We start from the raw sequence: 57,671 nt of genomic DNA, 5'->3' as shown, positions 1-57,671 counted from the left end.
CCGATGCCCACGCTGACGAAGATCGTGCCGCCGCGGACGCTGCGCATGACACTCCGTCCGACGTTGACCTGCGCGACGCCGTCGGTCGTGACCACCGACCAGCTCCCGCGGGTGCCGCGGAAGCCGAGCGGCCGCACCACGGCGCCGATGTCCTTGTTCAGCCGGTTCGTCGTCTGCGCGGGAGTGATCATCCGGTACACCGTAACCGCTCGACGCGCCCGGAGCTGGAGCCTCCCGAGGTTCGCCGCTCGCTCGGCCTACCGGGTGCGTCGCGACCGGGGCGGATGGTGCGCCGCCTGGAGGCTCGCCCTCGCTCCGGCCCGGCCGGGAGCCCGGCCGGGCGGGCCGGTGTCGTGCGGTACGGCGAAGCCCGGTGCACCCGGTGGCTCACGTCCTCGTGTACGTCGTGACCGTGGCGCCCGAGGCGAAGGTCCGGGTTTCGGCCAGCGCGAAGCCGGTCGGGGTGAACGGGCCGGCGAACAGCGGGATGCCGGCGCCGATGACGAGCGGGTAGCGCTTGATCGTCAGCTCATCGATCTCGATGCTCAGTTGGCCGGCCAACCTGCCACCGCCGCACAGCCAGATGTCCTTGCCCGGCTGCTGTTTGAGTCGGCGGACGAAGGCGACGGGGTCGCCGTCGACGACCTCCACCTGCGGATCCCACGCGGTGTCGGTGTGCGCGAAGACGTACTGCCGCAGGTGCGCGTACGGGCTGGTGATGCCCTTCTTGTACTCGGGTTCGTAGGTGCCGCGGCCCATCAGAACCGTGTCGAACCGCCGGTTTTCCGCGTCGGCCAGCCCCGCCAGCGAGCGAAACCGGGTCGGCACGGTTTCCGGCTGCTCCGCGTTCATGGCCGCCGCCAGGTCCGGGTCGATCGGGAAGAAGTCGAACTGTCCATCCGGGCCGGCGATGAAGCCGTCGAGGGTGGCGGCGATGTAGTAGGTCAGCTTTCGCATGCGAGTCCTTACTTGTTGCTGATGTGGCTCCGGGTGGCGCCGGCGGGCCGGCGGCCGACGGGTCAGCCGCGACCGCCGGGCTTCGGCAGCGGCCTCCGCGGTGCGACCGATCGCGGTACGGCGGTGTGCCGCCGGCGATCGTGACCGGATCGGTTGGTCAGCCTCCCCGAGGAGGCGGGCATGGGCTGGAGTCGAGTTCGGGCACCCGGCTGGGCCGGGGCGGGCGTGGCACGCGGCGCGAACGACGGCAGGTCAGTGGGGTCGGGGGCTCGCATCTGGTGATGCTCCTTAACACGTCAGGTGAAGTACTCCATCTGGAGTGGTTTGAATGTAGTACTACACTTGTAGCGGTGTCAACGGGGCAAGACGAGGAGGGCCTGTGCGCCAGAACCCGGAACGACGTACGGCGTTGCTCGACGCCGCCATCGAGGTCCTGGCCCGCAACGGGTCGCGCGGGCTGACCTTCCGCGCTGTCGATGCCCAGGCGGGGGTGCCGACCGGCACCACGTCGAACTACTTCACCAACCGAGACGACCTGCTCGACCAGATCACCCAACGGACCCGGGAGCGGTTGTCCCCCGCCGAGGCCACGGTGAGCAAGACCTTGCAGGCGCCACGGGACCGCCAACTGGTGACCCGCCTGATGCAGGACCTGCTGGAGCGCATGCGCCGTGACCGCAGCAGTTATCTCGCCATGCTGGAACTACGCCTGGAAGCCACCCGCCGACCCGAGTTGCGGGCGGCGCTGACGAAGGTGTTCACCGCGAACCTCCAGGACGGCATCCGCTTCCACCTCGGCGCGGGACTGCCCGGTGACGAGACCACAGTGGTCCTGCTCTACCTCGCCATGAGCGGACTGCTGGTCGACGAGCTGACGGTGCCCGACACGCTGGCCCCCTACTCGCAGGACCGGCTCGTCGCCGACATGGTCGAACGGATCGTCGGGCCCGGCGAGACCGGCCACTAGCGACCGGCACCGGGGAGCGGCCGACCATCCTGGGCGGTGCGGCTAGGGCGCCGGGTCGGTGCGGCGTGGTGCCGCTGGTTCGGCGAGGAGTCGGACCAGCAGCCAGGCCACGGCCGGCAGGGCGATCAGCGGCGTGAGTGCCGTGCGCAGCGACGTGGCGTCCGCGAGTGCGCCGATGAGCGGGCTGGCCAGGCCGCCGAAGCTGATCGTGAGGCCCAGCGTGATTCCGCTGGCGGTGCCGACGTGGTTGGGCAGGTAGTCCTGACCCAGCGTGACCTGCAGCGAGAACGGGATGTAGAGGCCGGCGGAGGTGAGCGCCACGAAAAGGTAGAGGGCCGGCCCGGGTACGAAGACCACCCCGGTGGCGGCGAGCAGCGTCAGGAGACAGGACCCGCGGACGACGGTGACCCGGTCCCGTCGGTCGGCCAGCCGACCGCCGACCACGGTGCCGACCGCGCCGCCCAGGTAGAGCAGGAAGAGCGCGACGGCGCCGGCCGCGGCGCCGCCGCCGGTGCGCTCCCGGGCGTAGAGCGAGATGAAGGTGCTGAAGCCGATGAAGACGACGGATCGGCACATCAGGGCCAGCAACAGGACGGCGAACGACCTGAGGTCGTCCTCGCCCGCCCGGGCCACGGCGCGGGAGCCGGACCCGGCATGCAGTGCGCGTAGCACCGGCACGCACAACGCGGCCCCGACCAGGGCGGGAATGATGAGCACCGGAGTCAGCCTCAGGCCGCCCCCTGCCACGACCACGGTGACCATGAGCGGCGCACAGGCGAAGCCGAGGTTCCCGCCGAGGGAGAACCAGCCCATCGCGGTGTGGCTGCCACGACTGGCCTGGCGGGCGAGGCGGGCCGACTCGGGGTGGTAGGCGGCCACACCGATGCCGGCGATGGCGACGAACACCAGCGTCAGCGCGTACGAACCACTGACGCCGCCGAGGGCGATGCCGATCCCGGCCAGCACGGTGCTGACCGGCAGCAGCCACGGCATCGCCCACCGGTCGGTCAGCGCGCCGAACAGCGGCTGCGCGAGCGAGGACAGCAACGAGGCGGCCAGCACGACGCCCGAGGCAGCGGCGTACGTGTACGACCGCTCCGCGATGAAGAACGGCACCAACGCGGCCACCGCACCCTGGTAGACGTCCACACACGCGTGCCCCACCGACAGCAGGGCGATCGATCTGCTCTTTCGCACGTCGCCATCCTGGCCAGCCGGCGACCTGTCGCGCTTCCGATAAACTGCCAACCGATGCCTGGAACCCGCCACGTCGCCGTCGCCCCGACCCGGGCCCAGTGGTTGGCCGCCGGAGCTCGCATCACCGCTCACCGGCACGACGACCACCAGATCGTCTACGCCGGTCGGGGCGTGCTCACGATCGACACGGACGCGGGCTCCTGGGTGGCGCCCGCGACCCGGGCGATCTGGATCCCCGCCGGGACCGTCCACGCACACCAGGCCCACGGCAGGTCCGAGCTGCACCTGGTCGGTCTGCCCGCGGAGGAGAACCCGTTGACGCTCGACCGGCCCACCGTGCTCAGCGTGGGTCCACTGCTGCGCGAGCTGATCCTGGCCTACACCCGCCAGCCGGACGACGCCAGCCCGGAGCGTGAACGGCTGCGCGGGGTCCTGCTCGACCAGCTCCGCATCTCGCCGCAGCAGCCCCTCCACCTGCCGAATCCCACCGACGCCCGGCTCGCCGCACTCTGCGCGGTCCTGCGCGCCGACCCGGCGGACGGACGCACGCTGGCCGCGCTGGGCCGCGAGGTCGGCGCGAGCGACCGTACGCTGACCCGGCTGTTCAGGTCCGAGCTCGGCATGAGCTTCCCGCAGTGGCGCACCCAGCTGCGCCTGCACCACGCGCTCCTGCTGCTCGCCGACGACACCCCGGTCACCACCGTGGCGCGGCGCTGCGGGTGGGCGTCCGCGAGCGCCTTCATCGACGTCTTCCGGCGGGCCTTCGGGCACACGCCCGGTACGCATCTGCGGTGAGCCGGGAGTCCGTCCGGCCCGCGCCGCCTGCCGTTGGCGCGCAGACGCCCGCGGGACAGGCCGGGCCCGCGGGCGTCTGCGCACCGGTTCAGCCGCGGCCCACCCCGGCGGTGGCTGGCTCGTCGGCCGCCCCCGTACTGGCTGGCGGACGTAGCAGCACGAGGACCGCCACCCCGGCGACCGCGGCCAGGACGGCGCTGATCAGGAAGATCCGGTCCAGACCCGCGGCGTAGGCGGCGCGCAGCACCGAGGCGGGTACGTGTCCGAGGAGTTCCTCGTACCCGCCGCTGGTGAGCTGCTTGGCCGCCGCCTGCGGTCCGGCGATGGCCCCGGCGCCAGTCAGGACGTCGCCGGCCTGACTGGTCACCACGGTGGCGAAGACGGGCAGCGCCAGGGCGTAGCCGAGTTGCCGGAAGGTGTTCGACGCGCCGTTGGCCATGCCGACGCGGTCCGGCGGCACCACGCTCAGCGCCGCGGAGGCCAGCACCGGCGTGCTCAAGCCCACGCCGATGCCGGCCACGCACAGTCCGGGCACGAGCGCGCCCCAGCCGGAGTCCGGGCCGACCATCGTGCACAGCGCGGTGCCCGCGGCGACGAGCAGCAGGCCCCACCCGATGCTGTGCCGTGGTGGGACGGCGTGCAGCAGCCGCCCGCCAGCGCCGGCCACCACGAACGCGACCACCGCCATCGGGGCAAGCACCAGCCCGGCCGTCATCGCGCCGAGGCCGAGCACCGACTGTGCCCACAGCGAGACGAACACCAGATTGGCGAAGGCCGCCGCGGTCAGCGCCGCCGCGCCGATCATCAGCACGGAGAACGCCGGTCGCCGGAACAACGCCAGGTCCAGCATCGGGTCGGCCCGGCGCCGCTCCAGCAGCAGGAACACCAGGGTCGCCGCCACGCCGGCGGCCAGCGCGCCCACCGTCACCGGGTCGGCCCAGCCCGCTTCGCCGGCGTGGATGAGGCCATAGACGACAAGCGTCGCGGCGACGGTGAAGCTCGCGACGCCGGGCACGTCGAGCCGCCCGGCGGCGGTGCCCCGACGGTCGGGTAGGGCCATTCGGGCGAACAGCACGGCCACCGCGGCGACCGGCAGGTTGACCAGGAAGATCGACCGCCAGCCCACGTGCTCGGTCAGCACCCCGCCGAGGATCGGCCCGGCGGCCGCCGCGGCGCCGTTTGCGGCGCCCCACACGCCGAACGCCACCGAGCGGTCCCGGCCGGCGTAGGCCGCGGCGAGCAGCGCGGCGTTGGTGGCGTACATCGCCGCCGCGCCGAGGCCCTGCACGCCCCGGGCGGCGATGAGTACGTCGATGTTCGGCGCCAGCCCGCAGGCGAGCGACGCGACCGCGAAGACGACCAGACCGGCGACGAAGACGCGCCGCTGTCCGAGCCGGTCGGAGAGCGAGCCGGCCGCCATGAGCAGAGCAGCCAGCACCAGGACGTACAGGTCGACGGTCCACTGCAGCGCGGCGAACGAGGAGTGCAGCTCAGCGGCGAGGTCCGGCGCGGCGATGCTGACGATCGTCAGGTCCACCAGCAGCATGAATGTGCTCAACGAGACCGCGAGCAACGGCAACCATTTGCGCATGACTCGAAAGCGTGCCCGCCGGCGGGTCATGCCGGCGTCCGCCCGCGCGAGGATGGCGGAATCCGACGCGCTGCTACGGTTCGGCGGTGGATCCACTCACGCTCGACGAACTCGACCGCCAACTCGCCCACGCGTTGCAGATCGACGGCCGCGCCCCGTTCAGCCAGATCGCCGCCGTGCTCGGCACGTCCGACCGCACGATCGCCCGGCGCTACCGGCGGCTGCGCTCGGCCGGCGCCCTGCGCGTGGTCGGGCTCCCCCACGCTGCGGCACTCGGCCACGTCGACTGGCTGGTGCGCATGCGGTGCACGCCCGACGCCGCGGTGCCGGTGGCCACCGCGCTGGCCCGCCGGGCCGACACCTCCTGGGTCACTCTCCTGTCCGGCGGTACCGAGATCACCTGCATCACCCGGACCCGGGCGCAGACCGCCGAGGGCGAACTGCTGTTGCAGAAGCTGCCCCGCTCGCCGCGCATCACGACCGTCACCGCGCACTGCATGCTGCGGGCCGTGGCCGGCACCAACGGCTGGCCCGGCCGCACCGCCGCGCTCGAACCGGCCCAGGTCGCCGCCCTACGTCCGGCACCGGACGCGGCCGCGCCGCCCGGCGAGCGGATCACGCTCACCACCGCCGACAACCACCTGCTCACCGCGCTGGCCAGGGACGGCCGCGCCAGCAACCCCTCCCTGGCGGCAGCCACCGGCTGGTCGGAGACGACCGTACGACGCCGCGTCGCGCAACTGCACCGGAGCGACGTGCTCTACTTCGACGTGGAGGTCGAGCCCGCCCTGTTCGGCTACACCGCCGAGGCGATGCTGTGGCTCACCGTCACCCCGGCCGCCCTGACCGCCGTCACCCGGGCGCTCGCGGCCCACCCGCAGATCGGCTACGCCGCGGCCACCACCGGGCCGGCGAACGTCGCGGCGTCCGTGATCTGCCAGGACTTGACCGCGCTGTACGAGTACCTCGCCAACGGCATCGGCGCACTTCCCGGCGTGTCGCGCGCGGAGACCGCGCCCGTCGTGCGGCGGGTCAAGGGCGCCGGCACGCTGCTGGTCCCGTAGTCGCCGGCCGGTCAGCGGCGTACCGCGCGCCAGCCGCACCCGCGAACGCGGTACGGACACGACCGCCGGCCGCGCCAAGCTCCGCCTCGACGGACGCTGGGTTCAGCGGATCGGGACGTTCTCGATCTTCCCGAACGGGCCGGCGTCGAAGGTCACCGCGGTCACCCCGGCGGGTGGGGCCGGGACGTACATGTAGGCCCGCTGCGGCTCGGCGCTGGTGAGACTGTGCGGTCGCCCGTCGAGGTGACGCTTGACGCCGTCGACGGTGACGTACGCGGTGCGGTACGCCGTGCCGGTCGCGGGATCCACCACGGCGAACGATGCGTACGACGGCCCGGGGTGGGTCGGTGACCGGAAATAGCCCCAGTGCGTGTCGAGCTTCGTCCCGGACGTGTTGGCCAGGTCGAAGACCGCCACCAGGTAGTCGCCGTCACGGTGGAACGGGCGCACGGTGAGGTGGAAGCGTACCGGTCCGGCCGAGTCACTGCGGCTGTCCGACGTGCCGTCGCGCTCGGCGACCACCGGTGTCTCCGCGGCCGGCGGGGCGGCGGAAGCCGGGGCGCCCGGCTGCGGTGTGACGGCGGTGGCGGCGGGCGGGTAGCTGATCTCGACGCGACGGTTGCGGGCCCGGCCGGCGGGGTTGTCGGAGCCGTCGGCGTTCCGCTCTTCGGCGAGGGGCTCGGTCTCGCCCTTTCCGGTGACCGTGAACCTGCGGTCGTCCCCCAGTGCGGTACGCAGCGCGGCGACGACCGAGCGGGCTCGCCGCTGCGAGAGCGCGAGGTTGTCGGTGTTCGAGCCGATGCCGTCGGTGTGCCCCACCACGGTGATCGCCTGGTCCGGCGCGGCCCTGGCGGCGATGTCCTCGGCGGCGGACCTGATCAGCGTGTGCGCCTCCGCGGTCAGCGTGGCCTTACCGAAGGGGAACAGGATGTCGGAGCGAAGCGCCACCGACCGCTGCTCGGCCGAGGTGAGGGTCTCCCGGTCCACGCCGGCACTGGGCCCGTACACGGCGGCGGCGAGGCTCCACGCGTCGGCCGCCGGCTCCACCGCCGGCAGCTCGACGACGGAGCCGGCGGGCCTGGGCGCGTTCAGCGCCATGAGCTCCTGGCCGGCGGCGGCGCCGTCACTGGCCGCCGGCTTGGCGGTATGGCTGCCGTTCGTGACCGGTACGCCGGTGAACTCGCCGGTGGTTCCGGGAGACAACACGGTCACCGCCGTGACGGTCGCCGGCAGCGGCGGGAAGTAGACCACCGCTGAGTAGTGCACACCGGGCTGGAGCGTGACGCCCCTGAGCCGGCTGCCGAAGCCCAGCCCGTCCACCCCCCGCTCCCGGTAACCGTGGTACAGCCGCCCGCCCACCGGATCGAGCAGCTTGAACCCGCCGAACGAGTAGTCGGAGCCCGAGTCGCCGAACCGGTCGATGCCCAGTTGCCCGGTCGACTCCAGGTTGGTCACGGTGACCCGCAGCACGGTGCGTGCGGTGTCGCGCAGGACGGCGTCGACGACCACCCGGAACCGCGCGTCGTTGGTCCGGCTCACGTCGAAGATTCCCTCCCGCGCGGCCGGCGTACCGGCCCCGACGGCTGCACCCGGCCGGGCGGGTGTGGAGGCATGGGGCCGCGCCTCGGTGGCCGGATCCGCGGTGCACGCCGTCGGTACGAGCAGCACCGGCATCAGGGCCAGAAGTGCGCGGCGGTAGGTGAAGATCCGCACCGGGGAATCGTAGTAGAACGGTCGGTACGCACCGGCACGCCCACCCGACGCATCGGCCACCTCGTCGCGCGACGGTAACGTCCGTCGCGTGGCTACCGACGTCGTCGAGGAGATCGCGGCGGCTGTCGCGGCGCGTGAGTCGATCAACGGCATCCGGATCATCGGCGTCGACGGTCCCAGCGGAGCGGGCAAGTCGCACCTGGCCGCCCGCCTCGCCGTCCGACTCTCCGCCCCCGTCATCGCCATCGACGACTTCGTCTCCTGGGACTGCTTCGCCGGCTGGTGGCCCCGCTTCGACGCCCAGGTGCTCACGCCGCTCGTCGCAGGCAGGGACGCGGTCTACCAGGCCAGGGACTGGAGCGACTGGTACGGCTCATCCCTCGGCGAGTGGAAGACCCAGCCCTGGTCGCCCACAGTCATCTTCGAAGGCGTCACCTGCACGCGCCGCGACACGGTCGGCCGGATCGCCTACGCCGTCTGGGTTGACGCGCCTGCACCGGTGCGACTGGCGCGCGGCCTCGCCCGCGACCGTTCCTTCGCTGGCGCCGGGGACCTGTGGAGACGCTGGATGATCGAGGAAGAGCGCTTCTTCACCGCCGACGCAACCCGGGGCCGCGCCGACATCGTCATCGACACCGCCGCGCACGGTTGTTGACCAACGCTTCCCACTCGGGGCGTCCGTCCAGCGGACGATCAATGGAAAGAGTCTATTCGCTCCTTTCCATTTTCAGAATATAACGCAGCGGGGGCCTTGCGGCAAGACCCGGGTCGTGCCGCACAATCGTCCGCCGAGGCCAGGATCCCGCAGAAATGGAACTCACAAATGCGTGCGTTGTTGTCGACATGTCGGCCGCGCGGGGTCGTCGAACCGCCGGTGGGGCCGGCGGTTCGGTTGCGGGAACCCGGCGCGGAGGTCCGGATGCGCGCGCCGACGGACGTCGGGTCCGCGCTCGGGGCGGACCCGACCGCCCAACCCGCGTACGGGCGAACGCCGCGGCCGGCACGATCCGCACCGGTGGAGCAGCGGTGACCGCGGCACTGCTGCTCGACCGGTCGGCCCCCGGCAAGGGCCGCGGCGCAGGGCCTCGCCACGCAATGGTTGCAAGCGACTTGAAACGGATTTGATGAATTGAATTTGACCGAGAGCGTTTTTGACCTTCCCGAGCACCTCTCCCCCAAGGCCGATTCGACGTTGATCGCCCGCGACGAGCGGCACTTCGCGGCCCTCGCGGAGAGCCTCGAACAGTTGTCCGCGGACCTGTCAAACCGCCTCGATGCCGCGCGCAGGGCGCCCGGCGGCAAGGGCCGGCAGGCGGTGGACCGGGACGAGGAGGTGCGCCGGCTGACCGCTCGCCTGCGCGCACTGCGTCGCTTCGGCCTGGACCTGTGCATCGGACGCATGGTCAGCGTGGACAACCCCGAGCCCGTGTACGTCGGACGACGGGGCCTCACGGACAGCGCGGGTCGTCGGCTGTTGCTCGACTGGCGCTCCCCCGCGGCGGAGCCGTTCTTCGGAGGGACCCATGCCAACCCGATGGGTCTGGCGAGCCGCCGCAGGTATCGCTGGACCCGCGGCCGGATCAGTGACTACTGGGACGAGGTGTTCACCGCGGACGGGTTCGAAGGGCACGCCGCGCTCGACGACCAGTCCGCCTTCATCGCCAGCCTGGGCGGCAGCCGGTCGAGCCGGATGCGGGACGTGCTCGGCACCATCCAGGCCGACCAGGACGCCATCATCCGGGCGGAGTCCCGCGGCGCTCTCGTCGTCGACGGCGGTCCGGGCACGGGGAAGACCGTCGTCGCCCTGCACCGCACCGCCTACCTCCTCTACGCCGATCCGCGTCTCGGTCCCCGCCGGGGCGGCGTGCTGTTCGTCGGTCCGCACCAGCCCTACCTGGCCTACGTCTCCGACGTCCTCCCCAGCCTCGGCGAGGAGGACGTGCAGACCTGCACCCTGCGCGACCTCGTGCCCGAGGGAGCCGCGGCCACCGTCGAGACCGACCCGGACGTGGCCCGCCTGAAGTCGTCCGCGGACCTGGTCAAGGCGATCGAGGCAGCCGTCAGGTTCTACGAGGAGCCGCCGGCCAAACCGATGACCGTCACGACGGGCGAGTCCGACATCTGGTTGAGCGCCGACGATTGGGCCCAGGCGTTCGAGGCGGCGGGGCCCGGCACCCCGCACAACGAGGCGCGTGACGAGATCTGGGCGGAACTGCTCACGATCCTGATGGAGAAGTACGACGGCGACGAGCCGGAGGATCTGGTCCGCAGGGCGCTGCTGCAGAACAGGGAACTGCGCACGACCTTCAACCGGGCCTGGCCGCTGCTCGAAGCGACCGACCTCGTCGGAGACCTGTGGTCGGTGCCCGCCTACCTGCACAGGTGCGCTCCGTGGCTCAGCCCCGACGAGATCCGGAAGCTACAGCGCGGCGACGCCCGGGCCTGGACGGTGTCCGACCTGCCGTACCTGGACGCGGCACGGCAGCGGCTCGGCGATCCGGAGGCGTCACGGCGCAACCGCCGGCACGACGCCACCGTCGCCGTCGAACGGGAACGCATGGCCACGGTCGTCGACGAACTGATCGAGGCCCACGCCTACGACGACGGCGAAGGGGTGCTGTCGAGCCTGCGCCAACTGGATCTTCAGGATGCCCTGGTCGACGAGGCCGCACTGCCCAGCGCCGAGCCGGACCGGCTCGCCGGCCCGTTCGCGCACATCGTCGTGGACGAGGCTCAGGAACTGACCGACGCGGAGTGGCAGATGTTGCTGCTCCGCTGCCCGTCCCGCAGCTTCACCATCGTCGGGGACCGCGCCCAGGCCCGGCACGGGTTCACGGAGTCGTGGCGGGAACGACTCGAGCGGATCGGGCTCGACCGGATCGCGACGGCCTCCCTGGGCATCAACTACCGGACGCCGGAAGAGGTCATGGCGGAAGCCGAGCCGGTCATCCGGGCCGCGCTTCCCGACGCCAACGTGCCGACCTCCATCCGCAGCGGCGGGGTCCCCGTCCTACACGGATCCGTCTCCGATCTGCGCTCCGTGCTCGACACCTGGCTCGCCGCGCACGCCGACGGGACCGCCTGCGTCATCGGCGATCCCACATTCCGACCGACGTCCCGCGTCCGGTCCCTGACCCCGGAGCTGTCGAAGGGGCTCGAGTTCGACCTGGTCGTCCTCGTCGACCCGGAGGCATTCGGCGAGGGCGTCGAAGGGGCGGTCGACCGCTATGTGGCGATGACGCGAGCGACCCAGCAACTCGTCATCCTCACGAGCCCCTGACGGCGATCACCACCTGATCATGAGGAACGCTATCCTCCGCCGGGTGCGCGAGGCGCCTGGGCGACCGCCGCCGATCGGGGAGATCCGACAACGGTGCCCGCGCCGCAACACTCCCGCGCCATCGCCGTCCACCATCCGACACCTTTAGCAGGGAGACGTTCGTGCGCAAGCTCGTCTACTACGTCGCCACCACCCTGGACGGGTTCATCGCCGGGCCCGACGGCGCGGATCCCACGGGTCCGGGCGGGTTCTGGCCGATCCCCGAGGACTACCTGGGGCACCTCGTCACCGAGTACCCGGAGACCCTGCCGGCCCCGGCCCGGGAGGCGCTCGGCGTCACCGCCGAGGGCACCCGGTTCGACACCGTCCTCGAGGGGCGCCACTCCTACGAAATCGGGCTGGACGCCGGCATCACCGACGCGTATCCGCACCTGCGCCACCTGGTGTTCTCACGCACGCTCGCCGAGAGCCCGGACCCGGCCGTCGAGGTGGTCTCCGGTGACCCGATCGCCACCGTACGCGCGCTCAAGCAGCAGGACGGCAAGGACATCTGGGTGATCGGCGGTGGCGCCCTGGCCGGCGCCCTCTATCCCGAGATCGATCGGCTCATCGTCAAGCTGGCCCCGTTGACCATCGGCGCCGGCATCCCGCTGTTCGGCCGCGACGCCGTCTTCGAGCCGCGCACCTGGAAGCTGGCTGATCACACCGTACTCGGCAGCGGCGCGCTGTTCCTGACCTACGACCGCGCCGGTCAGGAGCCGGCGTAGTCGGAGCGGCTCACCGGCGAAGGCCGCCGGGAGTGATCCGGAACAGTGTGGCGTCGGCACCGTAGAAGGTGCCGTCGCGTTCCGGACGCATGCCCACCTTGTGCAGCAGGTGGCGGGAAGCCGTGTTCTCGTGGCGCACGACCGCGACGATGGACGACAACCCACACTGGTCGAACCCGGTTCTGCCCCTTCGGCCAGGCGAAACCGCCGTCCGCGGCCAGGGTCACCCGGTCATACATCGGCCACGAGGACGAACCCGACGTGCCGGTGAACCAGTACAGCGAGGCGTTGGTCAGCAGCATGTCCCGGTCGATGGTCTGCCGGCCGCCGCCAACTGACGGATCACCCCGGCCGTACGCGGGCGGCTGACCAGCATCGCCCAGTGGCCGGACGAGGTGTCTGGTGATGCGTCCGGTGAACGGGGCTGTGACGCTGCCCGGCGGGCCGGCGGACGCCGGCGCGGTGGGTCGCCAGAGCATGACCTGTGCCCCGCGGCCCGCGGCGCGGGCGGCGATCCGCCCACCCCGGTCGGGTGCCGCCGGCCGCCGGGGCGGCCGACGCCGGGGACCCGGGCTCTGGCAGCGCAACGGCTGGTCCGGCAGTGGCCCGGGCAGGCCCGGACGCCGCATACGCCCGACGGTCGATACCGCCCGCGCGTCCGTCGGGCGTCATGCGGGCGCGAATCGGGCGCCGCACCGATTGGATCGACAACCGACGGCATGCGCCGGTCGGGCACGGCCCCTACGCGGCCGTGGGCAGAACCGCAGGGAAGCAGCAGGCGCGAGCCGCGACAGGTGGTCGCGACACGGGGAGGAGGAAAGCCTTGGCGGAAAGCATGACCGGGTGGCCAGAAATGACACGGGACACGATGCGAGGCTAATTCCGTTCGAGACGTCGGAGGAAATTGTTATGCACACGAAGGTCCGCCACATTCTCAGTGCGCTGCTACCGATGGTCGTCACCATCGGCGGCGTGGCGATCGCCGATCCGGCCTCTGCCGCGCCCCCGGCCCGTTGCACTCAGGAGGGGTTCAGCAACGGCCGCACCGTCACCGCCGACAACGCCTGGAACGGCAACGGTGCCGTAGTGAGAGCCACGCTGTGTTGGCAGCGGATGGCCGGCACCGATCTGTACCACACCAAGACCTGGTACTCGGTCACCGACAACGCCAGGAACGGCGCCGGCGCGACCATATATTTTCACTACAACCGGGGCGACAGGATGTACGACTACGTCCCGCCGGTCGAGCATCGCGCCTGGGAGTTCGGTGAGACCGTCAGCTGGGTGAAGACCATCGACTACGCCAAGAACCTGTACGTCGTGGCGTGCCTCACCAACGCCGACAGAGCGGTGCACCACTGCGGGAACGAAGCGTAGTCGGCCGGCACCAGGTCGGGGTCCGCCGACGGCGAACCCCGACCTGGTGAACCTCATTGGACCCGCGTCGACCCTGTCTGCGCATCATGGGACGGCGCGGGAACGCGTTGAGGACACGGGCACCAGCAGCTGGCCGAGCACCGGTAACCGCCGGCGGCAGGCACAGCGACGCTTCCCATTCGACGGCAGCGAGGGTCCCGCGTGTCAGACCCGCGGGAGTGCCGGAAGGGACAGTCGACGACCGGTGGGTACGGCCGTCGGATCGCCTCGACGGGACCGACCGCACGGCGGCCAACCCAGGTGGCATCATCCATGCCCATGTGCGTGGATGCGTGGCACGGGTCCTGCCGGGTTGACTTCCGGGTCCTGGGGACGGTGCAGGCCCACAACGATGATGGCGCGATCGCGCTGCGCGGCAAGCACAGATCCCTACTCTCGGTGCTGTTGCTGCAGGCAAACCAGGTTGTCTCCATCGACAGGCTCGCCGAGGCGTTGTGGGGGCTGTCACAGCCCGGCAACGCATCCGGACGGGTTCGTACGCTCATCTCGGAGGTGCGGCGCGCGTGGGGCCGTGACGACGATTTGATCGTCACGGAGTCGCCCGGCTACCGGTTGCGGCTGGCGGCCGGCCGGTTGGACCTCGACCGGTTCGCGGCAGATGTGGAGCGGGCCCGGAAGGCACTCGCCGGCGGGCACCCGCGGGCCGCCGTGACCTGCTTCGACGAGGCGCTGGCGTGGTGGCGCGGGGCCCCGTTGGGCGGGGCCAGCGGGCCGTTCGCCGAAGCGCACGCCGCCCGGTTGGCGGAGTTGCGCCTGCGCGCCGTGGAGGAGCGCGCGGAGGCGATGCTGGCCGCCGGTCGCCATGTCGAGGTCGTTACCGAGCTCGGCCGGTTGGTCGCCGAGCATCCGTTGCGTGAACGGCCACACGGCCACTTGATGACCGCGCTGTATCGCGACGGGCGGCGCGGTGAAGCCCTGGAGGTGTTCCGCGGGCTCCGGGTCCGGTTGAGCGAGGAACTCGGTCTGGAACCGACTGCCCAGCTACAGCAACTCCATCGGCAGATCCTGACGGGTGACCGCGCGTTGGAGGGCGGCGCCCGGCCGGTCGGCAACCAGGCGCGGACCTCCACCGCTCGGCGCTCGGCGGGCGCTTCGGGATTCGTCGGCCGCGGTCGTGAGCTGGAGCGGCTCGACGCCCTGGGCGCCGGCCATGAGCGGCTGGTGCTCATCGTGGGCCCCGCCGGGGTGGGCAAGACGAGCCTGGCCGCGGATTGGGCGAGACGTGCGGCGTCGCGGTTCCCGGACGGGCAACTGTTCGTCGACATGCGCGGCTTCCACACCGGGCAGCGAATGACGGCAGAGCACGCGTTTCCGCTGTTGCTTGTCGCTCTGGGGGTGACCGCGGAGCAGGTTCCGGTCAGCGTCGACGGCCAGGCCGCGCTGTATCGATCGCTGTTGGCCGGTCGGCGGGTGCTGATAACACTCGACAACGTGGCGGCTGCGGAGCAGGTTCGGCCGCTGCTACCGGCCGAACCCGGCTGTCTGTTGCTGGTGACCAGCCGCGACCGGCTCAGCGGACTGGTGGCCGTGGACGGTGCGCACCGGCTCAACCTCGACGTGCTGTCCGCCGCTGACGCCGTCGAGGTGTTGGCTCACGCCGCCGGCACGGCCCGGATCGACGCCGACCGTGCCGCGCTGGTGAAGCTCGCGGACCTGTGTGGCGGCCTGCCGTTGGCCTTGCGCATTGCCGGGGCCCGGCTCGCCGACCGGCCCGACCTCGGCGTGCGCCGCCATGCCGACGAGTTGGCCACGCGCGGCGCGATGGCCCGCCTGGAAATCGACGGCGACGGCGCCGCCAGCGTGCGGAACACCTTCGCCATGTCGTACGCGGCGCTACCGCCCGGCCCGCAGCGGGTGTTCCGACGGATCGGCTCGGTGCCGGCGCCGGCCGGCCTGACGGCCGCCGCGCTGGCGGCGCTCGACGGTCGGCCGTTGGCCGAGGTCGAGCCGATGATCGACATGCTGGCCCGGTTGCACCTGGTGAAGATCACCGAGCAGGGCCGACTGATGTGCCACGACCTGCTGTCGCAGTACGCCGCTGAACTCACCGACCGACACGATCCGGCCGGCGAGCGGACCGCGGCGACCGACCGGCTGCTGCACTTCTACCTGTACGCCGCGGACCAGGCGGCCAGCGTCGTCATCGGGCGATCGCGGCTGCGGTTGCCCCGCGACCCCCTGCCGCCCGGCGTCTCGCCCATCGGGTTCGCCGAACAGGCCGAGGCCCGAGACTGGATCACCGTGGAGTGGCCCAATCTCGTCGCCGCCCTTGATGACGCAGCCATGTCCGGTCGCCACCGGATCGTCTGGCAGCTCGCCGACGCGCTGCGCGACTTCCTGCAGATGCAGGCGCCACCGGCCCAGGGGCTGCAGATCATGCAGATGGGACTGGCCGCCGCCCAGCACAACGGCGATCTGCTCGGCGAGGCCGCCACGCGGCAGAGCCTGAGCTACCTCCACTGGCGCACCGCCGACTACCAGGCGGTGCTCGACGAATGCGGGATCGCGGCGGAACTCGCACATCGTGTGGGCTGGCGGCACGGCCAGTCGGCGGCCCTGTGCAACAGCGGAATCGCGCTGGCTCAACTGGGCCGGACCCGACCGGCGATCCGGCGTCTGGCGCAGGCGCTGGCCATCGATCGTGAGATCGGTGACCGGATCGGCCAGGCCGGAAAACTCATCAACCTCGCTGCCGCGCACGAGCAGCTCGGCGAGCTGACCACGGCCGCCGAATTCTGCGAACTCGCGCTGCCCCTGGCTCGTGAGACCGGCCAGCACCAACGATGGTCCGTCGCCCTGGAGAACCTCGGGAGGGTCCGCTGCGAGCAGGGACACCTCACCGCCGCACTCGACGCGCTCGCCCAGGCGCTGAACATCACCAGGGCCATCGGTGCTCCGCACGAGGAAGCCGCCGTGCTGACCACGACGGGACTCGTCCACTGCGACGCGGGGAGGTACGACGCGGCCGCCACCGCGTTGACCACCAGCATCGCCATCGCCCGCCGCGCCGCGGACACCCGGCTGGAAAGCTTCGCCCACACCGGCCTGGCCCGCGTTCGGACACGCCAAGGTCTGCTGGACGACGCGGCGGAATCCCTCGCCACCGCACTGTCCCTCATCGACCAGATCGCCCACCACCGGGGCAACGTGGAGGCGCTGCTGACGCTCGCCGAACAGCACATGGCCAGGCGCGAGCACCGCGCCGCCCACGAACACGCCAGCCGAGCTCTCACCCTGGCCGGCGAGTCCGGGTACGCGCTCCTGGCCGCCCAGGCACACCGCCGCATCGGCGCGGCGTGCCTCGCCCTGACAGACACGGCGGGATGCCTGGAGCACTGCCGCCGGGCGCTGGCAGCGCAGCATCGGTCCGGTCAGCGGCTCGAGCAGGCCCGGACGCTGCTCACCCTCGGTCACGCCTACGACCGGTTGGGGAAGACCGAGTTGGCCGAGTCGCACCGGCGCCAGGCCCGGACGATCTTCGAGCAGATCGGCATACCGGCGGAGCTGCCCTCCTGACCGACCGTCCGTGCCTCCGCCGGGCGCCGAGCGGGCGGAAATCGGGCGCTCGCCCGGTTGGATCGAGAACCGACGCAAGCCCCGGTCTGAACGGTCAGCAATCGATCGTGGCCGGCACGTGACGAAGGAAGGATCCCGGATGCGGATCGCACGACGACTCAGCCTGCTCGCCGCCGTGATGGCGGCCGTTCTCGTGGGGGCCGGCGCGCCGGCGCATGCCGCTGAGCCACCCGCGAACATCCACTGGCTCTACACGACGACGGGCAGCGGCGCGATGTTCTTCGACGCCGATCTGGAGGGATATCCGTCGTACGAGAAGATCACCGTGTGTGACAACAGGACCGACGACCGTGGGATCTACGCACTTCTCGAGGGAGTGGACCCGCACGGCGACGGTCCCACGGACTACGTCTACTACGAGTTCCGGGATCCGTCCAACGACGGCCAGTGCCGTTCGTGGGCCACGAACTACTTCGCCGACGGCTACAAGGTGCGCGCCGAGGTCTGCGAGTACCACGGCGAGATCCTGGAGTACTGCCGATGGGGCAGCGGTGTGGCGTAGGGCGACGAGACGAGACGGGTGAGGGTCCGAAGGCCGGGGTGGCGCCCGGCCCGACCGTGATCCGTACGGGCACGGTGCCGGCGACCCTCTGGCGCACCGCCGCACCCGGGGGGCATGCTGTGCCGATGGGCGTACGGGTCGAGCGCGACGGGCCGGTGACCACGGTGATCCTGGACCGGTCGGCGGCGCGCAACGCGGTCGACGGGCCGACGGCCCGGGCGCTGGCCGACGCGTTCCGCGCCTTCGACGCCGACCCCGGCGCGGCCGTGGCCGTGCTCTGGGGTGCCGGCGGCACGTTCTGCGCCGGGGCCGACCTGAAGGCGATCGGCACCCCGAGCGGCAACCGGGTGGAGCCGGAGGGGGACGGCCCGATGGGCCCGACCCGGATGGCGCTCGGCAAGCCGGTGATCGCCGCGATCTCCGGCCATGCCGTCGCCGGTGGGCTGGAGCTGGCGCTCTGGTGCGACCTGCGGGTGGCCGAGGCCGACGCGGTGCTCGGGGTGTTCTGCCGGCGCTGGGGGGTGCCGCTGATCGACGGGGGGACGGTCCGGCTGCCCCGGTTGATCGGCGAGAGCCGGGCGATGGACCTGATCCTGACCGGCCGGCCGGTGCCGGCCGAGGAGGCGTACGCGATGGGGCTGGTGAACCGGCTGGTCCCGCCGGGTGCGGCGCGCGCGGCGGCCGAGCGGCTGGCCGCCGAGATCGCCCGGCACCCGCAGACGTGCCTGCGCAACGACCGGGCCGCCGTGTTGGCCGGCGCCGGCCAGCCGGAGCCGGCGGCGCTGGCGACCGAGCTGGCGTACGGGATGGACTCGCTGGCCGCCGACGCGGCGGCCGGGGCGGCGCGGTTCGCGGCCGGCGCGGGCCGCCACGGCGCCCCGGCCCACTGACCCCGCACCGCCACGACCGGGTTCCGGCCCGCCCGACGCGGCGCGGTCGTCGCGCTGAGCCGCGCCGGACCTTGGCGGCGGGTTACGCCTGTGCGGTGGATTCGCCCACCGGCCGGGGTGGCTCCTAGCAGCACCGGGTGCGTGTGAAGTCACTTGCCGCCGTGCTCGCCCTGACCATCGCCGGGGCGGGCCTGCCCGCCTGTGTGGGCGCCTCCGACGGCGGCGCACCGCCGACCCCGGTTGCCGCGTCGGCGCCGGCCGGCGACGTCGGAGCGACCGGCCCGAGGGTGGTGCCGGGAGCCCGTTGCGGCCTCGGCGGGCCCGGCGCGAGTGCCAGCCCGAAGCCCTCGACGAAGGCCGGGACGCTGAGAGCCGGCAACCCGAACGGCGGTGCGGACGTGCCGGCCGAGGCGCGGGCCGTCGACACGTCGAGGCCGACCCGGACGATCGGCAGCGGCACCGCTGCCAGCTGCACCTCGGCCGCGGTGGTCGAGGCGGTCGCGGCCGGCGGCGTCATCACCTTCGACTGCGGGTCGGAACCGGTGACGATCAAGATGACGGCAACCGCCAAGGTCCGCAACGCCAACGGGCCGAGGGTGGTGCTGGACGGCGGCGGCAAGGTCACCCTCAGCGGCCAGGGGCAACGGCGGATCCTCTACATGAACACCTGCGACAGCGCACAGGGCTGGACCACCTCGCACTGCCAGAACCAGGACCACCCGCAGCTCACCGTGCAGAACCTGACCTTCGCCGACGGCAACTCCACCGGCGAGCGGGCCGAGGGCGGCGGCGGGGCGATCTACTGCGACGGCAACGAGTTCGCCGTCCGCATCGCCGGCACGATCATCGAGGGCAACCGGGCGAACGAGGGTGGCGGAGCCGTCTTCTTCGTCAGCAACGACCGCACCGGCACCATGCGGGTCGAGAACTCCACCCTGCGCCGCAACCCGAGCGGCGGCTTCGAGACGCGCGGCTACCCCGGCATCTTCTTCCTCGGCGCCCGCAACCCCACGGTTACCAACTCCAAGCTGAGCTGAACCGCGCCGCCCGACGGGTCGGGGGCGGGATGGCTCCCGCCCCCGCCTCTTCGGCCAGGGACAGCTCAGCCGCAGTTGCCCCAGCTGTCCCGGCCAGCGCGCTGCCAGCTGGTGAAGTACATGACCTCGCCGCTGTACATCACACACTTGTCCACGGCGGAGCGCTGGATCGCGGCGTAGTACTTGAAGTTTCCAGAGTCGTAGACCCAGGACCCGCCCTCCACCCGAATTCCCGCGGAGACCCCGGTGGTCGAGCCAACGGCCACCCGCTTGAGGGTGGCGACACAGTTGTACCCGGTGGCGCCGTTGTACATCAGGTAGACGTCGCCCACCTTGGTGCCGTCCGACGCGTAGATCGACCGGTGGCCGTCGCTGGCGTACGCCCACGAGCCTCCGAAGTCGTTGTTGCACGCCTGCGCTGCGGTGTACGGATTCGTGGCGGCCTGAGCGGGCGAGGCGAGCGTCACCGCCGCAACGGTCGCGGAGAGAATCGAGATGGCCAGTCGTCGCGCTGATCCGCGCACACGTACCTCCAAGTGCTGTGGCGCGAGGATCGCGCACATGAGCCGCCATGATCCCACAGTGGATGATCATCGAATCCGGGGCCGCGCCCGGACCGTCGCACCGCCGTCCGCTGCCGCGCCAGCTCGGCGCCGGACGCGCCTCCCCCGCCGCAGCGCCGGCTGTGCTGGCCGTTGGCGGGGCGCCTTGGGAACCCCCACCTGCGCGGGCATGGCAGCTGAGTGGGCGTGGATGTCCGAGACGGGGCGTCCGGTGCGTGCGCCGGATTCCCGACGAATCCGGTTGGCGACAGGCGTAGCCTCTTCACCCGCGCCACCGGCCTTGACAGTCTGCTCCCGACAGGTAACCCATCGGACTGGGCGGGTCGAGAGCCATGGCGAAGCGTTGGTTGATCACGGGGTGTTCGAGCGGACTCGGTCGTGCCCTCGCGGCCCGGCTCGCCGCCGAGGGAGAGCAGGTGGTGGCGACGGCCCGACGGCCGGAAACCCTCGACGGGTTGGTGGCCCGGCATCCGGGCAACGTGCTGGCCGCCGCCCTGGACGTACGGGATCCGGCGCAGTGCGCGGAGGCGGTCGGGCGGGCGGTGGACGCCTTCGGCGGCGTCGACGTCCTTGTCAACAACGCCGCCTACGGCCAGTTCGGCACCTTCGAGGAGGTCACGGACGCGGAACTCGCCGCGCAGTTCGACACCAACGTGTTCGGGCCGTGGCGGCTCACCCGGGCCCTGCTGCCGGTGTGGCGCGCGCAGCGCCGCGGGCACGCGGTCTTCGTCAGCTCGGTCGCCGGCATGGTGCCCTTCCCCGGGCTGGCCGCGTACACCGCGAGCAAGTTCGCGGTGGAGGGAGCGGCCGAGTCGCTGGCCGCCGAGGCCGGGCACCTCGGGGTAAAGGTCACCATCCTGCAGCCGGGCGGCTTCGCCACCGGGTACAGCGCCAACCTGGTCATGCCGGAGCACCGGATCGCGGACTACACGCCGGTCAGCGACGGCCTGCTCGGCGCGCTGCGCAGCATGAACACCAAGGCTGAGGTGAACTCCCCCGAGCTCTTCGCGGACGTGGTCTGGCGGCTCGGCCAGATGGAGTCACCGCCACTGCGGCTGCCGGTGGGACCGGATTCGGAGACGTTCCTGGAGGCCGCCTACGACGCCCGGCGCAGCGAGTACGACCAGGTCGTCAAGGCGGGTCATCACACCCTCGCGTGACCCCGCCCGGGCTCGGTGCCGGCCCAGCGCCCGCCGCTCGGGCAGCCCGGCACCCTCCGGAAACGCGCTGCGCTTCACCCAACCCCGCAGCGACGGTCCGGCAATCGCGTCGCGGCAGGCACCCGCCACCGGCCACCTACACCACGACATGGGATGTGGCCCCGGTGATGTCGATCCAGTCGACCCCGCGGGGCGGGGTGCCTTCCACCCACCGGGCAGTGCCTCGTCTGCGAAGCGGCGAGGAACCGTCACCGGCGACGGCGACGGGCATGCTCCGAGTGGTCAGCGCCCGGTGGTTGGATTCCCGGCCAGGAGGCGGAGCGCGTCTTCGGAGGAATGATCGCGCGGGGTGTAGACCTCAAGGCGGTGATCAGGGCTGTCGGGCTGGAGCCAGACCTGGTAGTCGACATCGACGCGCCCGATCGTGGGGTGTTGCAGGTCCATCGGCCCGGTCGTGCAGTCGGCGACATCACCGGTGGCCCACAGTCCCGCGAACACCGGGCTGTGCATGGCGAGTTCGCCGATGAGTTCGGCCAGTCGCGCGTCGGTGGGATAACGCCCCGTGGTCAAGCGCAGGTAGCCAATGTGGATACGGGCTAGCTCATCCCAGTTGCGGTACAGATCGCGGTGCAGCGGATCGAGGAAGAACATCCTCGGAATCGACGGCCGCGTCTCCGGCGTCGTCGGGGCATCGTAGTCCAGGTGTTCGGCGAGCAGGAGATGCCCGCTGCGGTTCCACCCGAGCACGTCACCGCGACGCCCCAGGACGATTGCGGGCACGCTCTCGCCGAGCGAGCGCAGCAGAGTGAGCACTCGCGGGTGCGGTGTCTCCGGCTCGGGTCGTGCCAGTCGGGATACGCCGGGCCGGTGGGCGAGATTGTGCAGATGCGTCGTCTCGGCCTCGTCGAGGCCGAGCACCCGTGCGAGGGAATCAAGGACCTGAGTCGAGGCGGTACCGGACTGGTCCTGTTCCAGCCGGGTGTAGTAGCCGACACTGACCCCGGCGAGTTGAGCGAGTTCCTCGCGGCGCAGGCCGGGAACGCGGCGGACCGTCCCATAGCTACGCAGGCCTGCCTCGCGCGGGGTGATCCGGTCGCGGCGGGTCTTGAGGAACACGCCCAGGGTCTCGGTCTGCACGCCCTCAATCGTAGGCAGGGCACTCGGCTCGTGCCTGCACCTGGCAGGTGTACCCATGCCAGAGGACTGGCTGGCTCCGGCAACCGCTTCCAAGATCCAGGGCATGAGTCAAAGCAACGATTCCACCCTGACCGCCCCGACCGCCTCGTCAAGGAGCGCAACCGAGACGCTGCGGGCCAGCCGGCGCGCATGGTTCGGCCTGCTTGTCGTCCTCGGCCCGGTGCTGCTGGTCTCGATGGACGGCTCCGTGCTGTTTCTGACGATGCCGACGATCACCCACGCACTGGCGCCGAGCGCGGAGCAGGCCCTGTGGATCCTGGACATCTATGGCTTCGCGGTCGGCTCCTTACTGATCGCCTTCGGCAACCTCGGCGACCGCTACGGCCGGCTCAAGCTCCTCATGATCGGCACCGTCGTGTTCGGCATCGGTTCGGCCGGCGCCGCGTTCTCACCGTCGCCCGAACTGCTTATCGCGTTCCGGGCGCTGATGGGTCTTGGAGGGGCAACGCTGCTGCCCTCGGGGCTGGCGGTGCTCAGCGAGCTGTTCGAGAACCCGCGGCAGCGCGCACAGGCGATCGGGATCTTCGCTGCGACGTTCGCCACCGGCTTCGCGGTCGGCCCCATCCTTGGAGGGCTGCTGCTGAGCCGCTTCGACTGGGGGTCGGTGTTCCTCATCAACCTGCCCGTCGTCGCGATCTTCCTCCTCGCCGCCCCCTTCGTTCTCCGGGAGGTCAGAGCCACCCGTACCGGCAAGGTCGACCTGCTCAGCATCATCCTGTCCGCCGGCGGACTGCTGCTGTCCGTCTACGCGGTCAAGGAACTGGCCGCCCACGGCCCCTCAGTCGTCGTGTTCGTGACCGGGGTCGTCGGCGTCGGAGTCCTGGCCTGGTTTGTTGCCCGTCAGCGAGGACTTGAACACCCGCTCGTGGACGTGACCCTGTTTCGCGAGAGGGTCTTCACCGTTGCCATCGTCACCGGCGTCCTGTCGCTGTTCGCGTGGTCCGCCGCCGCGTATCTGACCGGCATCTACCTGCAATCCGTGCTCGGTCTGCCGGTTCTGACGGCCGCGCTCCTCGCGCTGCCCGGCGCGGCTGTGCTGACGGCAGCGTGCATCCTGACGCCAGCGTTCGCGGATCGGATCGGCAGACGCGCGGCCCTCGTCATCTGTCACTTCACGATGGCCGCGGGCCTCGCCCTGCTGCTCCTCACCACCGTCACCGGCGGGATCGGCTGGTTCATCGCCTCCACCGCGATCGCGGGCATCGGCTACGGCATCAGTTTCGCCCTCGTCGCCGACACCGCCGTGGGTGCTGTCCCCATGACCCGGGCCGGTTCGGCAGGGGCCATCGCGGAAACCTCCAACGAGATCGGCAACGCCCTCGGCATTGCCCTGCTGGGTTCCACCGCCGCGCTGATCTTTCGACTCGCCGGCCCCGACATCGCACCGACCCTGGACGAAACCCTCGACACCGGAGCAACAGGAGCCGTCATCACGCAGGCCAAGGGAGCCTTCCTCGTCGGCTTGCACGTCGCGATGGGTATCGCCGCCGTGCTCTGCGCCGGCCTCGGCGTGCTCGCACTCCGCTGGATACCCAAGAGGTGACGAGCTCGCAGGGATCTAGGCCAGCTGCCCCATGGCGTTGTGCTTGCCCGGCCCCATGCCCATGCCGTGGCGTGGGGCCGGCGGGATGCCGGCGGCGAGAATCGCCGCCACGGCCGTACGACTGTTGACCCCCAGCTTGGCGAAGATCCGGTGCAGGTGTGCCTCGATCGTCCGGGGACTGAGGAACAGGCGGCGAGCTATCTGGTCGTTGGTCAGCCCGGTGGTCACCATCTGCGCGACCTCGAGTTCGCGGTCGGTCAACGCGCGCTGGTCCGGGCGCCCGACACCACCGTCGGTCGCGGCGCGGGCGCGTTGCCGCGGGCGGCGCGAGTTCATTCGCCGCTCCTCGCGGACGGCCTCGGCCAGGAACAGCTCGGCGCCGCACTGTTCGAACAGGGACCGCGCCCTGGCGAAGGCCGCACGGGCCGGCCCGAGCCGGCCCGCCGAGCCGAAGGCGACCGCGGCGGACAGGTGCGCCCGCCCGGCGTACAGGCGGGTTCCCGCCGGCTCGAAGAGGGCTGCCGCCCGGAGCGCGGCGTCCGCCGCGGTCGCCGGGTCCTCCCCGGCGACCGCGCTGGCGTGGGCGAGGTGGGCGAACGCCCTCGGCAGCGCCAGCGAGGACGGCGCCGCGCGCTCCGCGCACTCCGCCCAGCCGCGGGCGGTGGCAGCGGCACCCCGCTCGGCGTCGGCGACGGCGAGCAGGTAGTACCAGAAGCTACGGGCGACGGTCAGCTCGCCCACGTCGTGCGCCGCCCCTGCCCCGAGCAGGTCGGCGCAGTCCGCCGGTTCACCCGCGTGCAGTCGGGCACAGGCGAGGGTGATCCGTGCGAACCTGCTGTACCAGCCCGTCTCCGACTGGGCGCACCGGAATGCCTCTGTCGCGCCGGTGACCGCTTCCGGTAGCCGGCCCCGCCAGGTGGCGATCCAGGCCGTTTGGGTCAGGGCGAGCGTCCGGAGGGTCTCACTGTCGGTGACCTCAGCCGCCGAGAGGGCCTCCCGCGCGCATTCGGCTGCCGCGTCGAGGCGCCCCAGCAGCGCGTACACGGTGGCCTGCCCGTACAGCAGGTGGGTGGCGAGGTGGTTCTGGCCGCCGACCCGGGCCAGTTGCAGGCCCCGGGCAAGATGACGTTGGGCCGCCTCGAACCGTTCGAGGCCGATCTCTGCCCAACTGACGAACCACAGGGCCTCCAGGTTGGACCGCAGGTCGCCGTCGGGAAGGGCGTCGACGTGCGCTGCGGCGTCATCGGCGAGGGTGGACGTCTGGACGGTGAACGCCTCGGCGGCCACCCGGGTGGCGACGCTGACCGCCAGTGCCGCCGCCAGCAGGGCCGGATCGCCCACCTCGGCGGCGAGGTCCCGGGTCTCGTCGGCCCAGGTCGGGCCGTCCGCCGGCACCCGATCGCAGAGCCAGGTCGCGGCGAGTTCCAGGCGGAGCCGCACCGCCGCAGCGGTACGCCCGTCGGGCAGGGCCTCGATCTGCCGAACCAGTCGAGCCCGGGCCTCGACGTGCCGGCCGAGCAGTCGGTCGACCAGGGCGGAGAGCGTGGCGACCTCGATCCGCTGCTCGACACTTTCGGCCGGTAGGCACCGGCGCACGTCGTGCAGCAGCTCGCGGCTCAGCCGGAGCCGGCCGGCGACCGCCAGGGACCGGGCCCGCAGGATCTTCAGCTGCCGCTCGAGGGCGGAGCTGTCCTGGTCGTCGGGCAGCAGGCGCAGCGCCACCGTCAGCCAGTGGGCGCTGGTGCCCGGCGCGGTCTCGGCGGTGGCGGACGCCGCTGCGACGAGGGTGTCGACCGCCGCCCGCTCGCCCGGCACGGCGTAGCGCTCGACGTGGGCGGCCCGTGCCGAGGGCGCGGCGCCACGTTCCCGCAGCACGGCCTCGGCCGCGCGGTGCGCGTCGAGCCGCCAGACCGGGCTCGCCGCGCCGTACGCCACGACCCGCAGGAGTGGGTGGCGGTACCGGAAGCCACCCGCCACCGGTCGGATGAGATCGCGGTCGACCAGCGCGTCGAGGACGGCGTACACCTCGCCGGGCGTGAGCCGGCAGACGGTGGCGACCAGGCCCGGGTCGAAGCGCTCCCCGGCGAGGGCCGCGGCGGACGCGACCACGATCTGCCGCGCGGACAGGCCGTCGAAGTCGGCCGACAGCGCGGCGTGCGCCGGGCGCGGCAGCTCCAGGTGGAGCAGCGCGTCACGACAGGTCGGTGCGGGTGGTGGGAGGGCGGGCGGCTCGGTGCCACGGTGGGCCAGGGCCAGTGCGGTGAGGTACAGCGGGTTGCCGTCGCCGGCGGCGAGCACCGCCTCCCGGCACCGCGACGGCACCCCCCACGAGTCCACCAGCTGCTCCGCGTCGCCCGAGCGCAGCGGGGCCAGGTCCACGATCGTGGCGTCGTCGCGCCGCTCGGCTTCGGCGACGGCGCGCAACAGCCGCGCGGGTGCCTGTCTGGGGCGCAGCGCCGCGCCGACGAGAAGCCGCCCTCTGCGCGGGCGGCGCAGCAGTTGCTCGAAGAGGTCGACGGAGTTCTCGTCGGCTCGGTGCAGGTCGTCGAGGAGGACCAGCCCCGCCGTCTCGGCGCTCACGGCCTCCAGCAGGGCACACACCGCCTCGTGCACCCGCCGGGGCTCGACGGCCAGGTCCTCGACCGCGGGATCCGGTCCGGGTAGCAGTAGGGCGGCGGTCCGGGACAGCCGGCGCAGGACCCGGACGTCCGCCGGCCGCAGGCCGGCGGCTCCCGCCGCGCCGACCGCGCGAAGGCAGTCCTCGACCAGGTCGCGTACCGCCCCGAACGGTCGGCCGTCACCGATTCCGCGCCCCCGGAGAACGCGGAGGCCCACACCAGCGGCGAATTCACCGAATTCCCGCAGCATTTCGGTCTTACCGATACCGGGGTCACCGTACAGAACGAATGTGGCGCACCTGGCCACGTCGCTTCGAATGCATGCCTCCCGCAGCATGCGTGTTTCGCCCGATCGCCCCACAAGTCTGGCCATTGTGGCGGACTTCGCCGAGTTCCGCGCCTCTGACAGCTCCGGTGAAAGACGGGGAGGTCCGTTGCCCATGCGGAAATGCTAAGGCGAGCACGGGGCGTGGGAAGCGACGTTTATCCGACGACAACCGCCCATCTAGATCAACGCGTCTCAGGTTTCTCGCGCACCGTCCAGGTCGGCCCACCACCGGCCGGTCAGGGCTGGGCGGGCAGGAATTCGGGGCGGCGTTCGATGCGCGCCCGGTCCGCCTGCGAGGCGAAGTGACGGTCGATCCGACGGGTGGCCTCGGCCCACTGGCGCATGGTGCGCACCGGGGTCAGCGTGTCCACCACGAACGGATCGTGCCAGCGCTCGACCGCCCGCCGCCACAGCTCCGCCGGTGGATCCGTCAGCAGGTTGCCGACGGTCCCCTCGTACGCCGGCATGGCGCGCGCCGCACCGTCGGGCTCGACCTGCAGGGCCGGGAAGAACTGGCCCCGGCGGATGCGGTCCGGGTGCATCTGCAGCGCCAGGTTGTCCGTGGCGGTCACCTGGACCGACGGCGGCGCCAGGGAACGCAGTCGCTCGGCGAACGCGGCGCTGCCGAGCAGCCCGACCTGCTCGTCGGTCAGCAGTTCGTGCTCGGCGACCCCGGGCCGGCTGGCCAGGCCCTCGGGCACCACCGCGCCGAGCGAGACGAAGCTCAGCTCGGTGAAGCGCGGCGCGATCCGGGTGCAGAAGTCCTCCGCCTGGTGGAAGTTGCTGCGCACCAGGACGGAGTCGATTCCGAAGCTCGGCGGATCTCCGCCGTCCCGGCGGAGCCTGCCGATCTTCTCCTCGAGCAGCTCAAGCGTGGCCATCGCCCGGTCGAACGAACCCCGCCGGCCCCGGATCCGGTCGTGCACCTCGGCCGTCGCGCCGTCGAGGCTGACGCTCACCCGGAAGAAGTTGCGGACGATGTCGTCGACCATCGCCGGGCGGACGGACCAGCCGCCGGTGAAGAGCGCGACCTTGATGCCCGCGTCGACCATCCGTTCGGCGACTTCGAACACCCCGTCCACCAGGAGCGGCTCCCCGCCGGCCAGGGAGATTCCGTACGGGCGCATCGCGATGATCCGGTCCGCGACGCGCAACATGTCCTGCCGGCTGAGCTGCCGGCTCGGCCGCCGTCCCGACTCCGAGTAGCAGTGGAAGCACCGCAGCGGGCACGCGTAGGTGATGTCCCAGATGATTTCGAGAGGACGATCGGGTATCTCCATGCGGCGCTCCTGGCAGGCGGTGGGCGGGTCGGACGAGGTCGCGGCCACGGGTGGTCCGGACGGGAACGGTCGACGGTCAGGCCGCGGAATGCGGGTCGAGCAGGACCAGCAGCTGCCGGTGGCCCGTCGTCGACACGCTGGGGTGGACGTCCTCGACGAGCGTCAGGCCGGGAAACCGCCGGACGAGGGTCCCGATGGTCAGCCGGGCCTCGGCCCGGGCCAGAGCCGCTCCGAGACAGTGCTTGCGGCCGAGGCCGAAGGCGAGGTGGGGATTGTCCGGCCGTCGCGGGTCGAACACCTCCGGGTCGGGGAAGCGGGCGGGGTCGCGGTTGACCGCCCGCATCGCGCAGTGCACGCCGGTACCCGCGGGCACCGGGACGCCGGCGACCTCGGTGTCCGTCCTCGCGTACCGGGAGGACAGGGCGGCCGGCGTGACGAACCGGAGCAACTCCTCGACCGTGGCGTCCAGCCGGCCCGGGTCCTCGACCAGCCGCTGCCACCGGTCCCGCGGCCGCAACAGGGTGGCGATGCCGCTGGCCAGCAGGGTCGTCACGGGACGGTTCCCGGCCACGAGCAGCAGGCGGACGGCGGACAGCACATCCGCCTCCGACGTCGACGCCCCCTCCGACCGGGCCATCGCGCTGATGAGGTCGTCGCCGGGGGTGCGGCGCCGCTCGGCGATCAGCGCCCTGAGGTACTCGGCCAGCGCGAGCCCCGCGCTCCTGGTGACCGGCGTCGCCGCGCCCAGCTCGGCTATCCACCCGTAGACGTAGTCGCGGATGTAGCGGCGGCCGTCGCGCGGGACGCCGAGCAGCTCACAGAGCACGGCCACCGGGAGCGGGCGGGCCAGGGAGCTGAGGGCGTCGACCGGCACACCGGTCGGCACGGCGTCCAGCAGCGCGTCGACCTCGCCCTGGATCCGGGCGGCCAGCGCCGTGACCCGTCGGTGGGTGAGCTGACGAGTGATCATCCGCCGCAGCCGTCGGTGCTGCTCCTCGGGGAGGAAGAAGAGATCCTCCTCGTCGAGGAGGTCCTCGTCCGTCCGCCGGCCGGCGCGCGCCGCCAGCGCCTGCGGGGGCTCGCCCATCAACCGTGGGTCCGCCAGCGCCTTCGCCGCGGCGTCGTACCCGGCGAGCAGCAGACCGGTCTCCCGGCCGCCCATGTTGACCCGGTGAACCGGTCCGGCCTCGCGGATGCGACGGACCGTGTCGGCGGCGGCCAGCATCCGCGCGGTGATGACGGGCAGCCCCATCGGGCACCGCTCGGCGCCCACGGTCGCCGCCAGGTCGGGACTGCCGGCTCCGGCGTCGACCGGGTTCGCATCGATCGCGGTCATCGAGATAAGCCTTCCTGCGGTGGGGACGGGGGACTCGGGGGTCTGCCGGCTCTCAGCCGGTCGCGGCGAGGAACTGGGTGGCGGCCAGCTCCGCGTAGAGGGGGTCCGCCTCCACCAGCTCGGCGTGGGTGCCGACGGCCTGCACCACGCCCCCGTCGATGACGACGATCTGGTCGGCCAGGGTCACCGTGGACAGCCGGTGCGCGACCACCAGGACCGTGGTGGTGAGGGACGCCTCCGCGACCGTCTCCCGCAGCGCCGCCTCGTTGACCGCGTCGAGTTGGGAGGTGGCCTCGTCGAGCAGCAGCAGCCGGGGGCGGCGCAGGAGCGCGCGGGCGATGGCCACGCGCTGGCGCTCGCCGCCGGACAGCTTCGTGCCGCGGTGCCCGACCAGCGTGTCCAGACCGTCGGGGAGCTGGGCCACCAGCCCCTCCAGCCGTGCGATGTCCAGCACCCGCCGCAGGTCCTCCTCGGCGGCGTCGGGCGCGCCGAGGAGCAGGTTGTCCCGCAGGGACCCGGAGAGCACCGGCGCGTCCTGCTCGACGTATCCGATCGCCGCCCGCAGCTCCGGCAGGCTCCAGCCGGCCACGTCGCGTCCGTCGACGAGGATGCTGCCGGCGGTCGGTTCGTAGAACCGCTCGATGAGCGAGAAGAGGGTGGTCTTGCCGGCCCCGGAGGGCCCGACGAACGCGGTCATGCCGCGCGGCGGGACGGTGAACGTCACCCCGCGGTGCACGTCGGGCAGGTGCGGCGCGTACCGGAAGTGGACGTCACGGAACTCCAGGGCGGCCGGCGGCGCGCCCGGGGGCGGTGGCAGGGCCGGCGAGACGGGTGGCTCGGCGGGGAGCCGCTCCGCCTCCTGGATGCGACTGACCGCGGCGGCGCCGACCTGGTACTGGCTCATCGCCCCGATGAGCGACTGGACGGGCAGGACCAGGTAGTAGACGTACATCAGGAACGCGATCAGGGTCGCGACGTCGATCGCCCCCGAGGCCACCCGCGCCCCGCCGACGGCGAGGACGGTGAAGAAGGCCACCTGCATCGCCATCTCGGCGGCACCGCCACCGATCGCCAGCCACCGGGCCGCGCGTACGCTGGCCCGCCACGCGTCCCCGGCGGCGCCGTGGACCAGCGCCTCCTCGCGGTGCTCGGCGCCGGACGCCTTGACGGTACGCAGGGCGCCGAGCGCCCGCTCCAGCGCGGCACCCATGGCCCCCACCGACCTCTGCGCCTCCCGGCTGGCGCGGTTGACCCGGGGCATCGCGAGGCGGACGACCGCGAAGGCGAAGACCAGCACGCCGAGCGTCACCGCCAGCAGCACCGGGTCGAGCAGGCCCATCACCGTGCACGTCGCGAGCACCATGACGACACCCGTGACCGCCCCGACCAACGACTCGGTCGCGACCTGGCGCAGCAGGGTGGTGTCGGAGGTGACCCGCGACATGAGGTCGCCGGGCTCGGCGTGGTCCACCGCGGAGATCCGCAGCCGCAGCAGGTGCGAGACCAGACGCCGCCGGGCGGCGAGCACGATCGACTCCCCGGTCCGGCGCAGCACGTACACGCCGAGGGGCCCGCTGATCAGCGTGACCACCACGAGCCCCACCATGACGAGGAGGACGGGTGTGGTCGGCTGCCCGGCGGCGAGCCGGGCGACCAGGTGCCGGACGGCCAGCGGCAGCGTCAGCCCGACCGCCCCGGTGGTCAGGCTCAACAGTCCGCCGAGCAGGAGCCAGCGCCAGGACGGACGCAGGTAGCGCAGCATGACCCGCCACGCGGGAGCGGCGGCCCGGGGTGGGTCGCCGCCGGTCGGGCCGGCTGCCGGGGCGGGACCGGATCGGGCCGCCGCCTCGTCGCGCTGGGCTTGGTACGTGGACACGACATTCCTCACCGGGTGCGGGGACGGGAACGACACTGCTGTGCGGCGGTGTCGGAGACCGGAGGCCCGGCCCCCGACACCGCACGCACCCTGCCCCCGGCCTGGACGCGGGGTCAGGCGCCGAGGTCTCAGTTCTCGGCGGCACACGTGCCGGCGTACGACGTCACGTGGCTGTAGCACGGGTGGCGCGTCGCCTGCGGCGCGCTGAGCGCCTGGAGCTTGAGCACGTAGGCCATGTCTGGTCACCTCCCTTCTGAGTCGCCGCCCGCGGAGGGCCGGGGCGCGGTGGTCGACGCGTTCCGGTGAACGCGACGTCCGGCGGGACGTGCCGTCCACGCCGGTGATCGGGGCTCAGGAGAGCGGCGCGGCCAGGGCGTCGTGGTGCCCGCCGCCCCCGCCGCCTCCTGCCGGTACGAACGCGGGCGCCCGCAGGTCGAGCAGGGGGACGACCGACGTGCTGTCGCCGAAGGCAACCCCGAGGGCGGCGAGGATGCCCGCCGCGCCGGTGGTGAGGTCCATGGACAGCCGCAGCAGCTGGTTGCCGGGGAAGGCCAGGTGCCCCCGGTACGACAGGGCGTGCCAACCGAGCCGGCGGATATGCTCGGCGACGACGGGCTGGTCCTCGGGCCTACCCAGCAGGCGCAGCGCCGCGATCGTGCCCGCCCGGCCCAGGAACAGGAAGGGATGGCGGACGAACGGCGCCCGGCAGGCCCGGCGGGCGCCGTCGACGACGTTGTCGAAGCCGGGCTCCGGCCGGCGTGCGAGGTACCGGGAGAGGACCAGCGCCAGCCCGATGCTGCCACTGCTGAGATACGCGTGGTAGCGGTTGCCCTCCAGGAGCTGGAACGTGCCGTCGGCCAGGACGTGGCCGCGGTCGACCTCGCGACGCAGCGCCCGCCCGGCCAGGTCGAGGTGCCGGGTCTCCCCCGTCGTCTCGTGCAGCTCCAGGAGGTACAGGGCCACGCCGGTGAGCCCGTGCTGGAGCCCCACCCGGCCGTCGGGGCGGAACATCCCGGCGTCGCCGGCGTCGAGCTGCACCGCGAGCCGCCGGCCGAGGTCCAGGGCCTCCGTCCGCAGGTCCTCGTCACCGGTGACCCCGGCGAAGTGCAGCAGGCTGAGGCCGGCTCCCGCGAGGCCGCCCTGGATGCCCGGGGTGACGAGTTCCCCGTGCAGCTTGCGGGCGCGGTCGAGCAGCTCCAGGGCGTCCTCGCGGCGGCCGAGCGACTCCAGCACCGCGGCCACCCCGTGCAGCCCGTCCAACAGTCCCGGGCGCGGGTCGGCGCACCGCCGGGCGGCGGCCGTCAGCCAGTCCAGGTACTCCGGCGGAACCTCGCACCCCACCTGGTGCATCGCCCACAGCACCCCGGCCGCGCCCTGCCCGACGGTGAACCCGCCGGAGACGAACAGCTCCGGGTCGCCGGGGAAGAGCCGGTCCGGCCGGTCGGGCGTGGCACTGGCGGCGATGCCGGCCACGATGGAGTCCCGGATCGCCGGCCAGTCGGGCTGCGCGGCGGCGAACATCCGGGCCGGGGCGTCCTCGCCAAGCGGGCCGCGACCGGCGCCGAACCGGCGGAGCATCCTCGGCCCGAACCCGGCGGGGACCGGGAAGTGCTCGGTGACGGCCTCGGTCAGCGTCGCGAGCTTGACCGGGGAGCGCTCCGTCAGCGGACTGATCGGCAGGAAGACCCACTGCCGAAGGCAGTTCAGGACGTAGTCGTCGGCCTCGCGGCCGGAAAGTGTCGGGGGCGCGGTGAAGCCGGGTGTGGCGAGCCCGGCGGGCTTCGTCCGCGCCAGGTCTGACGCGATCTCGAAGTCGACGAGGACGACGGCGCCGTCCGGGCGGACGATGACGTTTCCGGGGTGCAGGTCGCCGAAGCGTACGCCGCGCGCGTGCACGGACATCAGCGCGTGGTCGACCCTGGCCAGGACGTCCGTCGCCCAGGCGGTGTACGCGGCGAGCGCCGCGGCGGTCGGGTCGGGGCCGACCAGCGGGTACCGCGCGAACACCTCCTCCATCAGGGTCTTGCCCTCGATGTACTCCTGCACCAGGAAGTGGTGCTCCCACACCACCAGGTGATCGAGGAGACGGGGGACGCAGTCGAGACCCCGCAGGCGCTTGAGGATGTCGCGTTCCCGGGCGAGTCGGGTGACGGCGTCCGTGCCGGTCCCGTCGAGTCCCGCGTGGGGGCGGGCCTCCCGTAGCACCACGTACCCGCTGGAGTCCCGGCTGCGGGCGAGGTACACCCCGCCGCCGTTGGAGAAGTGCAACGGGCGCTCGATCTCGTAGGGAAATCCGCCCTCGCCGCCCGCCTCCAGCTTCGCGAGCGACGGGTGCAGCACCTCCGGCACGGTCACCCACTCCGGCACCGTGAAGAACGGGCTGCGGTCGTCGGGCACCAGGCGCCCGTCGGGGGCGCGGACGGCGTGCACGAGTTCCCCGTCCGGGGAGGTGTACGTCATCCGGCGGAAGGCGCCGTACCGGACGTACACCGGCGAGTCCGCGTAGCGCAGGTCACTCAGCACGTACGGGCCGGTGAAGCCGCGCAGCAGCGCCGCCAGCTCCGGCAGCACCTCGCCGAACCGGTCCTCGTCCGGCGGGTACACCGTGATCAGCTTGCCGCTGCCGCCCCGGTCGGCGTACTTGCTGTTGAGCAGCTCGAACGCGGTGCGGCTGCGCAGGTACTTCAGCGGGATCCCACGGTCGAGGCAGAAGCCCACCACCAGGTCGCAGACCCGGTCGGCCGTGTCGACGGCCGACGAGACATGGATCTTCCAGCCCTGCTCGGGCAGGCTCACTCCGGGCGGCTGCAACACGACCCAGAGGTCGCTCTCGCGGGCACGCCACCCGTCCGGCAGCGGGCGGCGGTTCACCGCGAACCGGCTGCTCCGGTCGTCCATCCGCCCGGGCGACTCGAAGAACAGCGGATCGGCCTGGCAGTAGGCGAACAGCTGGGGAAACGCGGCGTCCATCGGTGCGACTCCTGCGGGATGAGAGGGTGGCGAACCTGTCGGACCGGGCGTTACGCGGCGGTCGCCGCGGGTGGACCGGCCGGCTGGAGGACGATCGGGAGTTCGAGCAGGTAGCGCATGCGGTTCTGCCGGTAGTGCAGGTCGCGGGTGTCGACCGCGAGCCGCATGCCGGGAAAGCGGCGGGCGAGGGTACCGAAGGCGACCTGCGCCTCGGCCCTGGCCAGCGCCGCCCCGACGCAGTAGTGGTGGCCGTGCCCGAAGGAGAGGTGCGGGTTGACGGACCGGCCGATGTCGAGGGCCTCCGGGTCGGTGAACCGGGCCGGGTCGTGGTTGGCGGCGATCAGCGACGCCGCGACCAGGCTGTCCGCGGCGATCGTCCGGCCGGCGACCTCGATCGGTGCCGCGGCGATACGGGCCAGTCCCACCGGGAAGGGCGTCACGTACCGCATCAGCTCCTCGACGGCGGTCTCCACCAGGCCGGGGGCGTCGACCAGGCGCCGCCACTGGGTCGGCTCGCCCAGCAGCGCCGCCACGCCGTTGGCCAGCAACGCCATCGGGGCGCGGTGGCCGCCGACCATGATCCACCGGGCGGCGGAGACGAGGTCCGCCTCGTCCAGCGCCGCGCCCTCCGCCCGTACGACCGCGCTGATCAGGTCGTCACCGGGCCGTGCACGACGGGCGGCGATCAGCTCGCCCAGGTAGTCGTCGACGTCGCCGTGCGGGTCGGGGGGCCATTCCCGCATCCGGCGGATCAGCCAGTCCTCGACGTACCCGCGGTCCGCCTCCGGGACGCCGAGCAGTTCGCACAGCACGACGATCGGCAGCGGACGGGCGAACGACTCCACCAGGTTCGTCACCGCGCCGGGGTCGATCGCGTCCAGAAGCCGGTCGGTCTCCCGCTGGATCCGGGGCCGCAGCGCGTCCACCCGGCGCGGGGTGAGGTGCGGGGCGACCAGCCGCCGCAGGCGAGCGTGCAGGTCGGCGTCGATGGTCACCAGATCCTGCTCGCCCCGGTGATCGGTGTTCCCACCGGGCGGTGACAACCGGAACCCGGCCGTCATCTCCAGCTCGCCCATCAGCCGCGGGTCGGCCAGGGTCGTCGTGGTGACCTCGTGCCCGGTGAGCACCCAGGTCGGCGTGGTGGCGACCAGCGAGACGCGGTGCACCGGGCCCGCCGCCCGCAGCTGACCCAGGGTTTCCGGGTCGTTGAGCAGCGCGGGGGTGAGCGCCGGCGGTCTGGCCTGGCACGACGACGCGTCGTCGAGGTTTCCGGCGACCCGGTCGAGGAACGACCCGAGGGCCGGCAGGTCCGCCGCGGCCGGCGGGAGCAGGAGGGTGGGGCACGACACCCACTCCGCCTCCGGCGGGGTGGCCGGCAGGTCGAACGCCACGACGGCGGCGACCCGCTCCGGGTGCCGGTCGGCGACGGCGAGGCCGGCGACGCCGAGAGGGCCGGCGCCGACCAGCACCGCCCGGTGTGGACTTTCCGGACGCGCCAGGAAGTCGACGATCCCGATGAGCGGTTCGGCCGCTTCCGTCGGCAGCGTGACGGTCCGCACCGGCCGGCCGGTCGACCGGCACGCCGCCGCCAGCCGGTCGGCCGCCGGTCCGTGGCCGAACACCACGACGTCGACGCCGCCGGTCGGGCGGTCCTCATCGATCTGCATGCCGGAAGCGTGTCCGTCGCGGGACGCCCCTAGCATCGGGGAAACACCGCGAAGCCGAAGGGTAGCGCTCCGTAGGGCGGGGGCGGACGGGATCCTGCCGCCCCCGGCGCCGGCGGCGCTCGGCGCGGCAGCGACCGACCCACCACGGAGCCCGGCCACCAGTCGGGCGGCGCTCGTCTCACCAGGGCGTACGTCCGGCCGCCGCCGTGCCGACCCGAGCCGTGGAACCGACCGGCGGACGACGGCCCACCGAGGGATAGGGGTCTTCCCGATGCTAGGGAGGCGCGCCGGCCCCGATGCTGCCTGCCATGGCACCCACGCGTGACGCAGTCGCCGGAGCGGACACCCGCCGGCGCGACCGGCCGGTGACCGCCCTGGCCGTCGACGGGACGGACCCGACGAGTCTCCTTCGGCTGGGCCTGGCGTTCTGCGAGTCGAAGGCGCTGCTCAGCGCCGTGGAACTCGGCGTGTTCGACGCGCTGCACGAGACCGGGTCATCGGACGTGGACGCGCTCGTCGCCCGGCTCGGCCTGCACCCGCGTGCGGCCCGGAAGTTCCTGGACCTGCTGGTGGAGCTCGGGCTGCTGACCCGGGCGGCGGGCCGGTACGCGAACGGACCCGGCGTCGCCCGGCACCTGCTGCGGGGTGACACGTCGCCGATCCGCGACCTGCTCGACCGCGCGAACCGCATGCACTACGCCGCCTGGGGCGGGCTCACCGACGCGCTGCGGACGGGCGGCAGGCGGCCCGAGGCGGACTACTCGGTCATGCCGCAGGATCCGCAACGGCTGCGCCGGTTCCTCCGCCTGATGGACGCCCTGACCACGCCGATCGGTCCCCTGCTCGCCGAGGCCGTCGACTGGGCCGCCGTGCGCCGGGTGGCTGATGTCGGCGGCGGGCGCGGCCACCTGCTGTCGTACGTTCTGACGGCTCACCCGCACCTGTCGGGTGTGGTCTTCGACCTGCCGCACAACGCCGGGCCCTTCGCCGAGTACGTGGCCGCGCGCGGACTGGCCGACCGGATGACGTTCCAGCCCGGCGACTTCTTCGCCGATCCGCTGCCGGCCGCCGACGCCCTGATCTTCGGCCACGTGCTGCACGACTGGTCCCCGCAGCGGCGTACGGTGCTCGTCCGGCGCGCGTACGACGCGCTCGGCGGCGGTGGACTCCTGGTGGTCTACGAGGGCCTGCTCGGTGCGGACGCGGCCGAGGAACAGCTGCCGCGCCACCCGGCCACCCGCGAGGAGCAGCCCGACGTCAGCGACAACCCGGTGGCTGCGCTGGACATGCTGCTCTTCGGCGAGGGCAGCTCGGAGTACACCGAACGGGAATGCCGCCAGCTGCTCACCGAGACCGGCTTCGACCTCCTGGCGGTGCGCCCGCTCGGCGAGCGGGACACGCTGGTGGTGGCGCGGAAGCCCTGAGCAACCGCCTCCGGGGAAACCCGGGGAAAGGCGCGCCGGTCGTACTTGTCGACGACCGGCTCGCCGTCGTCGGCCGTTACCGCGTCACGCTGCCGCAGCCGGCGAGTACGGCCAGTCCGGTCACTGCGAAAAGATTGCGACGCTTCACGAGAAGGATCGTCCTTGTAGGGCCGGCGGGTCACCTCGGGGTCCGATCACTGACGTAACCCTGGTGTCGACAGCGACCCGCCCTCGGAGGTCGCCGCCGAGGCGATCATCCAGCGGCCACGCGTCAGGGCAGGATCTCGACGTACCCGTCGGTCCCGTGCACGCGGATCCGCTGGCCGTCCCGGATGAGCCGGGTGGCATCCGCCACACCGACGACGGCCGGCAGGCCGTACTCGCGGGCGATGACCGCGCCGTGGGTCATCAGGCCGCCCACCTCCGTCACCAGCCCCGCGATCGCGACGAACAGGGGCGACCAGCTCGGATCGGTGTAGGCGGTGACCAGGATGTCGCCCGCCTCGAGATCGGCCTCCGCGATGTCGAGGATGACGCGGGCCCTCCCCTCGACGGTCCCGGCCGAGACCGGTAGGCCGATCAGGGCACCGGCCGGCGCGTCGTCGCGCCGGTACGCCCCGGCGACGGCCTCGCCGTCGGACGTGAGGACCCGGGGCGGCGTGAGCGCCCGGTACGACCGGAACGCGTCCTTGCGGCGCTGGATGAGCTGGGCGTCCACCCTGTTCGAGCGCACGACGTCGTGGAGTTCCTGGAACGTGAGGTAGAAGATGTCTTCCCTCTCGGCGAGCACGTTGGCCCGCACGAGGCGCTCGGCCTCTCCCAGCAATGCCTGCTTGTAGACGAAGTAGCGGCTGACGATGCCGTACTTCGGGTACTCCCGGTACCCGATGAAGGTCCGGACCCGGTCGATCATCCGCTTGGCCTCGTCGGCTTTCTGCTGCCCGTCCGGCAGGGCCCGCAGGCGCGAGAGCACCTCCCGTTCCTTCCTCTGCGCCTCCTGCCGGCCCCGCTCGAAGCGCCGCTCGGCGGCGCCCGGCTCGAAGTTCCTGACGTTGTCGAGGATCAGGGGCACGAGCGTGATGGGGCGTTCGCTCCAGCGCGGCCTCGTGATGTCGATCTCGCCGACGCAGCGCATGCCGTACCGGTCGAGGTACGCCTCGATGGCGGCGCGCGCCTCGGCCCCGCCCGCGAGCTTCGGCAGCTCGCCCAGGAAGCCTTCGTCCTGCACGCCCCGCAGGAACGCCACCACCTCCGGATGCGGACGGATCACGTCGGCGACGTCGAGCAGTGCCAGTCCCATCTGCGAGGTGATGTTGTTGGGGGCGGACAGGGTGAGCGTGTCGGCCGCGTTCTTCTCGCCCAGCCACTCCTGTAGCTGGTCGTTGAGCCACCAGGTGGCCTCCATCCCCGCCATGATCGCCTGCATGCTCAGCGGATCGCTGAGGACTCGCTTGTGCTCCTGGAACGCCTCCAGCAGGAAGTCGAACAGCGCCGGTCCGGTCTTCGTCCGGATGTCGCGCCGGAGGGCGGCGAGGGACGCCTGGCTGCGCTCGATCAGCTCGGTGACGATGGCCGGGTCGGTCTCGATCGGGGCGGACGCGCCGCTGGCCGGCGGCCCGCCGGGACCCGCGTCCGGCAGCGACGGGACGAAGTCGCCGCGGTCGAGGACGGTCTCCAGGGCGTCCCTGACCAGCGGGTCGCCCCGCCCGATCACCTCCAGGAGGCCGGCGCGGCTCGCGGGCGAGGCCAGGCCCCGGGTGACGTCGACGAACAGCCGCCCGCCGGCCTCGTGCATCGGCACCATGGCGGTCAGCTGCCACACGGAGAGCCCCAGCGGCTTCATGGGGTCGGTCATCATCTGTTGGTGGCCGACTGAGACGTAGACGTGGTTCTCCGCGTCGCGGGCCGCGGGGATGGGGAACAGCGTGGTGATCGGCCGGCTCTGGACGATCTGGAAGTCGTCGTCGACCAGGCACCACTCGATGTCCTGGGGGCGGCCGAAGTGCGCCTCGATCCGCCGCCCCAACTGCACGAGCCGCACGACCTGCGCATCCGTCAGCGCCGGCTGCTCCTGCCGCTGCGGGTCGATCGCCACTTCCCGCGTACCGCCACCGGGCAGTGCGTGAACGGCGCGCTGCTTGGCGGCGATCGTCTTGGCGACGATCACGTCGTCGCGAACCGTGAAGACGTCCGGGTTCACCAGGCCGGAGACCAGGGCCTCGCCGAGGCCGAAGCCGGCGTCGACGGTGGCGACCTTCCGATTGCCCGTGACGGGGTCGGCCGTGAACAGGATGCCGGCCGCGTGCGGGAAGACCATCCGCTGCACGACCACGGCCATGTGGACCGTACGGTGGTCGATGCCGTTGCGCTGGCGGTAGGTCACGGCCCGCTCGGTGAACAGCGACGCCCAGCACCGGCTGACGTGTTCGAGGATCGCCGCCGGACCCACGACGTTCAGGTACGTGTCCTGCTGGCCGGCGAAGGAGGCCGTCGGCAGGTCCTCCGCCGTTGCGCTGGACCGGACGGCGTAGGCGGCCCGCTCGCCGAGCCGGGCGAGCGCCCGGGTGATCGCCGCCGGGAGACCGCCCGGGATGGCGATCCCTTCGATGCTGCGGCGGATCTCCGCGCTGAGCGTGCGGATCGCCTCCCGGTCGTCCGGGCTCAGGCGCGACAGCTGATCGAGCCGAGCGCCGACCGACGGCGCTTCCGCCACGACCCGCCGGAAGGCGTCCGTCGTCACGCAGAAGCCAGCCGGCACACGGACACCATCGATCCGCGACAGCCCGCCCAGGTGCGCGCCCTTCCCGCCGACGACCGCGACCTGCGTCTCACCGACATCGTGAAGGTCCAACACGTACTGCTCGCTCATCGCGACACCGCCGCGGCGGTCGCGCCCCGTCCCACCGCGCCGGCCGGTCGGCGCACCGGCGCCTCCAGCTCCGTCGAACCTCCTGTTGGACCGCGTCGCCTACACGTCGACCGCACCACGCGCACCTCGTGCCCCCCATTTCCGCAGGTGATTGCCTCGGGCGAGGATTCTGGGCCACCACACCGGTCTTGCCGCAAGCCCCCGGGTGGGCTATACGTTAGAAGTGGCAAGGAGAAGGGTCTCCTTGCCTTTCGCTTTGCCGTCCGCGGGAACTGACAGCTTCTCGCGACGCGCCTCGCACGGCGGTACGCGTCGTCGGCCCAGGCAGGTGTCCCAACGGCCTCCGAATGCCGCCGCAGGACCAGGTTTCTCCCCTGTCACCGAGGCGGCGGCGGCCGACAACGCGACCGTGACGGCGCTGGACGGACCGACCGCCGCCCGTGCACGCGGCTGTCAGCGCTGTGGCCGCGCGTCTCTCCCCCGGCCGGTCACCGGCCCCGGCGCGCTCCGCCCCGCGCCCCGGCGGCGCGCCAGCAGGTCTTCGGCGATGAGCAGCCCGGCGGGGATGAGGCCCAGGAGGAAGCCGCTGGGACCGACGACCAGCTCGCACCCGACCGCCCAGCCGGCCACCACCCAGCCGACGTAGGCGGGCGCCCGCTCCCCGCGCCGTCCCAGCCGCGCCAGCAGGAGGCCGAACAGGACCAGAGGGACGACGAAGCCCCCGGGCAGCGCCCAGAACACGGACAGGGAGGCGTCGCCGCCCTCGCCCGACCGCAGCCCGCCGGTGAGCCACTCGCCCCAGTACGGGTGGGGCAGGAAGACCGCGGTGTGCAGGACGCCGATGGCCGCCATCGACCATCCGGCACCAACCGTCAGACGCTTCTTGATCATGCCCCCAGCCTCCGCCCCCCGCCCCGGACCGGGCCTCCCCCGTGGGAGCGGCTCCTCTCCCTCCCGGGAGGGAGAGGAGCCCACACAGCTCGCCACTGCCCGCCCACGGTCACGGCTGAAAGCCGCCAGCAATCGCCCGTCGACCGCAGTTGGCTCGACGGATGCCGACTCGCACCGATCCGACCCCCACCGCCCATCGCGCCGTCCACAGCTCACCCCTCCCCGGTTGGTTGGCCGTGGTCTCGGTGGCGATGGGCATCTTCGTCATCGTCACCGCCGAGATCCTTCCGATCGGCCTGTTGACCTCGATCGGCTCCACGTTCGGCGTCTCCGACGGCATCGCCGGTCTGACCATGACCATGCCGGGCGTGCTGGCGGCGGTGTCGGCACCGACCGTCACCGTCGCCGTCGGCCGGCTCGACCGGCGGATGCTGCTGTGCGGCCTGATCCTGCTGCTGGCCGCGGCGAACATCATCGCTGCCGCCGCGACGTCCTACCCCGTCCTGATGGCGTCCCGAGCGCTCGTCGGCATCGTGATCGGTGGCTTCTGGTCGATCGGCGCGGGCCTCGCCCCGCGGCTGGTGCGGCCCGAACGGGTCGGCGTGGCAACCGCGGTGATCTTCTCTGCCGTACCGCTGGGATCGGTCTTCGGCGTTCCGGCCGGGACCTTCATCGCCCAGTTCGGTGGCTGGCGCACCGCGTTCATCGTGCTCGGGGCGCTCACCGTGGTCGTGCTACTGGCGCTGGTCGCGGTGCTACCGCCACTGCCCGCCGCCCAGCCGGTCAGGCTCGCCGCCCTGGTGGATCTGGTGCGTGGTCGCACCGGCCGCACCGCACTGATCCTGACGGTCCTCATCGTGACCGCACACTTCGGCACGTACACCTACGTGTCCCCGTTCCTGCAGCACGTCACCGGCGTCGGCTCGGTCACCCCGTTCCTGCTGGTCTACGGCATCGCCGGCGTCCTGGGCAACTTCGTCGCCGGCACGACGGTGCGACTCCGCCTGCGGGCCACCCTGATTGCCAGCGCGGTCGCGCTCGCCTCGGCCACCGGGCTGCTGCCCATGCTCGGCACCGCAACGATCGGCGCGGTTGTGCTGCTCGCGGTATGGGGCGTCGCCTACGGGGCCGTTCCGGTCTGCTCGCAGTCCTGGTTCGCGGCTTCGGGCACGGGCCCGACCGAGGCCGCGTCCGTGCTGTTCACGTCGTCGTTCCAGGCGACCATCGCGCTCGGCGCGCTGCTCGGCGGCGTCGTGGTCGACGCGACGTCGCCGTCGATGCTGATGGTGATCGGCTCGGGCATCGCCCTGCTCGTCGCCCTGCTCGCGGCGAGGCCGACCGGCCTTCCCAGGCCCGTACGGCAGTCGCCACCGGTCGCGGGCGACGCTGGCCGCCCCACCGAGGCGAGTATGTGACCAGCCGGCCACGACGCTGGTCATTCGTTGGCCGATCGCCCCTCCGGTCCGTCCGGGGACCGGAGGGGTCCGCCGGTGTCGCGGTAGCGGTCGTCGTAGGCACGGTGTCGTCCCCGGGCTGTGGCGGGGCCGGCCGGGCCCGGGGCGGGAGGAACGCCGCGGCCTCCGCCCGCTCCAGGCGAACCGACCGGTGTTCAGGATCCCCACCGGCGGCACCCGGCCGTGCACGGCCACGAACCTGCCGGGCGGCCGGGTTCAGCCGGGTGCGACCTGAGACGGATCACCGGGCGGCAGCCGGGGCACGCCAGGCGGCGCCGCGCAGCAGACGCAGGCCGTTGAGGGCGACGAGAACGGTGGAACCCTCGTGCCCGGCGACACCCAGCGGCAGCGGCAGGTAGCCGACGACGTCCCAGGCGACCAGAACGGCGATCGACGTACCGGCGATCACGAGGTTCGCCACGACGATCCGGCGGGCGCGCCGGGCGAGCCTGAGCAGCGCGGGCAGGGCGCCGAGGTCGTCGTGCACCAGCACCGCGTCGGCGGTCTGCAGGGCCAGGTCCGCCCCGCCCTGCCCCATCGCGATGCCGACGTCGGCGCAGGCCAGGGCGGGCGCGTCGTTGATGCCGTCGCCGACGACCAGCACCCTGCGCCCGGCATCCTGCAGGGCGCGGACGCGGGCGGCCTTGTCAGCCGGTAGCAGCCCGGCGTGGAGGGCAGCGATGCCGAGCTCGTCGGCGAGCCGGGTGGCGGCGCCGGCGTTGTCGCCGGTGAGCAACTGCGGTTCCTGCCCGGTCAGGGTGGTGAGAGCCGCCACGCTGGACGCCGCCTCCGGACGCTTGCGATCGGTCAGGGTGAGCAGGCCCACCGGTGCGCCGTCGACCGCGACGAGCACGGCGGTGTGGCCGTCGTTCTCGGCGGCGCGGACGGCGGCCTGAGCCTCGGCACGTCCGGTCTGCGGCAGGTCGTCGAGCAGGGCAGGACTGCCGACACGAACCCGGCGGCCCGCGACGGTGGCGGTGACGCCCCGGCCCGGAAGGGCGGTGACGTCGTGCACGGGCGGAAGCGGCAGGTGCCGGCGCCGGGCCTCGGCGACCACGGCGGCGGCGAGTGGGTGCTCGCTGTGCTGTTCCGCCGCCGCGGCGAGGCGGACCGCCTCGTCCTCGTCGGTGCCGAACGACCGGACGGACGTGACGACGGGCGCGCCTTCGGTGAGGGTGCCGGTCTTGTCGAAGACGACGGTGTCGACGTCGGCGAGCTTCTCCAGGACGACGGCCGACTTGACCAGTACGCCGTGTCGCCCCGCGAGGGCGATCGCCGAGAGCAGGGGCGGCATGGTCGCCAGCACCACGGCGCAGGGAGACGCGACGATCATGAAGGTCATCGCCCGCAGCAGGGTCGGTTGCAGTGCCGCGCCGAGGACCAGCGGGACGACGAACAGCGCGAGGGTGGCGACGACGACGCCCACCGAGTACCGCTGCTCGACCTTCTCGATGAACAGGTGGGTGCGAGCCTTGGTGGCTGACGCCTGCTCCACCTGAGCGACGATGCGCGCCAGCACCGTCTCCCCCGCCGGGCGGTGCACCCGCGCCAGCAGCGCCCCGGTGCCGTTGACGGTGCCCGCGAAGATCTCCTCGCCCGGGCGCCGATTCACGGGCATCGGTTCGCCGGTGATGCTGGCCTGGTCGACCTCGCTCGTTCCTTCCACGATCACCGCGTCCGCGCCGATGCGCTCGCCCGGACGTATCAGGATCACGTCGTCGACCCGCAACCGGGCGGGGTGGACGGCCTCCTCGCGTCCGTCGGCGATCCGGGTGGCCTGCTCGGGAGTCAGGTCGAGCAAGGCACGGACGGAGTCGGCGGTGCGTGCGGTCGCGAACGCCTCCAACGCTCCCGAGGTGGCGAAGATGACGATCAGCAGGGCACCGTCGAAGACCTGCCCGATGGCGGCGGCGCCGACTGCCGCGACGATCATCAGGAGGTCGACGTCCAGCGTACGGCCACGCAGGGCCCGCAGACCTGACAGCGCCGGCTCCCAACCACCCGCCACGTAGCAGGCGAGATATAGCGCCCACCACAGCGGCGCCGGTGCGCCTGCGAGGTGCGCGGCGCCACCGAGGGCGAACAGCACCAGAGCCGTCGCCGCCCACCGCACCTCGACCAGGGCCCACATCCGACTTCGCAGGGAGCGGGCCGGTGAGGCGTTAGCCGCCAGGACCCGGGCCCGATGAGATGTCGTCGTCACGCCCGCAGCATACCTGCGAAGGTACGCATACAGCTGAACAGGTAACCAGAAACGATGACGGTATGATGCCGTCATGCACACGTCGTTGCCGGACTTCCGCATGCCGCACGACGAGCAGGTCCAACTCGCCGCCGAGGGGTTCCGGCTACTCGCCGATCCCACCCGCATCAAAATTCTCTGGGCCTTGATGCAGGGCGAGTCCTCCGTCGCATGCCTGGCCGAACTGGTCGGCGCGGCACCCACCGCCGTCAGCCAGCACCTCGCGAAACTGCGTCTGGCGGGACTGGTGCGCGGCCGGCGCGAGGGCACCTTCGTCTACTACTCCGCCGCCGACGTCCACGTGCAGCGACTGCTCGCCGAGGCGCTCTTCCACGCCGACCACCACGACAGCGGCACCACCGCCCACGCTCCCGGCCGGCCGGTCGGCCGGACGGGGGACGCGCACGAGCAGCATCGAGCGTAGGGACGCCAGCAGCCGTACGCCCCACGACGCTGCGGTCAACACCCGCCCGCAGCGCTACCCGGCCGTGAGGCTGAGCCGCACGTTGACACAGGCAGGCAGTCAGAGCCAGCCGCGCTCGCGGGCCTGCCACCCCAGTTGCATCCGCGACCGCGAGTTGGTCAGCTCCATGAGGTGTTGCACCCGGCGGACCACCGTGCGGCGGCTGAGGCCCAGCCGCGCGCCGACCGCCTCGTCGGTCAGGCCGGCGACGAGCAGGGACAGCAGGTGCCGGTCGGCGGCCGAGACGGTCGCGGCGGCGGCGAGGTCGGCGGAGTCGGCCACGGACAGGGGCGTGGCCTGGGTCCAGACGGTCTCGAAAAGCGCGATCAACGCGTCGAGCAGGCCACACGGGTGCACCAGCAACGCCGCGTCGTGTGCCGAGCGCGTCCAGGCCAGCGGCAGCAGGGCCAGTTCCCGGTCGGCGACGGCAAGCTTGGTCGGCAGGCCGTGCGCCAACCGGGCGTGCTCGCCCTCCTGGACATGGACGACGACGCTCTTGACGAAGCCGGGGTCGGTCAGGGCGTCCACGTCGTACACCGCCCGGTAGGTGATCCCGGCGGCCTGCCGTTCGAGCTGCTGGCGGTTGACGTCCTTCGGCACCGCGTACGGCGGCGCGACCAGCACCCGCATCTGCTGACGGGCGGCACGTTGCAACCGGTCGAAGGCCTGCGCGACCGCCGCCCGGCCGGACACGATCTCGATCAGCTCCTCGGTGCGCCGGTTGCTGGCCCGGCTGCGCGCCTCCTGCGCGAGGCGGTGCGCGGCCGCCCGCACGCCCTCCAGCTCCTCCTGGCGGCGGCGGACCTGTTGTTCCACCGCCAGCTCAGGGGGAACCGGAACGACCCGCTCCTCGGGAGCCGGGGTGTGGTGCACGAAGCCCTTGCGCTGCAGGGAGAGCACCGCGCGACGCACCCGGGCGGGGGTGAGCCCGGTCCGGGCGGTCAGCTGCGTCAGCGTCGCACCGCCCTGGCGGACCAGGGCGAGGTAGGCCGCCTCCTCCGCCGCGCTCAGCCCCGCCGGTCCAAGCACGATCGTCCTCCCTGGCGCATCTGGGCCGTGTCACAGCTGCGCTGACTCTAGATCCTTTACGGGCCTGCTCACCAGGTGTGACGCTGCCTGCCGTACGGCCGGCACGTCAAAGGAGTCTCGTGTTCAGCTGGTTACGCAGAGTGCTCGCCGCGGTGGTGGCTGCCGTCACCGTGGTCGCCGTCACGCCGTCGACCGGATCGGCCTTCGCAACTGACGCAGTTGCGCCAAGCGCGCCGCCCGGCTCGGTGTACACGGTCACGCTGATCAACGGTGATGTCGTCCGGCTCACCCGCTTCGCCGACGGCCGGCAGGAGGCGACCGTCGACGACCGGGGCACGCCCGACCGCCCCGGCTTCCGACTGTCCCACCGCGACGGCGACGTCTACGTGGTGCCCGACGAGGCGGTGCCGTACGTCTCCGCCGGCCTGCTCGACGAGGCGCTGTTCAACGTCACGGACCTGGTCGCGGAGGGCTACCACGACGCGGCCAGTCCGACGCTTCCGCTGCTGGTGGCCGGGACGCCCGCCACCGCCGGCGCTCGTGCGGTGGTGCCGGACACCCCGCCCGGCGCCGCCCGGACCCGGGTGCTGTCCAGCATCGGCGCGGTCGCGGTCGCCGGGCGCAAGACGGAGGCGCGGGTGCTCTGGGCGGCGCTGACGGCCGGGCCGCGTACCCTCGCCGGCGGCGCCCGGAGGGTGTGGCTGGACCGGCGGGTCCGTGCCGACCTGGCCGACAGCGTGCCCCAGATCGGCGCGCCGGCGGCGTGGAAGGCCGGGTACGACGGGCGGGGCGTCACCGTGGCGGTGCTCGACAGCGGTTACGACCCGACCCACCCCGACCTGGCCGGCCGGGTGGCCGCCACCGCCGACTTCACCACCGACGGCGGTACGGCGGTCGACCGGTTCGGGCACGGTACGCACGTCGCCGCCACCATCGCCGGAGCCGGGAAGGCCGGACGCGCCGGCGGCCGGGGCGTGGCCCCGGGCGCCCGGCTGCTCGTCGGCAAGGTCCTCGACGACTCCGGCTACGGCGACCTCTCCTGGGTGATCGCCGGTATGGAGTGGGCGGTGGGCCAGGGTGCTCGCGTGGTCAACGTCAGCCTCGGCGCGCAGTCGTACGGCGGCCCGGACCCGGTCAGCGAGGCGGTCGACGCGCTGAGTGCCAACTCGGGCACGCTCTTCGTGGTGAGCGCCGGCAACTCCGGCCCCGGGCCGCAGACCGTCGGCACGCCCGGCATCGCCACCGCCGCGCTGACCGTGGGCGCCGTGTCCAGGCAGGACGAGCTGGCGGGGTTCTCCAGCCGTGGTCCGCGCCTCGACGACGGCGCGGTCAAGCCCGAGATCACCGCACCGGGTGTCGGGATCGTGGCGGCCCGGGCGGCCGGCACCTCGCTCGGTGAGGTGGTCGACCGGTCCTACACCGGGATGTCCGGTACCTCCATGGCGGCGCCGCACGTGGCCGGCGCGGCCGCGCTGCTCGCGCAGGCCCACCCCGACTGGCGGCCCGAACAGCTCAAGGCCGCACTGGTCGGCAGCGCCATGCCGGTCGACACGGCGCCGGTCTGGGCGCAGGGCGTCGGCCGGGTGGACGTCCCGGCGGCGCTGGGCCGGACCGTCCAGGTCGACACCGCCAACGTCGTGCTCGGGCAGGTGCCGGCCGGGTCCGGCCCCCGCCGTGCCGACGTGGTGTACCGCAACACCGGCAGCAGGCCCCTCACCCTGGACCTGGCGGTGGCCGCCACCGACACCGGCGCCACCGGCCGGGCTGCCGCGCTGACCGTCACGCCGGCCCGGCTGACCATCGCCGCCGGTGGACGGGCGACGGCGACCGTACGGCTGGACACCGCGGCGACCAGGCCGAACCAGTACGCCGGGGTGCTCACCGCGACCGCTGCCGGACTGCGACTGCGCGTCCCGGTCGGTGTCAGCGTGACCCCGCCGGTGCACACCCTCACCATCGAGGCGACCGACCGCGACGGTCAGCCGGCCGCCGGATTCCCCAACCGGGCCGAGCTGTGGAACCTGGACACGGGCGAGCAGCACTACGGTTTCTTCTCCGACGGCCGGGCGACGGTGGAACTGCCCGCCGGCCGGTACTCCGTGATGGCGCTCGTGCACAGCCTGGACGACGGCGGCACCGAGACGGACATCACCCTGGCGGGCGATCCGGAGCTGCGCGTCGACGCGGACCGCACCCTGCGCCTCGACGCGCGCGCCGGCAACGAGATCCGCATGGACGTCGCGGACCCGACCGTGGTCAGCCGCGCCGCCATCTCGTGGCAGCGCACCGCCGGGAGCCGGTCGAACCTGTCCGGCTGGGCGTTCAACCCGCGGCACGTCCGGCGGGTCTACGCGGTACCGACCCGGCCGGTCTCCACCGGTACGTTCCAGTTCTTCAGCCGGTGGGATCTGAGCGCCCCCGAGCTGACCGCCGAGGTGACCGGCGCCGGCGGCTTCCGCCTGGATCGGCCGCTGCCGGTGGAGTACGCGCCGTTGTTCGACGGCACCCGCACGTTGCCGCTGGTCGACGGCGGCGACGGCGAGCCCGCCAGGCTGGGGGCCGCCCGCGGTGCCGCGCTGCTGCTGCGGTACGTCGGTGCGGAGACGGTCACGGAGCAGTTGCGGGCCGCGGCCGCGGCCGGTGCCGTGGTGGTGTTCTTCGCCTCCGGTGCGCCGGGGAGCATCACCGCGAGCGGCGTCGACTCGTCGGTACCGGCCTACCAGGTCGAGTACGCCGACGGTCAGCGGCTGCGCGAGCGGATGGCGGCCGGGAGGGTCACCGTCAGCCTGACCGGCGTGGCCCACACCCCCTACCGCTACGACCTGCTGCTGGCCGAGCCGGGCCGGATCCCCGCCGACCTGCACTACACGGCGGCCGAGCTGGCGCTGGCCACCGTGGAGAGTGAGTTCCACCAGCACGCGCCGGAGATGTGGGCGCTGGACTCCAGGGCCGGCTACCCGGCCGGGCTGAGCGTCGCGTTCGGCTTCAACCGCGCGGTGAGCGCGGGGCAGCGGCGAACCGACCACGTCAACACCGGCGGGGTGCTCTGGCGCGCCCAGGCCAGCGCCGAGGGTGAGAACCGGGGCCGGCTCCAGGGCACCATGTACGGTCCGCTTAGGGCCTACCGGGCCGGCGAGCGGACGCGGGAGGTGTGGTTCCCGGCGCTGACCCGGCCCGCCGTCCCGCTGGCCGTGCCCAACCATCCGTACGGGACACCGGTCAACCGGTGGCACGACAGCATCCGGGTAGCCGTGCCGCAGTACGCCGACGGTGCCGTCGGGACGTACGGCTGGATCGACGGTGGCTCCGACCGGGCACGGTTGACCCTGCGCCGCGGTGACCGGGTCGTCGGCACCACCACTGGATCATCGCAGCAGTTCACGGTCGGGTCGGGCAACGGGACGTACCACCTGACGCTGGACGTCACCCGGGACAGCTTTCCGGGGAGGGTCTGGTGGACCACCTCGACCGCGACCTCCACCACGTGGACGTTCCGGTCCGGGCGACCCAGGGGCGAGCAGCCGCAGGTGTTGACGTTGCCGCAGATCCACTACGACATCCGGACCGACCTGTCCAACGCGGTGCGCGCCGGTCAGCCGTACCCGCTGACGCTCAGCCCCGGCTACCAGCCGGGCGCGACCGGGCCCGGCCGGTTCGACGTCACGGTGCGGGTGTCCTACGACGACGGCGCCCACTGGCGGAAGGTGCCGGTCCGCGGCACCGGAACGGTGACGGCGACCATCCCGGCGGCACCGACGAACGCCCGCTTCGCCACCGTCCGGGTCACCGCCACCGACCGCGCCGGAAACCGCATCGATCAGACCATCACCCGGGCCTGGAAGGTGCTGCCCTGACCTCACCGGCCGGACGGGCCGGCCTCGCCGCTGCGACGGCGCGGGCCCGACCGGCGCCGTGGAGGGCGGTCCCCAATGGCTCTCCACGGCCGGCGGTGCCGGGCGACCCCACCCCTGTCGCCCGGCACCGCCCTCACTCAGACGTCGCCGGATCTCCCTGCCGGCAGCGCCGACCTGCGCGTGTCACGCGCGGCAGAACCGGCAGCGGAGCCGGGTTCGCGTCGACCGCGCGGCGCGCGGTCAGGTTGGCTAGACTTCAGGTTGGCAGCTCAACCGTGCTCTGCTGTAGCGGGCGCGGCCTCGGGAGGGTGTTCCAGCACCCTCTCGAGGGCTCGTCCATCCGGACGACGCCTACTCGCAGAAGACCCGCACCTTGGCGTCGGCCTGATCGATGTCCACGGTCATCTCGTCGAGGTGATCCACGAGCGCCTCGAGCTGTTCGGGCTTGAGTTGCGTCAGGTCGAACGGCACGCCCGACTTGTTCAGTTCGGCGTTGGCCTTGCCCAGTGCCTGCGGCGGGATGAGGGCCGCGAGCCGCACGCCGGCACGCAGCAGTTGCAGCGGCACCCGCACGTTGACCCGTATCGGCTCGCCGCCCTCAACGGCGTCCACCAGCACCCGCAGGTACTTGGCCTTGCCCTTCGGGCGGGCGTCGAGACTCGTCGCCGCCGGCGGCTGGTCCCGTTCCAGCGCGGCGATGAGCTGCTCCGCCTCCGCCGCGGTGATCTTGCCCTCGGCCAGCATGTCGAGGATGTCCTTGCGCTGTTCGTTCATCGAGGTCTCCTAACGGATGGATACGAGCACGGCCGTACGGCCCTGCGTGACGTCGACCCAGGTGCCGGGCAGCGCGGTGACGACGCGCCAACCGGCCCCGATTGCTCGCACCACACCGAGGCGGTACACGAGGCAGGCCACGGCCGCCAACAGTAGGGCCAGGACCACTACCGGCAGGAACACGAGCACCACGGGGAGCACCGGGACCGAGATCCGGATGGGACGACCGTCCGGGCGCCTGACCTGCACGGTCAACCACCGGGGCATCACGCGCGCACGTCCAGTTCGGACAGCGCCTGCTGCGCGGTGATCTCGCCACGACGCAACCGATCGATGATCTCGGACCGCGACGGTGCCGGATCGGTTTCGACGAAGTCCAGCATCTGCGTGATCCGGTTCAGTCGCGACTTGATCGTCGGGTAGCTCACCCCGAAGATCCGCTCCATCTCCTTGATGGAACCGTGACACCGCACGAACGCCGTGACGAAGACCTGATCCTCGACGCTGAGCCGGGCCAGTTGCGGTGGCTCGAACTCGCCCTCGATTGCGACGCCGCTGCCGGCCAGGCGCACTCGCTCGACGACGAACGGCTGGCCGCGGGTCAGGTTGGTGAGTTCCTGCCAGTCCATCGCCTGTTCTGTCATGACAAGATCTTAGACCCAAATACATTAATTTCCAAGAGGTCGGCCTTAATTTTCTTAAGATTACCCCTCAGCCCTCTGGCCTCGTCGCACGCCGCCTCACGCCACACCCCAGCGTCGCCGCTGGTGATCGCCTTCGTCGAGATCCGCCACCGGCCACCAGCGTCGCCGGCACGTCAACGGCGGGCCCCCGCGCCGCCCGCGTCCGCACCTGCCCCCGCTTGGCCCGGCAGCGGGCAGGCCACGACCGCTGCCGGCGTACCGGCCGGGCGTCGACCGGCAGCCGCGGCGGTCCGCGCCGACAGCGGCGGACATCCTCCGGCGGAGGCGAGTGCGACCCGAAGACGCGACCCCTGGGCGAGGGCCGTTGAGTCGGGGCACCCAGGGCCGTTGAGTATCTGTGACCAGGTGAGCGGCCTGCGAGCGTTCCTATCCTTGCCGCGTGGTGATGACCTTCCTGCGTCAGTGGACGCTGCGGTTCGCGAGCTTCTCGTTGACCGGCCTCTACACGCTGCACCAGGTTCATCCGGCGGTGTGGCGGTTCATGGCGCGCAACTATCGCCCGTACATGGGTCGCTTCGCTCGGCTGCACGCGTGGATGACCTGCCAGTTCGCCGCGATCGACGTCCCCGCGTACGGCGACTTCCTGCGCCGCAACGGATGGCGGTTCCGCTGGTTCGACCTGTCGTCGTACCCGCCGACGGACAAGCAGTCGTACGTGATGGCGTACCCGGAGGCCCAGCGTTGCTGGCACGGCGAGATCGAGATCGCCGGCAGCGTCGTCGACGAGTCCTCTGGCTCGTCCGGCCAGCCGTTCAACTGGATCCGCGGCCGCCGCGAACTGCGCTCGGTGCACAAGAACCTGGCCGGCTACGCCACCATGGTGTTCCCGTCGAAGCGGCGCTTCGTCATCAACGCGTACTCGATGGGCGCCTGGGCCACGGGCACCAACACGGGCATCGCCATGTCCACGATCGCCATGGTGAAGAACACCGGCCCGGACCTGCAGAAGATCGCGGACACGCTGCGGTACTTCGGGCCCGGCTTCGAGTACATCGTCACCGCGTACCCGCCGTTCCTCAAGCACCTGCGCGACAAACTCGACGCCGAGGACTTCCCCTGGGGCGAGTACCGCATCAGCGGTCTGGTCGGCGGCGAGGGGATGACCGAGGCGCTGCGTGACTACCTGGAGGAGCGTTTCCGCAAGGTGCGCTCCGGCTACGGCGCCAGCGACCTCACCATCGGTATCGCCGGGGAGACCGACTTCACCGTCTGGGTCCGTCGCCGGCTGCGCACCGACGCAGCCCTGCGGGCCGCCCTGCTCGGCCCCGACGAGCACCGGCTGGCGATGGTCTTCCAGTACAACCCGCTCGAGACGTACCTGGAGACCAACGCCGACCACGAGGTGATCTGCACGATCAACTCGACGGCGGTGCTCACCCCCAAGGTCCGCTACAACATCGGCGACGAGGGCCGGCTGACCGCGTACCCGGACGTGTTGGCCGCGATCGGCGACCCGGCCGCGCGGCTCGACGCCGAACGCGCGGCGCGGGCCGACCGGATGCGGCTGCCGCTGCTGTTCCTGTTCGGCCGCAAGGACAGCACGATCTCCTACATGGGCGCCAACATCTACCCGCAGGACGTCGAGTACGGCCTCTACGCCGGCAATCCCCTCGCGCACCTGCTGCAGAGCTTCTGCCTGGAGCTGGAGGAGCACGCGGACCTGGAGAGCCGGCCGGTGATCAACCTGCAGCTGCGCGAGGATCTCGCGCTCGACCCCGACGAGCGGCTGGCCCTCGCCGAGACCTGCCGCGACGGGGTGCTGCGCTACCTCTCCGAGGCCAGCCGGGACTTCGCCGAGTCCCTCGCCGAGGACCCGTCCGCGGCCGACCTTCGGGTGAAGGTCCACGACCACGGCACGGGACCGTTCGCCGGCACCACGACCAAGATCAAGAATGTGTACCTGGTGAAGGGCGCGACGGCGTGAGGACCTCCGACTTCTCCGCCGCGCCGCCGGTCGGTCAGGCCACCGCCATGTTCGTCGGCGCCACCCGGTACCGGGGGCCACGCTCGATCCTCACCCTGACCCGCACCTGGTTCAGGATGGTCAAGCAGATGAAGCGGATGGACGGATACCGGTGGCACACCGTGTATTACCAGTTCCCGTTCACGCTCGGCACCATCGCGTTCTTCAGCGACCGCGACGCGCTGCTGAAATTCGCCCGCAGCCGCCACCACCGCGACCTCATGTGCTGGGTGACCGACCACGGCACGCGGAACGCGACCGGCGGCTACATCCGGCTGTACAACGCCGAGCCCGAGGGCTACAGCAACGGCGTCTGGCGCGCCGAGGCCGACGGCATGGCGCACATCCCGACCTTCACCCCGCTGTCCACCGAGACGGCCGGCCCGCCGGTGCACCGCGCATGAGGGTGACTCCGGTGAGGTCACGGGCCGACCTGCGCGCGTTCGTCGACCTCCCGCTTCGACTGCATCCGACCAACCGGTACGTGCCCCTGCTGTCGTCGGTGATCGCCGCGCACCGGCGTTTCGCTGAGCTGTTCCTCGTCCGCGACGAACGCGGCGTGGTGGTCGGGCGCACCAGCGTGCACCGCAGCGCCGCCTTCGACGCCAAGGTCGGCCCGCGGCAACTGTTCGGGCACACCGAGTTCGTCGACGACGACGCGGTCTTCGCGGCCATCCTGGCCACGGTCGAGGCCCGGGCCGACGGCCGGCCGCTGTTCGGACCGGTCGCGTTGCTGCCCAACCAGACCGGCGGGGTCATCACCTCCGGCTCCGCCGAGCGCGGCTTCGCGGATTCGGCCTGGAACCCCGCCTACTACCCCGCGACGTACGAGCGGCACGGCTTCCGGCGCCGTTTCGAGGCCGACACCTGGCTGGTCGACCTCCGCGGCAGGGCCTCCGCGGCCGGCTCGACCACCGCCGGCGCCGACCGTGATCACGGGTTCAGCTTCGACGACACCCGCATCGCCTCGGAACGGCTCGTCATCCGGCACGGCTCTCGGCGACACTTCCGCGAGCAACTGCCGATCCTGCGGCGGCTGCTCAACGCCAGCTTCGCGCAGCTCGGCTACTACACCGAGATCTCCGCCGAGCAACTGGCCGAGCAGACCGACGGCCTCGCGTACCTGCTCGACGAGGGGTTGCTGCTCTGGCTGGAGAAGGCCGGCCGACCGATCGCGTTCGTCGTGACGGTGCCGGACATCTCCGAGTTCCTCATGGCGGTCGGTGGCCGGCTCGGCCCGCTCAACCAGCTCCGCCTGCTGGTTACCCGCGCCCGGTACCGCCGCGACGCGGTGCTCATCGTCAAGGGCACCGTGCCCGAAGAACAGGGCAAGGGGTACCTGACCCTGCTGTCGCGCCAGTTGCACCGCAATCTTGCCGCCGGCGGGTACCGGACGCTGCGCAGCACCTTCGTCGAGCGGGAGAACGCCGCCTCGGCCGCCCAGTACCGGCGGGCCGGCGGGCGGCCGCTGCACGGATACACGTTCTACGAGAAGGCACCGGCATGACCTGGGTCGAGCAGCTCCGGGCGCACGAGGCGGTCTGCCGCCGGGCGCCCAGCGCACACAACACGCAGCCGTGGCGGCCCGGGTACCACGCCGACCAGATCGTCATCGACGTCGACCCGGCCCGTACCCTGCCCGACTCCGACCCGACCGGGCGCGACCTCGGCCTCGGCATCGGCGCGTTCGTCGAGACGTGCCTCATCGTCGCCGCCGACCTCGGCCTCCACGTCACCGCGGCGCCCGGTCCCCGCCTGGTCGCCGCGACGCACCGGTATCCGACCCCGTTCACGACAGCCGACGTCGAGGCCCGCCGGGTCGCCCGCGGCCGGTACGCTGCCGGGCCCGTCGACGCGGCCGCGCTCGCCGACCTCGGCCCCGGCTTCGTCCACCTTGCCGCCCGGAATCTCGCGAGCGAACTGGTGGTCGCCGACCGCTGGCAGTTCGACACCCCGCCCGTCGCGGTCGAGCTGCGCGACTGGCTGCGCCTCGACCCCCGCCGTCCGCGCTACCACCTCGACGGCCTCACCGACCGGGCCCTCGTCCTGTCCCGGTTCGAGGCGCGGTTCCTGGCCGCCGCGCTGCGCGCGTACCCGCTCACCCGACGGCTGGGCCTCGCGGCGCTGCTGGCCGCCAGCGGCCGGAACCTCCTGCGGTACGACGGCAGCGTCCTGGTCATGCTGCCGGCGGGGGACGACCACATCGCCGCGGGACGACGCCTCCTGCGCGGCTGGCTGACCCTCGCCCGGCACGGCCTGGCGGTCCATCCGCTCAGCCAGCTCATCGACTGTCCGGTGACCGCCGCCAGGCTCGCCGAACGGGTGGGTGCCCAGCCGCTCGCGGTGTTCCGAGTCGGCCGGCCCCTCGCCGAGCCGACCCGCTCGGCCCGGCTCCCACCTCGGCGTCGAGTGGCGCAGAACCCCCGGCGGTAGTACCCGCGGCACCGTCTCCGAGCCGAGCGTCGCGGTGTGAGGGCGTCGTGCCGCCTCGTCGGGAGCGACGCCGCCTGCCTCGATGCCCTACTCCGGGCAGCCGGACGTCACCACGTTGGTGGTCGAACCCAAGCGGAGCACGCGCGGGGCGGGGTCGTGACAGGTGCTCAGCGGAAGGCGTCGGCGTGTGCCTCCGCCCACTGGCGGAACGTCCTCGCCGGCCGGCCGAGGAGGTCGGGGACCGTCGGACGCACGACGGTGTCGTCGTACGCCCCGTCGACGAAGAAGTTGACGAAGGCGTCGACGTATTCGGGCGGCATGGTGGCAGCCAGTTCCGCCCGGGCTTCGTCGTCCGTGAGTGGGCGCAGGTGCAGGTCCCGACCGAGCAGGCGGGCCAGGATGCGGATGCGGTCGGCGGGCAGGGTGGCCTCGGGACCGGTGAGCCGGTAGATGGCGTGGTCGTGGCCTGGTGTGGTGAGGGCGGCCGCGGCGACCGCGGCGATGTCGAGGGGATCGATGCCGGCGACAGGCACGTCGGCGAACGGCTCTCGCACGACGTTTCCGGCACGTAGCTGCGGCAGCCAGCGCAGTGCGTTGGAGTGGAAACCGCTGGGGCGCAGGATGGTCCACGGGAGGCCGGCGCCCTTGACCGCCGCCTCGGCGACGGCGTGGTGACGAACGACCACGTTGGCGGGGTCGCCGCCGTCGACGGCTCCCGACGACAGCAGGACGACGTGCCGGGCTCCGGCGTCGCAGATCTTCGTCAGCAGGCCGGGCATGTCGGCGTACCCACTGAGGAGAAAGACGCCGCGCACCCCGTTGAGCGCCGCGGTCAGGCTGGCGGGGTCGTTGAGATCGCCGACCGCCCGTTCCACGTCGGGCGGCAGCGACGAGTCCCGGTCGGTGCGGGTGAGCGCACGCACCGGCTCACCGGCCCGACGCAGTACGTGGACCAGTTCTCCGCCGACGTTGCCGGTGGCTCCGGCTATGAGCAACATGTCGATATTCTCCTGAGTGGGTACGAGACGTAGTGCTCGTGGCGATACGGTCCAGGCGGTCCATGCCCCAGCCTGTCAGCGCACCGGCCCCGCGCAGAAGACGGAGTGGCTGCAGGAACGCCTGCAGGAACCTGCGCGGCCCGCTGGCGGCGAGAACGCGCACCGGCGGGTGGACCGTCAGGCGCCGGTACGGCCCGGGGGTGAGAGTGAAAGCTTGGCTGCCTGGACCGTGAGGGCCAGCTGGACGCGGTTCTGGGTCGCC

Annotated in this window: 45 protein-coding genes (2 of these 45 running past the window's edge); 21 read left to right on the top strand and 24 right to left on the bottom strand. The window is 72.5% G+C overall.

All coding sequences use genetic code 11. From position 1 onward, the window contains the following. On the bottom strand, window positions 1-191 hold the beginning of the coding sequence (locus ACGF7U_RS28880; protein ID WP_393111985.1) for a hypothetical protein. The gene continues 478 nt to the left of window position 1, outside the view; the window shows 191 of its 669 coding nt (coding positions 1-191); the start codon lies at window positions 189-191; the stop codon falls past the left edge of the window. A 196-nt stretch (window positions 192-387) separates the two neighbouring features. Continuing rightward, complete coding sequence (locus tag ACGF7U_RS28875; RefSeq protein ID WP_393111983.1) at window positions 388-957, bottom strand: dihydrofolate reductase family protein; 570 nt, start codon at window positions 955-957, stop codon at window positions 388-390. 379 nt (window positions 958-1,336) lie between these two features. Here ACGF7U_RS28875 and ACGF7U_RS28870 point away from each other — a divergent pair, with 379 nt between their 5' ends. Beyond that, window positions 1,337-1,924, top strand: coding sequence for a TetR/AcrR family transcriptional regulator (locus tag ACGF7U_RS28870; protein ID WP_393111981.1), 588 nt, complete (start codon window positions 1,337-1,339; stop codon window positions 1,922-1,924). 42 nt (window positions 1,925-1,966) lie between these two features. Here ACGF7U_RS28870 and ACGF7U_RS28865 read toward each other — a convergent pair whose 3' ends face one another. Continuing rightward, entirely contained in the window at window positions 1,967-3,121 is a 1,155-nt protein-coding gene (locus tag ACGF7U_RS28865) for an MFS transporter (RefSeq protein WP_393111979.1), read from the bottom strand. A 54-nt stretch (window positions 3,122-3,175) separates the two neighbouring features. Here ACGF7U_RS28865 and ACGF7U_RS28860 point away from each other — a divergent pair, with 54 nt between their 5' ends. Then, complete coding sequence (locus tag ACGF7U_RS28860; RefSeq protein WP_393111977.1) at window positions 3,176-3,916, top strand: AraC family transcriptional regulator; 741 nt, start codon at window positions 3,176-3,178, stop codon at window positions 3,914-3,916. Window positions 3,917-4,004: 88 nt separating this feature from the next. Here the strand turns inward: ACGF7U_RS28860 and ACGF7U_RS28855 are convergent, their stop codons facing one another. Beyond that, on the bottom strand, window positions 4,005-5,507 hold the full coding sequence (locus ACGF7U_RS28855) for an MFS transporter (RefSeq protein ID WP_393111975.1): 1,503 nt from the start codon (window positions 5,505-5,507) through the stop codon (window positions 4,005-4,007). A gap of 86 nt (window positions 5,508-5,593) precedes the next feature. Between ACGF7U_RS28855 and ACGF7U_RS28850 the strand changes: the two genes are divergently transcribed. Then, entirely contained in the window at window positions 5,594-6,571 is a 978-nt protein-coding gene (locus ACGF7U_RS28850) for an Lrp/AsnC family transcriptional regulator (RefSeq protein ID WP_393111973.1), read from the top strand. 102 nt (window positions 6,572-6,673) lie between these two features. Here ACGF7U_RS28850 and ACGF7U_RS28845 read toward each other — a convergent pair whose 3' ends face one another. After that, complete coding sequence (locus ACGF7U_RS28845; RefSeq protein ID WP_393111971.1) at window positions 6,674-8,284, bottom strand: OmpA family protein; 1,611 nt, start codon at window positions 8,282-8,284, stop codon at window positions 6,674-6,676. Between the two features lie 88 nt (window positions 8,285-8,372). On the opposite strand from ACGF7U_RS28845, the gene ACGF7U_RS28840 reads away from it, so the two are divergent. The 3 genes from ACGF7U_RS28840 (at window position 8,373) to ACGF7U_RS28830 (ending at window position 12,331) form a co-directional block, all read left to right on the top strand. Next, window positions 8,373-8,939 (top strand): uridine kinase, encoded by a 567-nt coding sequence (locus tag ACGF7U_RS28840; protein ID WP_393111969.1) that lies wholly within the window; start codon window positions 8,373-8,375, stop codon window positions 8,937-8,939. A 480-nt stretch (window positions 8,940-9,419) separates the two neighbouring features. Continuing rightward, complete coding sequence (helR, locus tag ACGF7U_RS28835; RefSeq protein WP_393112003.1) at window positions 9,420-11,564, top strand: RNA polymerase recycling motor ATPase HelR; 2,145 nt, start codon at window positions 9,420-9,422, stop codon at window positions 11,562-11,564. Window positions 11,565-11,725: 161 nt separating this feature from the next. Further along, window positions 11,726-12,331 (top strand): dihydrofolate reductase family protein, encoded by a 606-nt coding sequence (locus ACGF7U_RS28830; RefSeq protein WP_393111967.1) that lies wholly within the window; start codon window positions 11,726-11,728, stop codon window positions 12,329-12,331. 10 nt (window positions 12,332-12,341) lie between these two features. Here ACGF7U_RS28830 and ACGF7U_RS28825 read toward each other — a convergent pair whose 3' ends face one another. After that, window positions 12,342-12,470 carry a hypothetical protein gene (locus tag ACGF7U_RS28825; protein WP_393111965.1) on the bottom strand — a complete coding sequence of 43 codons (129 nt, stop codon included), beginning with the start codon at window positions 12,468-12,470 and terminating at the stop codon, window positions 12,342-12,344. Between the two features lie 770 nt (window positions 12,471-13,240). Here ACGF7U_RS28825 and ACGF7U_RS28820 point away from each other — a divergent pair. From ACGF7U_RS28820 to ACGF7U_RS28800, 5 genes are all read left to right on the top strand, one after another. Continuing rightward, window positions 13,241-13,708 (top strand): hypothetical protein, encoded by a 468-nt coding sequence (locus ACGF7U_RS28820; RefSeq protein ID WP_393111963.1) that lies wholly within the window; start codon window positions 13,241-13,243, stop codon window positions 13,706-13,708. 318 nt (window positions 13,709-14,026) lie between these two features. Beyond that, entirely contained in the window at window positions 14,027-17,284 is a 3,258-nt protein-coding gene (locus ACGF7U_RS28815; RefSeq protein WP_393111961.1) for a BTAD domain-containing putative transcriptional regulator, read from the top strand. Between the two features lie 139 nt (window positions 17,285-17,423). Then, complete coding sequence (locus tag ACGF7U_RS28810) at window positions 17,424-17,846, top strand: hypothetical protein (protein ID WP_393111959.1); 423 nt, start codon at window positions 17,424-17,426, stop codon at window positions 17,844-17,846. Between the two features lie 125 nt (window positions 17,847-17,971). Further along, window positions 17,972-18,736: a crotonase/enoyl-CoA hydratase family protein gene (locus tag ACGF7U_RS28805; RefSeq protein WP_393111957.1), complete on the top strand. Its 765-nt coding sequence runs from the start codon at window positions 17,972-17,974 to the stop codon at window positions 18,734-18,736. Window positions 18,737-18,879: 143 nt separating this feature from the next. Further along, on the top strand, window positions 18,880-19,773 hold the full coding sequence (locus ACGF7U_RS28800; protein WP_393112001.1) for a hypothetical protein: 894 nt from the start codon (window positions 18,880-18,882) through the stop codon (window positions 19,771-19,773). 65 nt (window positions 19,774-19,838) lie between these two features. Here ACGF7U_RS28800 and ACGF7U_RS28795 read toward each other — a convergent pair whose 3' ends face one another. Further along, a complete protein-coding gene (locus ACGF7U_RS28795) occupies window positions 19,839-20,240 on the bottom strand; it encodes a hypothetical protein (RefSeq protein ID WP_393111955.1) in 402 nt (133 codons plus the stop codon). 428 nt (window positions 20,241-20,668) lie between these two features. Between ACGF7U_RS28795 and ACGF7U_RS28790 the strand changes: the two genes are divergently transcribed. Continuing rightward, window positions 20,669-21,496, top strand: a complete 828-nt coding sequence (locus tag ACGF7U_RS28790) for an SDR family oxidoreductase (protein ID WP_393111953.1) — start codon at window positions 20,669-20,671, stop codon at window positions 21,494-21,496. A gap of 282 nt (window positions 21,497-21,778) precedes the next feature. On the opposite strand, the gene ACGF7U_RS28785 is transcribed toward ACGF7U_RS28790, so the two are convergent. Then, window positions 21,779-22,633, bottom strand: a complete 855-nt coding sequence (locus ACGF7U_RS28785) for a helix-turn-helix transcriptional regulator (protein ID WP_393111951.1) — start codon at window positions 22,631-22,633, stop codon at window positions 21,779-21,781. Window positions 22,634-22,688: 55 nt separating this feature from the next. Here ACGF7U_RS28785 and ACGF7U_RS28780 point away from each other — a divergent pair, with 55 nt between their 5' ends. Continuing rightward, window positions 22,689-24,236 carry an MFS transporter gene (locus ACGF7U_RS28780; protein ID WP_393111949.1) on the top strand — a complete coding sequence of 516 codons (1,548 nt, stop codon included), beginning with the start codon at window positions 22,689-22,691 and terminating at the stop codon, window positions 24,234-24,236. A 15-nt stretch (window positions 24,237-24,251) separates the two neighbouring features. On the opposite strand, the gene ACGF7U_RS28775 is transcribed toward ACGF7U_RS28780, so the two are convergent. The 6 genes from ACGF7U_RS28775 to ACGF7U_RS28750 form a co-directional block, all read right to left on the bottom strand. Beyond that, complete coding sequence (locus tag ACGF7U_RS28775) at window positions 24,252-27,227, bottom strand: LuxR C-terminal-related transcriptional regulator (RefSeq protein ID WP_393111947.1); 2,976 nt, start codon at window positions 27,225-27,227, stop codon at window positions 24,252-24,254. Window positions 27,228-27,418: 191 nt separating this feature from the next. Beyond that, window positions 27,419-28,462 carry a radical SAM protein gene (locus ACGF7U_RS28770; RefSeq protein ID WP_393111945.1) on the bottom strand — a complete coding sequence of 348 codons (1,044 nt, stop codon included), beginning with the start codon at window positions 28,460-28,462 and terminating at the stop codon, window positions 27,419-27,421. Between the two features lie 76 nt (window positions 28,463-28,538). Beyond that, window positions 28,539-29,798: a cytochrome P450 gene (locus ACGF7U_RS28765; RefSeq protein WP_393111943.1), complete on the bottom strand. Its 1,260-nt coding sequence runs from the start codon at window positions 29,796-29,798 to the stop codon at window positions 28,539-28,541. A 52-nt stretch (window positions 29,799-29,850) separates the two neighbouring features. Further along, complete coding sequence (locus tag ACGF7U_RS28760) at window positions 29,851-31,674, bottom strand: ABC transporter ATP-binding protein (protein ID WP_393111941.1); 1,824 nt, start codon at window positions 31,672-31,674, stop codon at window positions 29,851-29,853. A 351-nt stretch (window positions 31,675-32,025) separates the two neighbouring features. After that, window positions 32,026-34,644 carry a class III lanthionine synthetase LanKC gene (lanKC, locus tag ACGF7U_RS28755; protein ID WP_393111939.1) on the bottom strand — a complete coding sequence of 873 codons (2,619 nt, stop codon included), beginning with the start codon at window positions 34,642-34,644 and terminating at the stop codon, window positions 32,026-32,028. 50 nt (window positions 34,645-34,694) lie between these two features. Next, a complete protein-coding gene (locus ACGF7U_RS28750) occupies window positions 34,695-36,311 on the bottom strand; it encodes a cytochrome P450 (RefSeq protein ID WP_393111937.1) in 1,617 nt (538 codons plus the stop codon). A 308-nt stretch (window positions 36,312-36,619) separates the two neighbouring features. Here ACGF7U_RS28750 and ACGF7U_RS28745 point away from each other — a divergent pair, with 308 nt between their 5' ends. Continuing rightward, window positions 36,620-37,735, top strand: a complete 1,116-nt coding sequence (locus ACGF7U_RS28745; RefSeq protein ID WP_393111935.1) for a methyltransferase — start codon at window positions 36,620-36,622, stop codon at window positions 37,733-37,735. A gap of 271 nt (window positions 37,736-38,006) precedes the next feature. Here the strand turns inward: ACGF7U_RS28745 and rph are convergent, their stop codons facing one another. Together rph and ACGF7U_RS28735 are read right to left on the bottom strand one after the other, a co-directional pair. Next, window positions 38,007-40,604 (bottom strand): rifamycin-inactivating phosphotransferase, encoded by a 2,598-nt coding sequence (gene rph / locus ACGF7U_RS28740; RefSeq protein WP_393111933.1) that lies wholly within the window; start codon window positions 40,602-40,604, stop codon window positions 38,007-38,009. 453 nt (window positions 40,605-41,057) lie between these two features. Continuing rightward, the gene (locus ACGF7U_RS28735; protein ID WP_393111931.1) at window positions 41,058-41,495 is read right to left on the bottom strand and encodes a DUF6463 family protein; all 438 of its coding nucleotides are present in this window, start codon (window positions 41,493-41,495) and stop codon (window positions 41,058-41,060) included. 161 nt (window positions 41,496-41,656) lie between these two features. Here ACGF7U_RS28735 and ACGF7U_RS28730 point away from each other — a divergent pair, with 161 nt between their 5' ends. Next, complete coding sequence (locus ACGF7U_RS28730; RefSeq protein WP_393111929.1) at window positions 41,657-42,910, top strand: MFS transporter; 1,254 nt, start codon at window positions 41,657-41,659, stop codon at window positions 42,908-42,910. A 280-nt stretch (window positions 42,911-43,190) separates the two neighbouring features. Here the strand turns inward: ACGF7U_RS28730 and ACGF7U_RS28725 are convergent, their stop codons facing one another. Beyond that, a complete protein-coding gene (locus tag ACGF7U_RS28725; protein WP_393111927.1) occupies window positions 43,191-45,152 on the bottom strand; it encodes a heavy metal translocating P-type ATPase in 1,962 nt (653 codons plus the stop codon). Between the two features lie 73 nt (window positions 45,153-45,225). Here ACGF7U_RS28725 and ACGF7U_RS28720 point away from each other — a divergent pair, with 73 nt between their 5' ends. Then, the gene (locus ACGF7U_RS28720; protein ID WP_393111925.1) at window positions 45,226-45,615 is read left to right on the top strand and encodes an ArsR/SmtB family transcription factor; all 390 of its coding nucleotides are present in this window, start codon (window positions 45,226-45,228) and stop codon (window positions 45,613-45,615) included. 99 nt (window positions 45,616-45,714) lie between these two features. Here the strand turns inward: ACGF7U_RS28720 and ACGF7U_RS28715 are convergent, their stop codons facing one another. Then, window positions 45,715-46,683 carry a helix-turn-helix domain-containing protein gene (locus tag ACGF7U_RS28715; protein WP_393111923.1) on the bottom strand — a complete coding sequence of 323 codons (969 nt, stop codon included), beginning with the start codon at window positions 46,681-46,683 and terminating at the stop codon, window positions 45,715-45,717. Between the two features lie 106 nt (window positions 46,684-46,789). Beyond that, complete coding sequence (locus ACGF7U_RS28710; protein WP_393111921.1) at window positions 46,790-46,942, bottom strand: hypothetical protein; 153 nt, start codon at window positions 46,940-46,942, stop codon at window positions 46,790-46,792. On the opposite strand from ACGF7U_RS28710, the gene ACGF7U_RS28705 reads away from it, so the two are divergent. Continuing rightward, complete coding sequence (locus ACGF7U_RS28705) at window positions 46,929-50,537, top strand: S8 family serine peptidase (RefSeq protein ID WP_393111919.1); 3,609 nt, start codon at window positions 46,929-46,931, stop codon at window positions 50,535-50,537. The genes ACGF7U_RS28710 and ACGF7U_RS28705 overlap by 14 nt on opposite strands. A gap of 351 nt (window positions 50,538-50,888) precedes the next feature. On the opposite strand, the gene ACGF7U_RS28700 is transcribed toward ACGF7U_RS28705, so the two are convergent. The 3 genes from ACGF7U_RS28700 to ACGF7U_RS28690 all read right to left on the bottom strand — a co-directional run bounded on the left by ACGF7U_RS28700 (window position 50,889) and on the right by ACGF7U_RS28690 (window position 51,955). Beyond that, window positions 50,889-51,311: a hypothetical protein gene (locus ACGF7U_RS28700; protein ID WP_393111917.1), complete on the bottom strand. Its 423-nt coding sequence runs from the start codon at window positions 51,309-51,311 to the stop codon at window positions 50,889-50,891. Between the two features lie 9 nt (window positions 51,312-51,320). Next, the gene (locus tag ACGF7U_RS28695; RefSeq protein ID WP_393111915.1) at window positions 51,321-51,503 is read right to left on the bottom strand and encodes a hypothetical protein; all 183 of its coding nucleotides are present in this window, start codon (window positions 51,501-51,503) and stop codon (window positions 51,321-51,323) included. A gap of 74 nt (window positions 51,504-51,577) precedes the next feature. After that, window positions 51,578-51,955 carry a DUF2089 domain-containing protein gene (locus ACGF7U_RS28690; protein WP_393111913.1) on the bottom strand — a complete coding sequence of 126 codons (378 nt, stop codon included), beginning with the start codon at window positions 51,953-51,955 and terminating at the stop codon, window positions 51,578-51,580. 445 nt (window positions 51,956-52,400) lie between these two features. On the opposite strand from ACGF7U_RS28690, the gene ACGF7U_RS28685 reads away from it, so the two are divergent. The 4 genes from ACGF7U_RS28685 to ACGF7U_RS28670 are packed head-to-tail and all read left to right on the top strand — an operon-like array spanning window position 52,401 to window position 56,411. Then, window positions 52,401-53,939, top strand: coding sequence for a phenylacetate--CoA ligase family protein (locus ACGF7U_RS28685; RefSeq protein ID WP_393111999.1), 1,539 nt, complete (start codon window positions 52,401-52,403; stop codon window positions 53,937-53,939). Further along, the gene (locus tag ACGF7U_RS28680; RefSeq protein WP_393111911.1) at window positions 53,936-54,382 is read left to right on the top strand and encodes a DUF4188 domain-containing protein; all 447 of its coding nucleotides are present in this window, start codon (window positions 53,936-53,938) and stop codon (window positions 54,380-54,382) included. The genes ACGF7U_RS28685 and ACGF7U_RS28680 overlap by 4 nt, the downstream gene beginning before the upstream one ends. Window positions 54,383-54,393: 11 nt before the next feature. Then, window positions 54,394-55,485, top strand: a complete 1,092-nt coding sequence (locus tag ACGF7U_RS28675; RefSeq protein ID WP_393111909.1) for a hypothetical protein — start codon at window positions 54,394-54,396, stop codon at window positions 55,483-55,485. Then, window positions 55,482-56,411: a hypothetical protein gene (locus tag ACGF7U_RS28670; protein WP_393111907.1), complete on the top strand. Its 930-nt coding sequence runs from the start codon at window positions 55,482-55,484 to the stop codon at window positions 56,409-56,411. The genes ACGF7U_RS28675 and ACGF7U_RS28670 overlap by 4 nt, the downstream gene beginning before the upstream one ends. Before the next feature lie 167 nt (window positions 56,412-56,578). Here the strand turns inward: ACGF7U_RS28670 and ACGF7U_RS28665 are convergent, their stop codons facing one another. Both ACGF7U_RS28665 and ACGF7U_RS28660 read right to left on the bottom strand, forming a co-directional pair. Continuing rightward, the gene (locus ACGF7U_RS28665; protein WP_393111905.1) at window positions 56,579-57,409 is read right to left on the bottom strand and encodes an NAD(P)H-binding protein; all 831 of its coding nucleotides are present in this window, start codon (window positions 57,407-57,409) and stop codon (window positions 56,579-56,581) included. Between the two features lie 177 nt (window positions 57,410-57,586). Beyond that, on the bottom strand, window positions 57,587-57,671 hold the 3' end of the coding sequence (locus tag ACGF7U_RS28660; protein WP_393111903.1) for a response regulator. Its footprint extends 614 nt past the window's final position; only the last 85 of its 699 coding nucleotides appear in the window; the start codon falls outside the window, past its right edge; it ends in the stop codon at window positions 57,587-57,589.

It is taken from the genome of Micromonospora sp. NPDC047670 (genome assembly GCF_043204915.1).
In the GTDB taxonomy this organism is placed as follows: domain Bacteria; phylum Actinomycetota; class Actinomycetes; order Mycobacteriales; family Micromonosporaceae; genus Micromonospora.
The sequence above is the reverse complement of the archived record's forward strand: the minus strand, read 5'-3'. Positions and strand labels throughout refer to the sequence as shown.

Excerpts from the sequence above, each read along its gene's own strand:
- ACGF7U_RS28875 (WP_393111983.1), bottom strand. The coding sequence starts at position 957 with ATGCGAAAGCTGACCTACTACATCGCCGCCACCCTCGACGGCTTCATC.
- ACGF7U_RS28860 (WP_393111977.1), top strand. The coding sequence starts at position 3,176 with ATGCCTGGAACCCGCCACGTCGCCGTCGCCCCGACCCGGGCCCAGTGG.
- ACGF7U_RS28855 (WP_393111975.1), bottom strand. The coding sequence starts at position 5,507 with ATGCGCAAATGGTTGCCGTTGCTCGCGGTCTCGTTGAGCACATTCATG.
- ACGF7U_RS28820 (WP_393111963.1), top strand. The coding sequence starts at position 13,241 with ATGCACACGAAGGTCCGCCACATTCTCAGTGCGCTGCTACCGATGGTC.
- ACGF7U_RS28815 (WP_393111961.1), top strand. The coding sequence starts at position 14,027 with ATGTGCGTGGATGCGTGGCACGGGTCCTGCCGGGTTGACTTCCGGGTC.
- ACGF7U_RS28810 (WP_393111959.1), top strand. The coding sequence starts at position 17,424 with ATGCGGATCGCACGACGACTCAGCCTGCTCGCCGCCGTGATGGCGGCC.
- ACGF7U_RS28805 (WP_393111957.1), top strand. The coding sequence starts at position 17,972 with ATGGGCGTACGGGTCGAGCGCGACGGGCCGGTGACCACGGTGATCCTG.
- ACGF7U_RS28790 (WP_393111953.1), top strand. The coding sequence starts at position 20,669 with ATGGCGAAGCGTTGGTTGATCACGGGGTGTTCGAGCGGACTCGGTCGT.
- ACGF7U_RS28780 (WP_393111949.1), top strand. The coding sequence starts at position 22,689 with ATGCCAGAGGACTGGCTGGCTCCGGCAACCGCTTCCAAGATCCAGGGC.
- ACGF7U_RS28775 (WP_393111947.1), bottom strand. The coding sequence starts at position 27,227 with ATGGCCAGACTTGTGGGGCGATCGGGCGAAACACGCATGCTGCGGGAG.
- ACGF7U_RS28770 (WP_393111945.1), bottom strand. The coding sequence starts at position 28,462 with ATGGAGATACCCGATCGTCCTCTCGAAATCATCTGGGACATCACCTAC.
- ACGF7U_RS28765 (WP_393111943.1), bottom strand. The coding sequence starts at position 29,798 with ATGACCGCGATCGATGCGAACCCGGTCGACGCCGGAGCCGGCAGTCCC.
- lanKC (WP_393111939.1), bottom strand. The coding sequence starts at position 34,644 with ATGGACGCCGCGTTTCCCCAGCTGTTCGCCTACTGCCAGGCCGATCCG.
- ACGF7U_RS28750 (WP_393111937.1), bottom strand. The coding sequence starts at position 36,311 with ATGCAGATCGATGAGGACCGCCCGACCGGCGGCGTCGACGTCGTGGTG.
- ACGF7U_RS28745 (WP_393111935.1), top strand. The coding sequence starts at position 36,620 with ATGGCACCCACGCGTGACGCAGTCGCCGGAGCGGACACCCGCCGGCGC.
- rph (WP_393111933.1), bottom strand. The coding sequence starts at position 40,604 with ATGAGCGAGCAGTACGTGTTGGACCTTCACGATGTCGGTGAGACGCAG.
- ACGF7U_RS28735 (WP_393111931.1), bottom strand. The coding sequence starts at position 41,495 with ATGATCAAGAAGCGTCTGACGGTTGGTGCCGGATGGTCGATGGCGGCC.
- ACGF7U_RS28730 (WP_393111929.1), top strand. The coding sequence starts at position 41,657 with ATGCCGACTCGCACCGATCCGACCCCCACCGCCCATCGCGCCGTCCAC.
- ACGF7U_RS28720 (WP_393111925.1), top strand. The coding sequence starts at position 45,226 with ATGCACACGTCGTTGCCGGACTTCCGCATGCCGCACGACGAGCAGGTC.
- ACGF7U_RS28700 (WP_393111917.1), bottom strand. The coding sequence starts at position 51,311 with ATGAACGAACAGCGCAAGGACATCCTCGACATGCTGGCCGAGGGCAAG.
- ACGF7U_RS28690 (WP_393111913.1), bottom strand. The coding sequence starts at position 51,955 with ATGACAGAACAGGCGATGGACTGGCAGGAACTCACCAACCTGACCCGC.
- ACGF7U_RS28685 (WP_393111999.1), top strand. The coding sequence starts at position 52,401 with ATGACCTTCCTGCGTCAGTGGACGCTGCGGTTCGCGAGCTTCTCGTTG.
- ACGF7U_RS28670 (WP_393111907.1), top strand. The coding sequence starts at position 55,482 with ATGACCTGGGTCGAGCAGCTCCGGGCGCACGAGGCGGTCTGCCGCCGG.
- ACGF7U_RS28665 (WP_393111905.1), bottom strand. The coding sequence starts at position 57,409 with ATGTTGCTCATAGCCGGAGCCACCGGCAACGTCGGCGGAGAACTGGTC.